The organism is Puniceicoccus vermicola (genome assembly GCF_014230055.1).
Classification (GTDB): Bacteria; Verrucomicrobiota; Verrucomicrobiia; order Opitutales; family Puniceicoccaceae; genus Puniceicoccus; species Puniceicoccus vermicola.
In genome coordinates this window covers 1-47,906 of sequence record NZ_JACHVA010000069.1, presented here as the reverse complement: position 1 = coordinate 47,906, position 47,906 = coordinate 1, and the positions used below count along the sequence as shown (strand labels likewise).

32 protein-coding genes and 1 tRNA gene are annotated in these 47,906 nt (G+C 54.7%); 18 read left to right on the top strand and 15 right to left on the bottom strand.

Going from position 1 to position 47,906, the window contains the following annotated elements:
- The 8 genes from H5P30_RS07885 to H5P30_RS07850 form a co-directional block, all read left to right on the top strand.
- A partial coding sequence (locus tag H5P30_RS07885; protein WP_185691362.1) for an ISL3 family transposase occupies positions 1–828 on the top strand: 828 nt, incomplete at its 5' end.
- Between the two features lie 657 nt (positions 829–1,485).
- Complete coding sequence (locus tag H5P30_RS07880; protein ID WP_185692412.1) at positions 1,486–1,857, top strand: hypothetical protein; 372 nt, start codon at positions 1,486–1,488, stop codon at positions 1,855–1,857.
- 65 nt (positions 1,858–1,922) lie between these two features.
- Complete coding sequence (gene nadD, locus H5P30_RS07875; protein ID WP_185692411.1) at positions 1,923–2,534, top strand: nicotinate (nicotinamide) nucleotide adenylyltransferase; 612 nt, start codon at positions 1,923–1,925, stop codon at positions 2,532–2,534.
- On the top strand, positions 2,527–4,851 hold the full coding sequence (locus H5P30_RS07870) for a heavy metal translocating P-type ATPase metal-binding domain-containing protein (RefSeq protein WP_185692410.1): 2,325 nt from the start codon (positions 2,527–2,529) through the stop codon (positions 4,849–4,851). The genes nadD and H5P30_RS07870 overlap by 8 nt, the downstream gene beginning before the upstream one ends.
- A 110-nt stretch (positions 4,852–4,961) precedes the next feature.
- The gene (locus tag H5P30_RS07865; RefSeq protein ID WP_185692409.1) at positions 4,962–6,500 is read left to right on the top strand and encodes an MFS transporter; all 1,539 of its coding nucleotides are present in this window, start codon (positions 4,962–4,964) and stop codon (positions 6,498–6,500) included.
- 536 nt (positions 6,501–7,036) lie between these two features.
- Positions 7,037–7,867 (top strand): NAD(P)-dependent oxidoreductase, encoded by an 831-nt coding sequence (locus tag H5P30_RS07860; RefSeq protein ID WP_185692408.1) that lies wholly within the window; start codon positions 7,037–7,039, stop codon positions 7,865–7,867.
- The gene (locus H5P30_RS22455) at positions 7,864–10,680 is read left to right on the top strand and encodes a PD-(D/E)XK nuclease family protein (protein ID WP_185692407.1); all 2,817 of its coding nucleotides are present in this window, start codon (positions 7,864–7,866) and stop codon (positions 10,678–10,680) included. Before H5P30_RS07860 ends, H5P30_RS22455 begins: the two co-directional genes overlap by 4 nt.
- Positions 10,677–13,733, top strand: a complete 3,057-nt coding sequence (locus H5P30_RS07850) for a UvrD-helicase domain-containing protein (RefSeq protein ID WP_185692406.1) — start codon at positions 10,677–10,679, stop codon at positions 13,731–13,733. Before H5P30_RS22455 ends, H5P30_RS07850 begins: the two co-directional genes overlap by 4 nt.
- A gap of 295 nt (positions 13,734–14,028) precedes the next feature.
- Here the strand turns inward: H5P30_RS07850 and H5P30_RS07845 are convergent, their stop codons facing one another.
- Positions 14,029–15,387, bottom strand: coding sequence for a glycosyltransferase (locus H5P30_RS07845; protein ID WP_185692405.1), 1,359 nt, complete (start codon positions 15,385–15,387; stop codon positions 14,029–14,031).
- Positions 15,388–15,432: 45 nt separating this feature from the next.
- Here H5P30_RS07845 and H5P30_RS07840 point away from each other — a divergent pair, with 45 nt between their 5' ends.
- Both H5P30_RS07840 and H5P30_RS07835 read left to right on the top strand, forming a co-directional pair.
- Entirely contained in the window at positions 15,433–16,836 is a 1,404-nt protein-coding gene (locus H5P30_RS07840; protein ID WP_185692404.1) for a tetratricopeptide repeat protein, read from the top strand.
- A gap of 309 nt (positions 16,837–17,145) precedes the next feature.
- Positions 17,146–20,646, top strand: coding sequence for an ATP-binding protein (locus tag H5P30_RS07835; protein WP_185692403.1), 3,501 nt, complete (start codon positions 17,146–17,148; stop codon positions 20,644–20,646).
- Positions 20,647–20,651: 5 nt separating this feature from the next.
- Here the strand turns inward: H5P30_RS07835 and H5P30_RS07830 are convergent, their stop codons facing one another.
- Together H5P30_RS07830 and panB are read right to left on the bottom strand one after the other, a co-directional pair.
- Entirely contained in the window at positions 20,652–21,650 is a 999-nt protein-coding gene (locus H5P30_RS07830; protein WP_185692402.1) for an NAD(P)H-dependent glycerol-3-phosphate dehydrogenase, read from the bottom strand.
- Positions 21,647–22,420: a 3-methyl-2-oxobutanoate hydroxymethyltransferase gene (gene panB / locus H5P30_RS07825; protein ID WP_185692401.1), complete on the bottom strand. Its 774-nt coding sequence runs from the start codon at positions 22,418–22,420 to the stop codon at positions 21,647–21,649. The genes H5P30_RS07830 and panB overlap by 4 nt, the downstream gene beginning before the upstream one ends.
- A 55-nt stretch (positions 22,421–22,475) precedes the next feature.
- Here panB and H5P30_RS07820 point away from each other — a divergent pair, with 55 nt between their 5' ends.
- The 3 genes from H5P30_RS07820 to H5P30_RS07810 all read left to right on the top strand — a co-directional run bounded on the left by H5P30_RS07820 (position 22,476) and on the right by H5P30_RS07810 (position 24,594).
- A complete protein-coding gene (locus tag H5P30_RS07820) occupies positions 22,476–22,748 on the top strand; it encodes a hypothetical protein (protein ID WP_185692400.1) in 273 nt (90 codons plus the stop codon).
- Between the two features lie 458 nt (positions 22,749–23,206).
- A complete protein-coding gene (locus H5P30_RS07815) occupies positions 23,207–24,400 on the top strand; it encodes an SHD1 domain-containing protein (protein WP_185692399.1) in 1,194 nt (397 codons plus the stop codon).
- A 119-nt stretch (positions 24,401–24,519) separates the two neighbouring features.
- A tRNA-Arg gene (locus H5P30_RS07810) sits at positions 24,520–24,594 on the top strand.
- Positions 24,595–24,613: 19 nt separating this feature from the next.
- Here the strand turns inward: H5P30_RS07810 and H5P30_RS07805 are convergent.
- Complete coding sequence (locus tag H5P30_RS07805; RefSeq protein WP_185692398.1) at positions 24,614–27,187, bottom strand: DUF4838 domain-containing protein; 2,574 nt, start codon at positions 27,185–27,187, stop codon at positions 24,614–24,616.
- Between the two features lie 113 nt (positions 27,188–27,300).
- Between H5P30_RS07805 and H5P30_RS07800 the strand changes: the two genes are divergently transcribed.
- The 4 genes from H5P30_RS07800 to H5P30_RS07785 all read left to right on the top strand — a co-directional run bounded on the left by H5P30_RS07800 (position 27,301) and on the right by H5P30_RS07785 (position 34,965).
- A complete protein-coding gene (locus tag H5P30_RS07800) occupies positions 27,301–28,788 on the top strand; it encodes a TolC family protein (RefSeq protein WP_185692397.1) in 1,488 nt (495 codons plus the stop codon).
- Positions 28,785–30,062, top strand: coding sequence for an efflux RND transporter periplasmic adaptor subunit (locus tag H5P30_RS07795; protein ID WP_185692396.1), 1,278 nt, complete (start codon positions 28,785–28,787; stop codon positions 30,060–30,062). Before H5P30_RS07800 ends, H5P30_RS07795 begins: the two co-directional genes overlap by 4 nt.
- Before the next feature lie 33 nt (positions 30,063–30,095).
- A complete protein-coding gene (locus H5P30_RS07790; RefSeq protein WP_185692395.1) occupies positions 30,096–33,278 on the top strand; it encodes an efflux RND transporter permease subunit in 3,183 nt (1,060 codons plus the stop codon).
- Positions 33,279–33,906: 628 nt separating this feature from the next.
- Positions 33,907–34,965, top strand: coding sequence for a transporter substrate-binding domain-containing protein (locus H5P30_RS07785; RefSeq protein WP_185692394.1), 1,059 nt, complete (start codon positions 33,907–33,909; stop codon positions 34,963–34,965).
- 613 nt (positions 34,966–35,578) lie between these two features.
- Here H5P30_RS07785 and H5P30_RS07780 read toward each other — a convergent pair.
- Genes H5P30_RS07780 through H5P30_RS07765 form a run of 4 tightly spaced genes read right to left on the bottom strand, consistent with a single transcriptional unit; the run spans position 35,579 to position 40,038 of the window.
- Complete coding sequence (locus H5P30_RS07780; RefSeq protein ID WP_185692393.1) at positions 35,579–36,982, bottom strand: phytoene desaturase family protein; 1,404 nt, start codon at positions 36,980–36,982, stop codon at positions 35,579–35,581.
- Between the two features lie 49 nt (positions 36,983–37,031).
- Complete coding sequence (locus H5P30_RS07775) at positions 37,032–37,286, bottom strand: acyl carrier protein (RefSeq protein ID WP_185692392.1); 255 nt, start codon at positions 37,284–37,286, stop codon at positions 37,032–37,034.
- Positions 37,287–37,297: 11 nt separating this feature from the next.
- A complete protein-coding gene (locus H5P30_RS07770; protein WP_185692391.1) occupies positions 37,298–38,536 on the bottom strand; it encodes a beta-ketoacyl-[acyl-carrier-protein] synthase family protein in 1,239 nt (412 codons plus the stop codon).
- A 2-nt stretch (positions 38,537–38,538) separates the two neighbouring features.
- Positions 38,539–40,038, bottom strand: a complete 1,500-nt coding sequence (locus H5P30_RS07765) for a sigma-54-dependent transcriptional regulator (RefSeq protein ID WP_185692390.1) — start codon at positions 40,036–40,038, stop codon at positions 38,539–38,541.
- 216 nt (positions 40,039–40,254) lie between these two features.
- Here H5P30_RS07765 and H5P30_RS07760 point away from each other — a divergent pair, with 216 nt between their 5' ends.
- Positions 40,255–40,629, top strand: a complete 375-nt coding sequence (locus H5P30_RS07760; RefSeq protein WP_185692413.1) for a dUTPase — start codon at positions 40,255–40,257, stop codon at positions 40,627–40,629.
- Positions 40,630–41,110: 481 nt separating this feature from the next.
- On the opposite strand, the gene H5P30_RS07755 is transcribed toward H5P30_RS07760, so the two are convergent.
- The 7 genes from H5P30_RS07755 to ltrA form a co-directional block, all read right to left on the bottom strand.
- A complete protein-coding gene (locus tag H5P30_RS07755; RefSeq protein ID WP_185692389.1) occupies positions 41,111–42,061 on the bottom strand; it encodes a PfkB family carbohydrate kinase in 951 nt (316 codons plus the stop codon).
- Positions 42,062–42,331: 270 nt separating this feature from the next.
- Positions 42,332–43,192, bottom strand: a complete 861-nt coding sequence (locus tag H5P30_RS07750; RefSeq protein WP_185692388.1) for a hypothetical protein — start codon at positions 43,190–43,192, stop codon at positions 42,332–42,334.
- 40 nt (positions 43,193–43,232) lie between these two features.
- Positions 43,233–43,652 carry a hypothetical protein gene (locus tag H5P30_RS07745; RefSeq protein ID WP_185692387.1) on the bottom strand — a complete coding sequence of 140 codons (420 nt, stop codon included), beginning with the start codon at positions 43,650–43,652 and terminating at the stop codon, positions 43,233–43,235.
- 390 nt (positions 43,653–44,042) lie between these two features.
- Positions 44,043–44,513 carry a hypothetical protein gene (locus tag H5P30_RS07740; protein WP_185692386.1) on the bottom strand — a complete coding sequence of 157 codons (471 nt, stop codon included), beginning with the start codon at positions 44,511–44,513 and terminating at the stop codon, positions 44,043–44,045.
- Positions 44,514–44,589: 76 nt separating this feature from the next.
- On the bottom strand, positions 44,590–45,234 hold the full coding sequence (locus tag H5P30_RS07735; RefSeq protein WP_185692385.1) for an RDD family protein: 645 nt from the start codon (positions 45,232–45,234) through the stop codon (positions 44,590–44,592).
- 41 nt (positions 45,235–45,275) lie between these two features.
- On the bottom strand, positions 45,276–45,887 hold the full coding sequence (locus H5P30_RS07730; RefSeq protein ID WP_185692384.1) for a hypothetical protein: 612 nt from the start codon (positions 45,885–45,887) through the stop codon (positions 45,276–45,278).
- Between the two features lie 119 nt (positions 45,888–46,006).
- Entirely contained in the window at positions 46,007–47,314 is a 1,308-nt protein-coding gene (gene ltrA / locus H5P30_RS07725; RefSeq protein ID WP_185692383.1) for a group II intron reverse transcriptase/maturase, read from the bottom strand.
- Positions 47,315–47,906 lie beyond the last annotated feature (592 nt).

Here is a 47,906-nt window from a genome sequence, read left to right as displayed (position 1 = left end):
TTGCCTTGGCACACCGTCAAACGCATTGACAAAGCTAGGTTGGTTCGGGAGTTGCCTGAAGTCGATTACGGTTCGCTCAGAACTCTGGTCATGGATGAGTTCGCATTGCACAAGGGGCACCGCTACGCCTCCGTCGTAGCCGATGCGGACACTCGGCAAGTGCTTTGGATCGGTGAAGGGCGCAGTCGCGAATCCATACGCCCCTTCTTTGAATCACTGGGCGAACACTGCGATCAAATCGAAGCGGTCGCGATGGATCAGAACAGCGCCTTTGACCTGGAGGTGAAGATGCACTGCCCGAATGCGGAAGTCGTCTACGACCTTTTTCATGTCGTTGCCAAATACGGCCGTGAAGTCATCGACCGAGTCCGCGTGGATCAGGCCAATGAACTAAGGCAGAACAAGTCGGCTCGCAGAGCGGTCAAACGTAGCCGATGGTTACTTCTAAAGAACAAGGACAACCTCAATGAAGAAGAACTTGTCAGGCTCGAAGAGCTGATGAATGCCAACCAATCCTTGGCTCAAGTCTACGTCCTGAAAGAACAGCTCAAAGAACTATGGCGAAGCTCAAGCATCTGGGGCGCCTTCAAACGCTGGCGCACATGGTGGAGGATGTGCCGTGAGTCCAAAATCAAACCCCTGCTCGCCTTCGCTGATAAACTCAGACCCTACCTCCGTGGAATCATAGCCTCAGCCAAATACCCACTCAACACCAGCGTGCTCGAGGGCATGAACAACAAGATCAAGGTCATCAAAAGAACCGCTTATGGCTTCAGGGATACGGAATACTTCTTCCTCAAGATTAAGCATGCTTTCCCCGGGAAATGACGATGAACCAAAAATAAGGTCGTCTCCTTCCGACGGTACCTCAAAGACTCCGTCCGGCCCCGCTGATTGCAAACGATAGTTGTCCGATCTCGTCTCCACCCGAATCGGGTTCCCCCAGGCATCGAGAATCATTCCGTTCTCGTCGAGAGATTCTTCTGTGAAGGACATATATCGAATCTGCTTTGGATTTCCGTCGTGGAAATTATCCCCTTGAAGTATAACCGCCAGGTCCGATGAATCGGAGAATTCCAATGGCTTTGCATAGTCCTGCTCAGTGAGTTGTATCGCGAAAGCAATCTGGGAAAACTGAGACATCGTGCGCGCTTTCAATGCTCCGATTCGGGTGAAACTCGAAAGAAAATTTATTCCAGCAAAAACCGCCGCTCCACCGAGAAATAGGGGCCAAAAAATCCATCTGAGGGTTCTCTTTTTCACATCGATGATGGTCTTGCGCTTATATTGAAGCAGGGTCCGGCGCATTGCATCTTTTCTCTTATGCCTTCAGCCTAAAATCGAGAGCTGGTCTTGTCCTGCAAAGCATGGAAGTTCTCGCAACTTTGGGTTTGACCCGCTTCTTATTCTTGAGCCCCGGGCGAATTCGAATTCCCTCGTCTCCCGGGAGGCTTTTCCCCTACACTCCTCCGCTGAGCGAAAATCATGTCTATCAACTTCTATCTTTTCATTCACCTCTTCGGAGCGTTTCTTCTCATTTTAGGGTATGGAGCCCTTTTGGCTCGGGCGGTTCTGGCCCCTGACAACAAGCCAGTGCGGATATTCGGTGCAATCCTCAGCGGCATTGGGCTCCTGATGATTCTCGTGGGTGGATTCGGAATGCAGGCCAAATTAAGTCTCGGTTGGCCGATCTGGCTCATCCTCAAGATCGTGATCTGGGTTCTGCTCGGCGGCGCATTGTCCATGATCAATAAGAAACCGGCATGGAACAAAGCACTTTGGGTCGCTGTCATCGTTCTGGCGGGCTTAGCCGCATGGCTGGGGGTCTTCGGAAACGTGACACCCGCTCTGCAGTAGTGATCCGCAGGGGCGGAATCCGGACTGGTTGAAGCTGCTCCCGGATCGGCAACCGCTCTATTCTTATGGCGAAAACGAACCGTCCTGCCCGCATTGCGATCTATGGCGGCACTTTTGATCCGATCCATCTGGGCCATCTGATCATCGCCGAAGATGCTCTACAGGCTGCACAGTTGGATCAGCTTCATTTCCTTCCCGCTTTCTCCGCGCCCTTACGCAGTCGGGACGCGGAAACTCCCGCCACCGACCGTCTTGCGATGGTTCGGGCCGCAGTGGAAAAGTATCCTCATTTTTCCGTGGACGACTTCGATATTCGGCAGGGACGCCGCGTCTACAGCGTCGAAACGGTCCGTCACTATCGGGCGCAATTCCCCGAGGCAGAATTATTTTTCCTCATCGGCCGCGATCAGTACGATCAACTAAACGACTGGCACGCCATTGATGAACTTCGGAAGGAAGTGACGTTTCTCTGTGCCTCCCGCGAAGGGAATCAGGACTCCACCCCAGAAGTCGAAGAGCCGGAGGATAAAGATGTGATTTTCCTTCCCTCGCGACGGATTGATATTAGCGCCACCGAGATTCGGGAACGAGCCCAACAGGGAGCATCGGTTCGCTCTCTTCTCCCGGCTGCCGTGGCCGATTATCTCGACCAAAACCCGCTCTATTCCCGTGGCTGAGACCAAATCCTGCAAACACTGCGGGACTCCTTTTCTGAGTGAATCGGACGAGGAGTTTTGTTGTGCAGGCTGCGCCCATGTTCACCAGTTGATCGAGGAGCGAGGATTGGAGAAATTCTACTCACTCCGAGGCCGTGCCATTGAACCCGTCTCACCCGCGGTCTCGCGACCGGCCGACTTCGAATGGCTCCGAGCGGCTGTTGGGGAAGCGGAAAAAACTGCCGAGGTCGAAGGCCGTGCGGCGCAGCTCTCCCTCGATGTAAAAGGAATTTCCTGCGTTGGTTGTGTGTGGCTTCTCGAGGAGCTTTTCCGCAAACAATCGGGCGGACGCCGATTCTCGGTCAACCCACAGAGTGGACGGGCCGAGCTCGAATGGCGCCCCGGCGTTTTCTCACCGGTGAAATTTGCTGAAGAAGTCCGGCGATTTGGCTATCGATTCGCCCCTCGCTCGGGCCCGACCGAGTCAGATTCCGGCCCCCTGTTGAGTCGATTGGGCATTTGTGCCTTTTTGGCCCTGAATACGATGCTTTTTACCCTGCCGGGTTACCTGGGCATGGAGAAGGATTTCCCCTTTGCAGATCTATTCGGGATCCTCACCGTCTTGTTCGCCTCGATCAGCTTTGGAGTCGGAGGGCTCTGGTTCGTGGGTCGGGCGTGGGACGCCGCACGAATGGGGGTTCTTCATATCGACCTGCCGATCGCTCTCGGAGTCAGTGCGGCTTGGGGTGGATCCATCATCGGATGGTTGCTGGGGCGCGAGGATCTCGTCTATTTCGATTTCGTCGCCATTTTTATCTTTTTAATGCTGACCGGCCGCTGGTTGCAGGAGCGATCCATTGAGCGAAACCGCGCCCGGGCACAGGCCTTGGATCCAGCGGCGACGACCTACCAGTCCCTCGTAGGAAATGAGCGCCTCGCCGCCGGAGCCATCCGCCCCGAGCACCGTTTCTCTCTAGAGCCCGGGCAGACCTTGCCGGTTCGTTCGGTTCTCGAGAATGGCCCGGCCACTTTTAGCCTCGAAAATATGAATGGCGAGTCGGATGGGGTCTCCTTCGAAACCAGTTCACGGGTCCCCTCGGGCGCCATCCTGACGAGCAGTGATCCGGCTCATTTGCGCGCCGAAGAGACATGGAAAGATTCTCTGCTTTTCCGTCTGACGAACGAGACAGGCGATCCGCCCCGCAACCTTCTCCTTGAGCGGATTTTGGTTTTCTACACCGGCCTGGTGATTGCACTAGCGGTGCTCGGAGGGACGGCTTGGGGAGTGTTCGGGGACGTTTTTTCCGGTCTCCAAGTGGCCATCTCTGTACTCGTCGTTTCCTGCCCCTGCTCCCTTGGGATTGCTTGGCCGCTCATCAATGACATCGCTGCGGGTCGATTACGGCGTCATGGGGTCTATTTGCGGGAAGGCGATCTCTGGGGACGTCTCGACGACGTTAAGGAAGCTGTTTTCGACAAGACGGGAACCTTAACCCTCGAGAATCCGACGCTCACCGATCCCTCCTCATTGGATCGTCTTGGCGAACCGGAAAAATCGCTCCTCCTGAGCTTGGTTGAATCCAGTTTTCATCCCGTCGGTCGGACTCTGCGGGAGGAACTCCTACGCCGCGGAGTACGCAGTCTGCCGCCCGATTCGTTTACCGAAATTGCCGGCCAAGGCGTCGTTGCCGCGAAAGGTTCCGAGGAATGGACGCTCGGGAAAGCGGGTTGGAAGGATGCCGAAGACGAGGCCGATGGGGCTACGGTTTTCGCTAGAAATGGGGAGGTGCTGACTCGGTTTGTCTTCACCGATTCCGTCCGCCAACAAGCCTCCGAGGAGTTGCAGAAGCTGGCTGACCGGGGTCTGGGTCTGGCCATCCTCAGTGGAGATCGTCAGGAAAAAGTCGATACCCTTGCCTCCGGTCTACCGATCCCGCGCGAACGGGCCTTGGGAGGACTGAGCCCGGAAGCGAAAGCCCAGTGGATCGAGAAGAATGCAAAAGGCTCAGCTCTGATGATTGGCGATGGGGCCAACGACGCCCTCGCCTTTTCCCGCGCTCTATGTCGTGGCACCCCACTCCTCGACAAAGGTCTTCTCGAATCCCGTTGCGATTTCTTTTTCACGGGACGCGATTTATCCGGCATCCGCCATCTTTTCGAAACCGGGGTTCTGCGGGCGCGCATTCTCCGCCAGGTCTTCACTTTCGCAGCCGTCTACAACGTAGCTGCCATCGCCCTCTGTCTCTTCGGCTGGATGAATCCGCTACTCGCGGCCATTTTGATGCCCTCCAGCGCTCTCCTGACCGTCGCCCGGGCCTCCCGGATGCGTCGCCGCTGATCTTGGTGTTGGGGACATAATCCAATCGGAAACCAATGGGTTCGCAACAATCCCGTTGCATGGAGAAGAAGCGCTTGCTGCACCGATAAAAGAGGTGAATACCGAGAGTCATGAGTGCTTCCAAAACAAAGAAACCGAGATCCGTTCAGTCGTATATCGATGAAACTCCTTTCTGGGAAGACGGTACCACCGTTAGCGACTCGCTGATTACGGGGATCCAGAAACGCATTTGGGTTCTGGCAACTGCCGGTAAATTTTTTGAGGGAATGGTCGTCTTTATGACGGGCGTGGCCATTCCCCTTCTCCATCAGGATTTTGGTCTTACCGCCGCCCAGAAAGGAATCGTTGGCGCCGCACCTCTTTTCGGCATCCTAATCGGGGCGACCGCTCTCGGGGGCCTCGCGGATACCTTTGGACGAAAGCGGATGTTCATCGCAGAGATGATTCTCTTCGTTCTCTTTCTTTTGGGCGTGGCTTTCAGTCCGGGTTATTGGACCTTTGTCATCTTTCTCTTCGGAGTCGGAACCGCCTTGGGATGTGACTATCCAACCGCCCACGTGGTGATTTCCGAGAGCATTCCGAGCCGGGTGCGGGGTCGACTGGTTCTCGGTGCCTTTGCCTTCCAGGCGGTGGGGGCTCTGTTCGGAACTGTCCTTGGATTCTTCATCCTCAAAGTCTATCCAGAGCCCGATGCATGGCGCTGGATGTACGGGAGCGTCCTTCCCCTCGGTGTCGTTATTGTTTTTCTCCGATTCTTCATTCCTGAGAGCGCCCACTGGCTGGTTTCGCAACATCGCCATGACGACGCCTGCCGGGCCCTTGGCAAATTGCTTCAGAGAAATCCGTCTTATCCGACTGAGATTATTCTGAAGATGCCGAAAAAGCCCCACAAGCATAAGAAAAAGAAGGCGACCTACGCCGATCTCTTTTCCCGAAAAAATCGCAGAGCGACGATTCTCGCTGCGATCCCCTGGTTCCTTCAGGATCTTGGCACTTACGGCATCGGTATCTTCACTCCGACCATTCTCGCGACGATGATCGGAGCCAAGAGCGCCGAACACAATCTCGCGGCAATCATTCACGACGACGTGCTGGCAGCCAAGGGATCGGCAATTCTCGACATCCTCCTCATCGTCGGGATTGTCTGCGCCGTCTTCCTCGTCGACAAGATTGGCCGGATTCGTCTGCAGATCTTTGGTTTTCTGGGTTGTGCGGTCGGCCTTCTCCTCGCGGCTCTTTCTCTCCATCCGGACGGATCGACGAATCTCTTTCTCATCTTTGTCGGATTCATGCTTTTTAATTTCATGACCAATATCGGGCCCAATGCCATGACGTATCTCATCGCGGGTGAAGTGTTCCCGACAAAACTACGCGGCAAAGGGGCTGGTTTTGCCGCTTCCTTTGCCAAGATTGGCGCCGTAACGACGGCCTTTCTCTTCCCCGTTTTACTCAATCAGATTGGCACGACCAACCTGCTCTACATCCTCATCGGCACCTCCATTATCGGTGCCGGAGTGACGGCTTGGTTTGGCATCGAAACCAAGGGCATCAATCTCGAATCCCTCGAGGACCCAGAGCCCGAAGACCCGACTCCCCCCTCCAAGGACAATCCAGTCGTCGAAGCCATGGCCCTGAAATCCGAGACCTGATTTTTTCATCCTCAGTAGGGACTCATCATCAGCCAAGGGGCTCGGTCGGTTTCGTTCGGGCCCCTTTTGCGTAAGGGCATAGTAGGGGCGCAGCTTTAGCTGCCCCCAATGCGATTTCTTCGGACGGATCCTGCTGGAGAGACCTTCCGCGATCGCAGGACCGCGCAGCTAAAGCTGAGCGGCTACTCGTAGGGGAGCAGCTTCAGCTGCCCCCATTGCGTATTCCTCGGACGGATCCTGCTGGGAAGACCTTCCGCAACCGCAGGACCGCGCAGCTAAAGCTGAGCGGCTACCCGTAGGGGAGCAGCTTCAGCTGCCCCCATTGCGTATTCCTCGGACGGATCCTGCTGGAGAGACCTTCCGCGGCCACAGGACCGCGCAGCTAAAGCTGAGCGGCTACTTGTAGGCGCTCTCCCGTTCTCGGATGACTTTAGTCGTCCGACTCTACGATGGAGTGAACGTTTTTGAACCAGCCCCCTTCTCTCCGAAACTTCCCCTTCGACAAAAGGGCGCTGGTTCCGGTAAACCTTTCCTTCATGGAACAACCTACGATTTCGGTTTTGGGACTGGGGATTATTGGCTCGATTTGGGCCGGTCATTATTCGGAAGCAGGTGTGCTGGCCGCGACTTGGAACCGGACGCCGAAACCTGATTTTTCCCAGTGGGTGGATTCAGCGTCTGCGGCCGCTGAGGCCGGAGAGATTGTCCAGCTTTGTCTCTACGATCCGGACTCGGTGGAGGAAGTGCTCGAGTCTATTCTACCGGTGCTGGATGCTTCGAAGATCGTGTTTCAATCGTCCACTATTGACCCGATCAGTGCCGAGAAATTTGCGGAGAAGGTTCGCTCGACCGGAGCGCGTTATGTCGAAGCTCCCTTCACGGGGAGTAAACCAGCGGCGGAGGAGAAACAAACGGTTTACTTCCAAGGAGGATCGGATGCCGACCTCGATTTTATCGAACCGATCCTGTCTCTCGTCTCCCGGAAGCGTTTCCGTTTCGATACGCCCACGCAGGCGGCCACCATCAAGTTGGCCATGAATCACCAAATTTCGGCAATCACCGAGTCCCTCTGCGAAGGAATTGCCTGGTCGAGGAAAGCTGGACTCAGCGACGGCCAGTTTTTCGATGTTCTTCGGGAAAACGTTGCTTGGTCCGGTCTGGCTGGACTGAAAGAAGAGAAGATTCGGGAAATGGATTTCTCTCCACAGTTTTCTGTCCGCAACATGGAGAAGGACATGCGTCTGGCGACGAATTCGGCTCCACTCGACCTGCCCTCGCTCGCACTCGTTCGCGAACGACTAAAGGCCGCCCTCGAAGCGGGTTATGGCGACGATGATTTTATTTCCCTGCTTCGAATCCTCCCGTGATCGAACTTCACTACACCGGCTGCCAACGGCCCATTCTTCGCAGCCTGCTCGACCACCTCTGGACGCCTGGCACTTCAGAGATTCCGGATCTCTCGAATACGGCTTTGCTGCTTCCCACCCGCAATGTCGGGCGACGAGTTCGGGAATCCCTGGCTCTCCGTGCCTTGGAGGAAGGCCGGGCTCTACTCAGCCCCACGGTCCTTACCCCCGGGTCGCTATTTTCGGCCATGGGCGGAGGTGCTGCAGGGCTCTCTCGCGCTGACCAAACTCTCGTCGTTGCCCGGGCACTTCGATCGGCCTCCTCTGAAATGTTGAACGCCGCCTTCGGAAGAGATCCTGAAGGAGGGCTGGAAGAACAACTTTCCTTCGCCCGATTCTTTCTCGAAACCCGACGGGAATTGAGCGAGGCCCTACTTGATTTTAGAGAAGCTTGTGAGTTGGAAACGATTGGCGACCGCGACCGGTGGAGGGCTCTTGCCGGAATCGAACACCTGTATAGCCGTTTACTCGATGAAAACGGCCAGCAGGATCCTGATGACCGTGCGGCTCAGATTGCCAAGAATCCAACCGAGTTTTTTCCGTGGAAAAGGATGGTCATCGCCGGAACCCCCGATTTCCCAGAGAGGGTTGCCGTCTGCCTCCGGAATCTGGGGACGCAATTTCCGATCGAAATTCTCGTTCTTGCCGATCCGGATCAGGCGGATGGGTTCGACGAGGTGGGTCGCCCTCGTGTCGAGTGGTTTTCCGCAGCTCCCATCGAGATACCCGACGAGTCCTTAATCGTCTGCAAAGATGTGGGGGAAGCCAACGGGAAGATCGCGGATCGGTTGAGCCAGCACCCGGAATCACGGTCTGCCTGTGTCTGCGGGGTCGGGTTTCCCGCCGATGGAGCCGCCCTGACCTTCGAACTGCAAACCAAGGGCATTTCCGCCTACGATCCCGCTGGCCAACCTTTTGGTTCGACGGAAGCAGGTCGATTCTTTCGCCACCTCACTGGAGTTTGTTTTGGCGAAGAAATTCCCGACTTGGTCGCCTGGCTGAGAGATCCCTTTGTCGCCCGATGGATGAAGTCTGCGGGAGAACGCGCCAGCCGTGAGGACTGGATCCAGGAAGCCGACGAGCTTTTGGAAAAGATCCTTCCCAATGCGATTGGCGATTTTTTCAACGTGGTGGCGAACCGGAAACGGAGGTCCCGGGTCCTCAGTATGACTCGAGCCCTCCGACGCACCGCCCGGGAGACGGGGAATATTTTTGCACTGGTGGAGCATCCCGATTTACGGCCCCTTCTCGCCGAGGTCGAAACCTCTGAAGGGGTTCCCGAGTTCGCTTCTGCCCTCGCTGCGATTCACGAGTCTGCGGGACGCCTCGCCGGGATTCGCGATCTTTACTCGCTCGGGCGTTGGGCAGTCGAGGAAGCGATGAAATTTCCGGTGTATGCGGATCGTCCGGCCGAGGTCATCGAAGTACTCGGTTGGCTCGAATTGCTCTGGGAAGAAAACGAGTGGCTGCAGATCCCCGACTTCTACGATGGATCCGTTCCGGGGATGATTGGCTCTCATCCACTGCTTCCGGAAACTCTCCGCCAGAACCTCCACATCCCAGGCCGTAAAACCCGGGATGCCCGAGACGCGTACATTCTTCGCACTCTTATCGACCTCCGAAGCCAAAACGGACGTGTCGATCTCCACGTGCCCGGCAGGGACTTGGAGGGCAGCGTCGTTTCCCCCTCGCGGCTTCTCTACTATACGAAGCCGGATGCATTGCCGCATCGGGTCCAATGGTTGTCACAGGAGCCCACTCCGACCGCTCCGGCCTCCTCCGCCTCCCCAATCACCATCAACCCTTCCTCCCCCGAGGTTATCGCCGACTGGCTCGACTCCCTCGACCGAATCCATGTGACCAGTTTTTCCTCCTGGGTCCGCTGTCCATTTACATTCTTCCTGGAACGGGTCGCCAACTGGAAATGCGTGGATCCCGACCGCTTGGAAATGGATCCCGGAGCCTTCGGGACCGGATTGCACGAGGTCATGCGGCAACTGGACGAGCCGGAAAGCGAGCCATTGAATTGGGAAGGTTTGGAAGCCGTGGAAGCCAGGGCCTATACCCTTCTCGACAACTGGTTTATCGATGAGTTTGGACGTCGCCCAGGTCTCCTGCTTGAGCTGCAGCGTGAGGGCTTGAAGCGAAGAGTTCAGGCGGCGGTGAAAATTCGGCAGGAATCTCGGCTCGAGGGCTGGACTCCACTGCATGTGGAGTGGAATTTTCGGGACGAGCAACTTTTGACCATTGAGGGGATTCCAATCTCCGGACAGATCGACCTCGTCGAGGAACGGGGGGATGAACTTCGTGTAGTCGATTATAAGACCAGTGAAAAAGCCACCGATCCGCTGGATGCTCACATCACCGACCTTTCCCGGCGGCGTTCTTTCAGCGTCTCGTCTCTTCTCCCGGTTTCCGGACTTTCTCAGTGGGGCTGGACCAATCTCCAACTCCCACTTTATGCCGCGGCCCTACGAAAGAAATATCCCGGGCGCCCGATTCGGGTTGCCTATATCCAGTTGCCCCGCGCCGTAACCGAATCAAAATTGGTAGAGTGGCCCGAGTTTACCGATGACCTGGCCCAAGACGGGTTCTCGACCGCGCAAAAAGTCGTAGCATTCTGGAGACAGAAAGGATTTTGGCCGCCGAGCTCGACTTTCAAGCAGTCCGACCAATTCGAATGGTCCGGACCGAATGGAGAGGCCAGCTGGACCCCGGAAGGCCTGGTTGATTTGGCCTCTCTCGAGTCCGGAAATCAGGAGGATTCCGAATGAGTATTCAGCGTCAGCCCCGACCGCATTTACTGGTCCGCGCGTCAGCCGGATCCGGAAAAACCTATCTCCTCGTCCGGCGTCTAATCGGCCTCCTCGCAGACCGAGAGGCTCCAGAGTCAATCCTTGCCGCGACATTCTCCCGCAAGGCAGCTGGGGAGTTTCGTAGCAAACTGCTGAAAGCCATTGCCGATGCGGTCACGAATCCGGGCAAAGCCGATCTTCTCGCGGAAGAAGTCGGCCATGAAGATTGGGGCGGTGAGGAATTCCTTGGCCTCCTGAGCCAACTGGTCCGGGACCCAGATCAGCTGCGCCTCAGCACCATCGATGCGTTTTTCCTCGAGTTAGTCGGCCTTTTTCGACTGGAGCTCGGCCTTGGCACCGACGTGAGAATGGGAGCCGAAACCGCCGATGATTTTCTGACCCGCGATCTTCTCCGTAGCATTTTTGCCGCGTCTTCCGATGAAGTCCGACAAGCAATCTTTCACCTCATCGAAGAAGACCGTGGCGCCGAATCGGTGCGTTCTTTTCAGAACGTATTGGAAGACTGGATTCAAAATGCACAGTCCCTTTTTCGGTCGGCCCCTCAGGCGGAATATTGGGGCGCCCTCCCCTCCGAGATGTCGCTCCCTCCGGTGTCGTTGGAGGAATGGAACCAACGTCTGACCCGGTTCGAAACGGCATTGAAAAGCCAAAAGATCCCTCCAGAGTGCCGAAGTGGCGTTGAGGAGGTTCTTGAATTATTGGGAACCTGGGATCTTTCTCCGGCCCTTCCGAAGGAGGCAGAGAAATGGATTAAGGCGGGTGCGGCGGATCGCGAAAAGCTGCTCGCCGGGAAGAAATACTTTATGCTCAACCGCAAGAGGCTGGTTCTCGAAGAAGAAGCTGGAGAAGCGTTGGTCGAGCTTTCTGGAATTTTCCATGCCAACGTCGTACATGTTGCCGTTCGCAACACGAAGGGTGCCCATGCCTTCCTGCAAATGTACGAGCAGGAATACGTGCGGCGGCGACTTCGCGCAGGATCGATTCGTTTCGCCGACCTGCCCCATCTTCTCTCGACTCTGGAAACCTTCGAGGGAACAGTTCTGGCCTACCGACTAGACGCCCGACTGAAACATTGGCTGCTGGATGAGTTCCAAGATACGAGCCGTAGCCAGTGGCAGGTAATTCATCCGCTCGTGGATGAGCTTTTCTATGATGCGGAGAACCCCCGCAGTTTTTTTTGCGTCGGGGATCAAAAGCAGGCCATCTACGGTTGGCGCCAGGGGGACAGTCGCCTCTTTGACGAGATTTACGAACGCTATCGACATTTCGAGCCCCGAGCTCTCGAGACTCAGTCACTGGCCAAGACCTATCGCTGTGCTCCCGCGATTGTCGAGTTCACCAACCGCCTATTCGGTTCACCGGAGTCATTCCCCGATGCAGCCGATCCCGCGGTCGTAGAGCGCTGGATGAAAGCCTGGACTCACCATGAGTCGGCCCGAGCCGATCTGACTGGCGAAGTTATGGTTCATCGAGCCGCTGACAGTAATGCCCGGGATAGTGAGGTCGTCGAGTTTCTCAAAACCGAGACGCCATGGAAAAGTGGCCGATCGGTTGCCATCCTCTGTCGAAAGAACACCGAGGCCAATCGCTACGAGTCGATGTTGCGAGCCGAGGGAATCCCTGTCGTTCGCGATGGGGCCCTCTCCATCTGTCGTGATTTTACTTCCGGCCGTCTTTTGCACGCGATTTTCCAGGTGCTACTCCACCCCGGCGACACCGCAGCCCTCGGCTTCCTTCGATCCAATTCAGCCCACGCCGCCATCGAGTCCTTCTGTCATGGTCCGATCACGGCAGGATCTCTGCGTGAACGATGGGAGGATGGGTCGAGCTCCACATTTCTTGCTGAGTTTGAACAAGCCCTCGAGGAGGAAGGTTGGATGGACGACTCTGAACGCCGGTGCCTCCGTTCCGTTCACTCCTTATTGCAAGGGATCGAAACCTCACCCGATCCGGCTCTTCGGGAAATGGCGCGTACCATTCAACACGCCCGGATCGAAGATACCGGTGCCGAAGGGAGCGTTCAGATTCTGACCATCCATCGGTCCAAGGGGCTGGAGTTCGACATGGTTCTCCTCCCCGATCTCGATGCGAAGCAGAATTCCGGTAATTTTAAAGAGTTCTGGACCCATGAGGAGAACGGCCGGGTCATTCGCGTTCTCGAAAGCGTGAAAACGGACGTCCGAACCGCCTTTCCGCCGCTGGAGGAATGGGCTTTGTCAGCCGAACAGGATCGCGAATTCGAAAACCTGTGCGTGCACTACGTAGCCTTCACAAGAGCAGCTGCGAGTCTTCATCTTTTTCTTTCGGAGAAAAAAGGGAAATCGAAGAACGGCATTCACTATTGGATCGAGAAGGCATTCGCTCCCGATGTCGATGAAGGCGTTTTGGTTTCTCTCGGTAAGGGCTTACCCGCCGCTGAGAAAACAGAGCCGACTCCCGCACCCGCTGAACCGCACCCGCCTCAACGCAAGGATCCTCCTCCCGTGCTGGCGAGAAGGTTGCTCACCCCTTCTGGTGGAGATTCCGAAGAACGTGTGTCTCCGTTCCTTCCCGGGCGCAATCAGAGTCTCGATCTCGGACGCCGAGTTCACGCTGCCCTCGCTGCTTGGGAATGGCCCGCGTTATCCTTCCTCCCAATTGCCGACGATCCCGAGGTGAGCCAGATCATCGAAGACGCTCTCCAAGTCCCGGAGATCCAAACTATTCTCAGCGAACCGAACAAATCGACGACGGTCTGGCGGGAACGCGCGTTCGACGCCTGTATCGAAGGTGCCTGGAGTTCCGGTGTTTTCGACCGGGTGCATCTCCCCGAGGGCTGGAAGGAAGGCGTCGCCAACCCGATGATTATCGATTTTAAAACCGATCGCACTCGGAGCGAAGAAGTTCCAGCCGGATATCGGGAGCAGATGCGGATTTACCGGAAGGCCCTCGCCATGATCCTCGGAATCGAAGAAGACCGGATTGAAGCCCAACTGATCTTTCTGAGAACAGGCCAGGTCGAGACGGTTTGATCTGGCAGCGAAAAGAAAATGAGAGCGCCCGGATAGGGACGACGGAGAGGTTCATCTCGTCGGGACTCAACTTCAGCGGCGCCAGCGTCGGTTTTTTCCGGCGGCTCGTTGAAAGAACCTTCCGTTACCACAGGACCGCGCAGCTGAAGCTGAGCGACTACGGAAATGCGCGTTCCCCACGTAGGGCAGTAGCTTCAGCTGCGCCTCACGTTGCCTCTCCAGTGAAGCCGTTTGCTGAAGCTGCACGGTACGGGGTTCCGACAGTTTCGCGGAAAAACTCGCAAGCAGCACTTCCTCATACGGGTACACGGCGGGAAGTTATCGCATCTTGGTAAAGATCTTCCAATCGCCCGGCGACGCGGTCGAGATCGTGTTCTTGGGCCATTGAGATGGCTCCTTGAGCCCATCGCTCCCGGGCTTCGTGATCCTCGGCGGCCTGGGTCATGGCCTGAGCGAGGCTCTTCACATCTTTGGGTTCGACGAGGCGGCCGTTTTGATCGTCGAGAATCATCTCCGGCAGTCCCTTGGCCCTCGGCCCGATCAAAGGCAACCCGAACGACATCGCTTCGAGGATGCTGACTGGCTGATTTTCGGTCGTACTCGCGGTAACGAAGACATCGCCGAGACGATAGAGGTTTTCGGAGAGCAGTTGGTGATTGGGAATGGCTCCCGTGAATTGAATTGCCGCGGCGCAGGGCATTTTCACTGCCATTTGCCGCAGTTCCTTCTCGTGGGGCCCTCCGCCAATCACGAGGAGGCGGACGCTTGGATTGATTGACCAGACTTGCCCAAACGCCTCGAGGACCAGCTCGATCGACTTTTCATGGGACACCCGGCCAACATAGAGAAAGGTGACTCCCTCCAAATCCATTTCGCGGCGCCGTTCTCGGATGGATTCCTCCGTTTGCAGTTTGGGACGTCGGATACCGTTCGAAACCTTTTCAAGTCGGCATTTGGCCCCGCGCCCGGCTAGAGAGTCATGGACCGCCCGGGAGGGGGTAATCACCGTGTGGCAGCGGTTGAAAAAACCAACCGAATACCGCCAGAGTACTCCCCGGGTCAGTCGGCAATTGGGCACCGGGAAATGCTTCAGGTATTCCGGTTCGGCGAAAAACGTATGGAAGGTGCCCAGTAGCGGAACTTTCCGAACGCGGGCCATGGCAAGACCCTCCCATCCGGTTCCAAATTCGGTATGGACGTGGATCACATCGGGATTGACCGTGCGAAGTTTGCGCCAGGTGGAGAAAAAGGTCGGACAGGCAAGACGCAGGCGTGCGAAAGCGCGGTGAGGGATGGTGACCGGAGTGTCAAAAATTTGGATGGTCGGATCAAGGTCTGGGATCGATTCTGCCGCCTCCTTGCGGGCGGGCCGTGGGCGGACGATAGACACCTCATGACCCCGGGCGGCGAGCGCGTTGGCTTGTTGAAGGATCGCTATCGAGACGCCGGAAATATAGGGATAAAAACTATCCGAGAATATACAGATTCGCATGAAATTGAAGGCTGATCGTGCTAAGTCGGAACTGTGAACCATGCTGAAAAGGACTTCTGGAGTCCAACGCAATTGGGCGCTGCTACATGAAGAAATCGTCACAAACCGATTCTCGGATGAGATGATTTCCTGAGCGAATTCCCCATTTCGGGCTAGACGCATAGGGCGTTCTTCCCGATAGTATCCCCTTCTGTCTATAACCCAATCATGTCCGACCAACCGCTTACAGAGCTAGATCCCCGAATCCGTAAACAAGTCGAAAAGGCCAGAAACAGTGTCAAAACTGGCAGTGCCGCTTTCGCAATAGAGATCTGCATGGGTCTCGTAGAGAAGTATCCAGGGTGCGTCGAAGCGCGAGAGGTGCTCCATTCCGCTCACCGAGCCGCCAAGTCGGGCAAGAAGAAATCTTTCCTTTCTGGTCTGACCTCCAAACCTCTCTCGAAAATCGGAGGGGTTACCTTGAAGAAAGATCCGGCCAAGGCGATGATTCAGGCCGAAAAAATTCTCAAGGACGACCCGGATAGCGTCGATGCTCTTCGCCTACTCGGCGACGGAGCGGCTCTCAAAGATCTACCCCATACCGCTGTTTTTGCTTATGAGGGTGCCTATGAAAAGGACACCAGCAACCTCGATGTTGCGAAGAAATTGGCCGATCTTTACCTCAAGGTAGATCGTCCCAACGACTGTATCCGTGTCTGTGAGCGCATCATTCGCGAACATCCCGGTGACGGCGAAGCGCAAGACATCGTCAAGCGGGCATCCGTCGCCCAGTCCATGGAAAAGGGCAAATGGGAGGAGGAAGGAGATTTCCGTTCGAAACTGAAGAATAAAGCCGAGGCTGAAAATCTCGAACAGGCAAGCCGCTCGACGACCACTGAAGAGAATCTCGAGAAACTCATCCAAGACACCTACGAGAAGATCCAAGCAGAGCCTGAAAATCTTACCAACTACAAGCAGATCAGCACCTATTACCACCGTGCTGGTGATTACGAGTCAGCCATTTCTTGGGTTCAAGAAGCCCGCAAGCTGGAAGGTGGTAAGGCTGATGTTAGTTTGGAGCGGCTTGAGACAAAGCTTTACCGCGAATATGTCGACAGTCTGATCCAGGCGAAGAAGGCAGAACTCGAGGCCGATCCCGAAAACCAAGAGCTGCAACAAGAGCTCGAGGGAATGGTCGAAGAGCGGAAGAAGTATTTGATCGAGCATTCAGCCGATATGGTCAAGCGCTACCCCAATGACTATGCAGCTCGTCATCAATACGGTGAATTGCTTCTTGAGGACGGCCAGATCGATTTGGCGATTCAGCAACTTCAAATTGCCCTGCGCAACCCGAAGGTGCGCATCCCGAGCCTCAACCTCTTGGGACAAGCCTATAAGGCGAAGGAATTCTACGATTTGGCAGCCGAGCAGTTTGAAACGGCTAAAGGCGAAATCAATGGGATGTCTGAAATCAAAAAGGACGTCATCTACAACCTCGCCGAGTGCTACGAGAAAATGGGTGAAACCGAGAAGGCGATCGACCGTTACAAGGAGATCTATTCCGCCGATATCGGATTCCGGGACGTCTCCAAAAAGATCGACGAGTTCTACGCCAATCGGAACAAGGGCTAATTCCCTTTCGGTTGGTGCTCGTAAGATTGCCTACCGAACCATTCCCAGCGTCATTTTAAAACGCTGGGCACATAATAGGATCTGCTACCTTCGGCAGGCCCGATTTAGAGGGGGGGATCACGTTAAAAGCACGTTTGCAGTTCGGCTGGGCATTCCCGTCATCCAAGCAAGCCTTCGCTGTAAACGAGGTGCGAATATGAGTGCATTGCGGCGCAAGTTTCTTCTAAATTACCAACAAAAAGGGTTTTCCGTCCCTACTCTTTTGGTGATTCAAGCATCGATCCGGCACTCACGCACCCCCCATTCTAAATGTCCGAACAGGAAAAGAGAAACTCAGCAGAGGTTTCAACGAAGCGATGCCCCTATTCTCTCGCCGTTTCTGTAGCTGGAATTATTGCGTCTTTCATCGTTCTGGTTGGTTGGCAGATTAAAAGCTCTCTGATCGTCCAGATCGGCCCGGGTCTGGCACCGATGCCGTCAACGACGGCGATCGGGTTCCTCTTCCTCTCTATCGCCGTTTTAGCCTCCTCGATTCGAGGGCCTGCGAAATCAATCCGAGTAGCTAGGCTCGCTTCGATCCTTTTGATTTTTTGGGCAGGACTCAATTTGCTGCAACATGCTTTTCCGATTCAGTTCGGGATCGATTCACTTTTCGGTAGACCGTTCATCGAATATGGATCCGACGCCCCCGGAAGAATGTCGATCCTGAGTGGGTGGTTCTTTCTATCAATCGGCGTCGCCGTCCTTTTCTATTCCCTCCAATCCTTGAAGACCAACTCGGGGATTCTGGTCATTCTGATTTCCGGGATGGTCGCCGGAATATCGAGCTCCGTGCTGATTTCCTACGCCGTCGATATCCAACCAACGATCTGGTTCGGTGAACAGCTAACCGCGATGTCTCTTCACACCGCTCTTGGCTTTTTCCTACTCTCCACTGGCCTGATCACACTTCAACTTCGCTGCGGTATCGCTAGTTTTGTGGATTCCTCGCGTTGGCTCTGGTTTCCCGTTCTCTGCTCCACGACTTTTGCAATTTTCACCATCTATTTCGCTATATCAACGAATTCGGAGCAGGGTCGCATTAAAGTCGCTAGCGGAGCGACTGACTCCATGACAAAATTATTGTCTGCCCGTCTTGATGAGCTTGAGAACGCTCTCTCCCGAATGGGAGAACGGGTTTCGCTCTCTCAAGCCGACGAGTATGAGCGTTGGGCGAAGGATGCCGCACACTACCTTGAAGATTTTCCTTCGTTGAACTTCATCGCCGTTCAAGACAGGGCTCTGAACATCAACTGGGCTTATCCCGAATCAAATACCGTTTTTGACGAATGGATGAAGAAAAACGCGATGACGTGGGATCCTTCTGAGACCCTAACCATTCAAAGCATTCCCGGAAACGTCTCCCCTCATAAAATCGCCTTGAGTATCTACGAAGGAACGCCGGGGGATGCCGATTCGCGGGAGATCCACCTATTTGCCATTATTGATTGGGAGAATTTGGCATTTGGTACTCTTGATGAGTTTCGCGGGCAGTTAGGGAAAAACTCCGCCAACATGTCGATCACTCTGGCGCCCACTAGCGAAATCGGCTCAATGGACTTCGGTCATAATGCGGTTTCTGTTCGAAGATTGACCAACCGTTTCTCCTGGATTGTCACTGCGGATCCACGGTCATTGGAAACTCGGAACCGTCTTCAAAATATCTTTTTAGCCGGGGGAATTATTACTTCGATCCTCTTCTCCTTTCTCATCCACAGTCTTCAGGTCGGCCGTCGTCGTTTGAAGGAAGTGGAAGAGGCTCGCTGGGAACTGGCCCGGAATCAGGCCCGCCTAAAATCATTTGTGGCCCACGCTCCAGCTGCGGTGGCCATGTTTGACCCCCAATTGCGCTACATCGCTGCGAGTCGATATTGGTTGAAAGATTACCGACTGGAAGACCGTCCGATTCTCGGAATCTCTCACTACGAGATCTTTCCCAACATCAGTGATGAGTGGAAGGAGATTCACAATCGATGCCTTGAGGGAAAGGTCGAATACTGTAACCGAGACCGCTGGCGTCCTCCGGGCTGGGATCATGACCAATACCTGCGGTGGGAGGTGCGTCCCTGGCACGAGCCCGACGGATCGATTGGTGGGATCATGATGTTCACGAGCGACGTCACTCTCGATGTCCAACGGGAACTTGAGATTATTTCGATGCAGGAAAAAGCGGAAGAGGCCAATCGATTGAAGAGTGAGTTCCTCGCCAATATGAGCCATGAGATCCGGACCCCCATGAACGGGGTAATCGGCATGACTTCAATCCTTCAAGAAACTTCTCTGAGCCCTGATCAGAGTGACTGCGTGGAAGTTATTCGTGAAAGCGCCGATGCTCTCCTTAGTATCATTGATGACATCCTTGATTTCTCAAAAATTGAAGCGGGCAAGGTTCAACTGGAGAACGAACGCTTTTCGCTGGGCGAACTGGTCAATACGACCGTGGAGCTGCTTTTACCCGTAGCCGCCCGGCGGGGAAATGAGATCCTTCCTTGGATCGAACTGGAAAAGCCAGTTGAGTTGATGGGGGATTCCGGGCGGATCCGGCAAATCATCACAAATCTTCTCGGGAATTCGATTAAATTCACTGAGAACGGGGAAATCATCCTGAAAATTAAGGCAATCGAACGAGCACGGGGTAAGCTGTACCTACTCTTCGAGATCTCGGACACGGGTGTCGGGATGACCGAGGAGCAGTGCACTCGCATCTTTAGGCCATTCGTTCAGGCCGACGGCTCCACGGCGCGGAAGTACGGAGGAACGGGGCTCGGGCTCTCCATCTCTCAGCGTCTGGTCGAAACCATGGGCGGAAAGCTCAAGGTCGAAAGCAAATTGGGGGAAGGAACAAAATTCTCATTCCGCATTGGTCTAATCGAGGTCCCCCATGATGCGGATTCCCGGCAAGGCCTTCCGGCCAGTGAGATCTTTGACGGACGGACTTGCCTCCTAGTTTTCCAGAGTTCCAATGCCGCCGAAATTGTTCAAAGCCAACTCCAGCGTTGGAACATCGAGACGACGACCGTATTTACCGTGGAAGAGGCCAGGCTCAACCTGCGTCGCCAGTCATTCGACCTTCTACTCGTAGATTCGAGCCTTCGCACAGAAGATCCTCTCTCCACCGCCAAGGAGGTTGCCAACGCCCTGGAAGAGGTTTCGAGCCGACCCGCGACCATTTTCCTGAAACCGATCGGTCTGACCCTTCTTCCACACCAGCTGCGAGAGGCCAAGATTGATGAAGTTCTGAGAAAACCTCTCTCTCCTTCGCGTATTTATGACGCGCTCGCCGGTGCCCTTGGGGAAAAGACAATCATTGCTGCGGATGTGGCTCCCGAGGAAGAAATTGTGCCGAATGAAAGGGAACTCGAGACGCCTGCCCGTGTACTCGTAGCTGAGGACAATGCGATCAACCGCAAAGTCATAACCATGCAGCTGGAGAAGATTGGTATTTCCGCCGATACGGTCTCCAACGGGCAAGAGGCAGTCGCAGCTTGGCAGAATCTTCACTATCCAATCATTTTCATGGATTGTCAGATGCCCGAAGTCGACGGATACGAAGCAACCCGCCGAATCCGGGCTGCCTATGCAGAAACGAGTAAGAACATGGACGGCGAGCCAGTCAGCCCACCCTACATCATCGCTCTCACGGCCAACGCTCTCAAGGGAGATCGGGATCTTTGCCTAGCAGCGGGGATGGATGACTACATCGCCAAGCCAGCTCGCAACATCGTCCTCCGGTCCGTTCTAGAACGGTGGCGGGAGTCGAAGAAGCAATAATCCCACTATTCGGACTTCAACTGCCGCGACATCAAATCGCGGAGAGCGTGACTCGGATCTTTTTCTTCGTAGACCAGTGAATAGACCTCATCGAGAATCGGAGTGCTGATCTCCATCTTCCGGCAGCGTTCTCGGTACCATCGCACTGAAAGAGCCCCTTCGACCACCGTCTTCCGATCTTTAAGCTGATCCTCGACCAATTTCCCTTTGGCCAGATTCTCGCCAAATGTGCGATTTCGGCTCCACGGACCATAACTTGTGGCCACGAGATCGCCGACTCCGCTTAAACCAGAGAAGGTTTCGCGTTTTCCGCCCAGGGTGGTTCCGATTTCAACCATTTCAGCGAGACTCCGGGTGAGCAGCGCAGCTTTGGCATTGTCGCCCAGACCGAGACCATCACAGCAACCACAGGCGATCGCGAAAATATTCTTCAGGCTCCCCGCAAGGGAAACCCCAATGGGATCGTCCGAAAAATAGAGGCGAAACGCATCGTTACTGAATGCCCCTTGAAGGTCACGAATCCACTGCGAATCTTCGGCAAAGGCCAATACCGCGGCAGAGGGCAACCCCTCCGCTAAACCGCCCGCGTGTGTCGGACCGCTCAAAACTCCAGCGGGATAATGAGGGAGAACTTCTTTGAGGACTTCAACCGGTAGATCCAGCGACTGAGGGTCCAGCCCTTTGCAGACGGCGATCACCGCCGAGATCCCCCATGAGGATTCGCGCATCGAGGCAATTTCCTCACAGAGATTCCTTAGGGCCTTTGCCGGGCAAGCGAGAATCACCGCATCCGCTTCCATTAGGGCTGGCATGATCTCATGGCCCAGTTGAAGCGACGGTGGAATCTTAGCCCCTGGAAGATAGTCCTTATTCTCCCGGGAAGAGGCCATTTCGGCGGCATGCTCCAACCGGCGGGAAACCAAGGTCACCGTGTGACCGCAGCGATCGAGGTGTAGCGCGAGTGCGGTGCCCCAAGCACCAGCTCCAAGAACGGCAAAATTCATGATGGGAAACGGTTTTCAAGAACGTCCTCGCGGTAAGCTTCGAAGGAACGACGAATCTGCGGGCCAAGCTCCGCATAAACTTTGACAAAGCTGGGCACTTTTTCGGTGCCGAGACCCAGCATGTCGTGGCTGACCAGAATCTGCCCGTCACACTCCGGCCCGCAACCAATGCCGATTAAGGGGATCGAGAGGCGATCTCGAATCTCACCGGAAAGAATGGGGTCGATCATCTCGCCAATGCAGGCGAAACAACCCGAGGCTTCAACGGATTCTGCGTCCGCGAGAATCTGTTCCGCTTCCGCCTCACTCCGGCCGTATTTTCGATAGGCCCCCTCGACCTGAATCCGCTGTGGGAGAAGTCCAATATGTCCGAGAACCGGGATACCGGCATCGACAAGGTAAGATCGAAGATCCTGCTGGGCGACCCCGCCCTCAAGTTTTACGGCTCCGGCACCCATCTGTAGAAACCGGCGGGAAGCCCGGAGCACGTGCTCCCGCTCGAGCGAGGCTTCGGCAAAAGGTAGATCGACTACGACCAAGGCATCGGGGACCGCACGCAAGACGGCTGCTGCATGGTGTTCCATCATCTCGAGGGTAACGGGTACGGTCGTTGAATAGCCCAGGACCGTCGTGCCGACAGAATCTCCAACCAGGATCAGATCGATGCCAGCTTCGTCCGCGTAAACAGTCGTCGGAAAATCATAGGCAGTGACCGCGGATATCGGTCGATCCCCCTTGAGTTCACGAATTGTTTTGGTCGTTATTTTCACTCGAACCCTTTTCTATAAAAAGAATAGGCTCACCGTTTCCGAGAAGACCTTCAACATGTTTTTTTTCCGCAAGTTTTATCGTTGGCGCTATTTCCGTCGTCAGCGGGCCCAGTCCTACCGTCCTTTTATCGGGGCAGGAAAAGGATTTGGGATCTCTTTTGGGCGACATCTCGCCCGGTCCACGCGGGAAGGAAAAGAATTCTCCGGCTTCCGGGACCGTTTGAGCCGCAGGAAACGACGTTTTTTCAAGATCGGCGTTGCCCTGATCTTTCTGGTTTTCCTGGGTTGGGTGGTCTACGAAAGCGCTTTCGGCCTTTCACTTTTCTGAACTGCTGAAGGAAACGGGGCCCCACCCTTGGGCCAGAAGGCCATTAGTTTAAGCCGTTTTACGAAGCTTGTTTGTAGATAATATGACAGGGCCTTAACCTCCTCCGTCCGAATGACACTAGTTTAAGGGGTTGTATGGAATGGGAACCTCCCCACCCCCGACATAGTCGGGGTCCCCCCTCCTACTCGTAGGGAGGGGAGTCAGAAAATTACAGAAAGACTCCTCCCCTGCTACAGGGGAGGGGGACCGTCGCCAGACGGTGGAGGGGTTCCTCTTCAAAAGTCGCCAATATCAAAATTTCCCCGCTAAAACCCTGAATCTAGTGCCATTCACCCTTCGCCCATTCGATCCGCCTCCCATTGATAAGGTCTTGCCTCTTGAAATTTTCATGAGGGATTCCCCCAATTGAGGAGAAAGAGACTCGTCGCGAGGCCGAAACCAAAGAAGATCTTCGCATAATGAGTTTGGATCGACTGTTGATGCCTGCCCTGGCTCTTCTTTTGAGCGTTCTCAGCCCTTCCTGGGCAGATGCTTCTGATGAGATCAGGACATGGACCAGCGCCGACGGGCGAGAGATTCAAGCGAGTCTGCTCAGCATTGATGGAGATTCGATTGAAATACGCCGCAGTGATGGATTCCGCTTTTCTATTGGGCTGGATCAACTCTCCGAAGCTGACCGTGAATTCATTGAAGATCTGAAGAAGAAGAGCCTGCAGGAAGCCATTGATTGGAGGAAACCGCAGAATTCCGAATCCTATGACATTCGTGGTGTTCGTGAATCGCGAATGTCCGGTTACATTAAAACCGAAGAAGGTTGGGAACAGGAAATTGAAGCCATTGAGGTCATCGTCGAATATGAAGGCGACCGGAACCAAATCCAAGGCAATGTTTGTGCCTATTTCTATGATCGAGACGACATCTTGATTCAGAAATATCCACGCTCTGCCCGATATGAGGTAAAAACGAATGAGTATGCCGATCCCGTAAAAAAGCTCACTCAAGGCGAGCGATATGAATACTATTTTCCTCTTTCGAAGTTTTTGGTCGAACGGGACTGGAAGACGGTTCTTATCGTTTTTTCAGGCCCGGACGGAATGTCGGCCGAGACTGACCCGAAATCAAGCTTCGAACCGTTCGCTTTCGACGAAAAGAAAAAACTTTTTCCAGCTTGGGACGGTCGTCCCACGGAAGATTCTCCGGGTCCTCGCGGCCCCGTTGGAGATTATACCCTCGTCATCGACAAGGTCAAAAAGTCCAAATGGGACGACTCGATGTGGTTCAATGAGGATTGGCGTCATGGACGCGATTGCATTGAGACCCGCGTGAAAGTTGAGGACGCCGTGCCTTTTTCCGAAGTAAAGATCCACCTCTACTTGTATGACAAAGACAACCGAAAGGTTGGGCAGCGAAAGATCCCGTCGATGGTCCACATTGGAAATCGCGAGTATGTGAAGGTTGCAAAAATTGCCGAAGAAGACGAATGGTATCCAGCGGTCTTCGCTCTCGATAAGGAACTGGAGGATCTCGATTGGCGGACGGCAGTCGTCACTTTCTCCATTGGCGATCAATGTGTTGCCGAAGTCTATTCGCGTTCGGGAGCGACAATCGAAGATCTTTCTTTTCCGGAGAAAAGCCATCTGTCGCATCCGTAATCGTTTCGGAATCGGGCCTCGAAAGTCCTTCTCCTCCGTATCGATTTTTCGCTGAATCGCGAGGCAGCCCCTTTTCCACTTGTCAGCGATTCAGAAACCGTCCTAAGTTCTCCGTTTCTGCTCCCGTAGTTCAATGGATAGAGCAACGGCCTCCGGAGCCGTAGATCTGGGTTCGAATCCCAGCGGGAGTACCACACCGCCCTTCGCAGTTTTCTACCGCAAAGGGAATCGGACGATTTCGATCGAGGACAAGGAAAGCCAATCTCCCTCCTCCTGGCGAACTGTCGAAATGACTAGCACCCCTCGCACCGCTCCCTTTGCGGGAACCCCGAGAACACTGAGACGTAACGGATAGGGATTGCCATGGGTCGGGAGGCGAATCGCACGCGTCGATCCCAGGGATTTTCCCTCGTCATCCAACCACTGGAACTTTACTTCAGTCCGGTTTCCCAACGATATCTGCGCGGATAAATTGATTTCCGCTTCGTAGAATTCAGTAAGGTTATCGACCCTTGGCGCGATTAAAGGGAACTCAAATTTGAGCCCGGCCGCGTAGGCATCCTCAATCCGAAGGGACACCGCATCACCGGTAGAGACATAGTCAATCGATACCCGCCCGGAAGGGCTGAGCTTCAACTGCCACGGAGGATCCAGCGCCCGCTCCCAAGGCTCCGGCCCAGTGATTCGGATCTCCCCGGCCGATTCGCGAATCGGTCCTTGCAGGATGATCTCTTTCTTTTCGCTGTCCGTGGCCAACTCCGCGAAATGAAACATGGAAAAGGCAAGGCCGTCATTCAATCGATGGGCCTCCATCTCGATTTGATCGGCGAGGATCTTTCGGTTTTCGGGCTCAGCTCCCACGAGCAAATTGCGAGCGGCATGATAGCTGGGATCCGAAAAAGTCAGTCGGCTACGGGATGCCTGACGGGACCAGGGATGCCGCGAAACCTTGGTCGAAATCACATCCCACCATTTCCGTGCCATCAGCATTTCATAAAAAGGTATCGCACCAGAGAGTTCCTGAGTGAGGACGAGCTGACGGCGAGCGTTCTGAAACTGGGCAGCGGCCAGCGTGAGTTGCCACGTATCCCAAACCGATTGAACCCTGTCCCGGTACAATCCATCGCCCACCTCAGCCAAGGCCGTTTCCAGAAGACCGGTCATCTCCTCGAGGTCCTCATCCGTGAACACGTCAACGCCACCCTCATCATAGAAATATTTGATCCAGACCGCCGAGCCTTCCTGGGTCATCCAAGCATCGCGGGCACGATCGTAAAAGGCCCCCATGGTTTCTGCGGCCGGTCCGAAGAAATCGGTCCAAAATTCCCGCTCGAGTTCCCCGGGCTTCAAATCCGGGTTCCAAAGCATGCGCGCCACCATCCACGGGACCTCGCCATGAAAAGGCCAAATGGGAGAGATTTCACCCCGATAGGCCTTCACTCCAGCTTCGTGCATATCGCGAATCCGTTGCCCGATGAGGAGATTGGCCCTTCTGGGGAAGGGATGAGGGGCTCCATGAATATAGTCGTAGACTCCAATGATTCGCGGGCCGGCCTCGGTCCACTTTTGAACGAGTTCCCGATCCTCTTCGGTAAAATCCACATCGTATCCATGGCTGCGGTCGGCCGTAAGATAGGGCAATACGGTCGATCTCACCGGGAAACTGGGGACATTCTCACTCCACATGTAGGCGAGGCATCCAAGATAACGGTCGGGAAATTCCGGCGAGACCTGATCCGCAACCCGGTTCATAAACTGGAAAACCAAATCGGAATAATCAGGCAGATCGCGGAAATAGCTCATCGGACGCGTCCATTCCCGGATGCCTGGGCTATCGCCAAAATCGGTATTATCGTTAGTACCGAGGGCAAAGGAAACCAGCGAAGGATCCTCACGAAATGCTTCCCGGGCAGCTTCCGCCGCAGCCTCGATAACGACGGGGGAGCTTAGATCGGGTTGAGTTCGCCAGAAACGGTCTCCCGGCGGAGGTGGATCAGCCGGATCCCAATCGACGGCGAGGGCTTCGGGATGCTCCAGAAAGAACTCCCGGTCAAAGATTCGCCAAAGATTGTGCATAAACGAAAAGGTGGCGTGAAGTCGGTTGTGTCGGCCCCAAAGCTTCTCCTCACGGCTATGAAGCCCCGTCAACTGCCGGGAAACGTATGCCGGCGCATAATCATAGCTTCCGTAAGGAACCTTCCATCGATCCCGTTTCGGCGTATAGGTCCCCTCCTCTCCCGGCCAATACCAGCGCACTCCCCCGAATTCATCCAAGAGAGTGTAGAGACCGAATTCCCATCCAATGTCGTCCAAGGCTTCGATCGTGAGATTCTTTCTCCCGACCTTGATACGAAAGCTACCCTCTTCGCCGTTGGGTGAAGTCATTGGGGCTCGGTCCACACTCCGCCTGAATTGAATCACAGAAAAGCCGGTCAAATCGCGATCATCCCGAGTCGATCGGATCCAAGGACCTCCCATTTCATAGACCCGATCCTGAAATTCTTCGACGGCTTCCTCCAGTCGTTCAGAAGCGACAAGGGGCAGAAGAATTACCGTTTCAGGGCTTTTCGGAGAGAAGATGGAGAAAAAACCGGGAAATTCCTGTTTCGCCGGGAACCGATGCGGCCCCGCCCCGAGTCCCGAGACCCCTGCTGAAATCACCAAGAGGCAGACTCCTCCGAGGATTCTTAGGCTTTTTCCTTTCCGTGACGATAACACTGGACTCCAGAAAAGGAGAAGATCGGGGAAAAGCAATGAAACGTAGCTCAGACAACGGTTTCGGATCATAAAGAACCGGAACTAGTTAAAGAATTCTGAAATAAACCTAAAAAAGCTTGCCAGTGGAATAGACCACTTTGAAGCTCCAGTTTCGCTAACTCGATTCTCGGCGAAGTCTTTAAATGCGTTCCGATACTGCTTTTCGTACACCTCTGACCTTACTCGGAGGAATAATTTTCCTGCTCATTGCAGTAGGTTGCTCGATCCCTCAGCCCGACCCTCAGAAGGAGATGGGCGAGCTAGCTCCGACCGAAAGCTGGGATTCGAGCAAAGATACCGGCGAAGTCCCCGACGATTGGCTTTCCGCTTTCAACGATCCGGTCCTGATCGACTTGGTCAATGAAGCTCAGGAAGCCAACCCCAACCTTGCCGCAACCGCAGCCTCCCTTTCCGCCGCTATCGCAGAAGCCCGCCAGGCCAACGCGGCCCTCTTCCCTGAGCTCGACCTTCAGGCTGGCGCGCAGCAGACCCACCGTTTCGAACTCACTCAGCAGGATGAACTCCTCCAGTATGAGAAAAATCAGACGACTCTAGGCGTCGGACTTGCCCTGAGCTGGGAACTCGATGTTTGGCGGCGCGTTTCCGATGCGTCCAAAAGCGCTGCCTTCGCCGCATCGGCGACTGCGGCAGACTATGCTTTCGCCCGCCAGAGCCTCGCTGCGCAGGTCACCAAGGGTTGGTTCCAAGCCGTGACCAACAAGCTTCAGTATGAGCTGGCGAATCAGTTTGTCTCGAATTTTGAAGAAGCTCTCCGGATTGCCACAGCCCGCTTCAATGCGGGGGAGGTTTCGGCGCAGGACGTCTACTCCGCCCAAGCCGATGTCGCCAATGCCCGTCAATCCGCCCTACAGGCCCTCTACTCAACCCGGTCTTCGATTCGCAGCCTGGAAATCCTCCTCGGCCGCTATCCCTCCGCCGATCTTTCGCTTGCGGATTCTCTCTCCATCGATCTCCCCCCGGTTCCGGCCGGGCTTCCCTCGAGCCTACTCCAACGCCGCCCGGACCTGATCGCTGCTGACCGCAACGTATCCTCCGCCTTCTACTTCACCAAATCCGCCGCCGCGGCGCGACTCCCCCAGTTCTCGCTCACCGCCAGCTATCAATCGAGCGCTGAGAATTTTGGCGATCTTTTCGATGCCTCCTCCATGCTGACCAACTTGGGGATCAACCTCTTCCAGCCGCTCTTTGACGCCGGACTCCGCAAGAACCAGTTCCTGCAAGCCGAAGCGCAACAAATGGTGGCAGTGGCCCAATATAAGCAGACAGCTCTCGACGCTTTTCAGGAAGTCGAGGACACCCTTTCGCTTGAATCGTCGCTGGAAGAGCAGGTCAAGCAGCTGGGGATCGCATCTGACAATCTCCAAAAGGCTGCCAAGGTTGCTGAAATCCGATACAAGGAAGGGGAAACTGACATGACCAGTTACTTGGTGGTCCAACGTCAATCGCTCCAATCCCAGTCGAACCTCATCACCTCCCGCGGTTCCATTCTCACGAACCGCGTCGATCTTTACCTTGCGTTGGGAGGCAATTTCGAAGCCGGCCCAATCAACGACTCACCGGCACCGCCTCCCCTTCCTTCACAGAAGAACGAATCCTCGAAGCAAAAATGAACCTTCGCATCCTTCCACTCTTTCTTTTCTCACTCGCCCTTTTGCCGGGGTGCAAAGAGAAGAAGCCGCAGCAAGCCAGCACTCCGCCAACCGTTGAGGTTATCTCCGCGAGCGAGACCGACCTTCCCGTCTATCGCGAAATCGTGGCAACTCTGCAGGGTCCCGTTAACACGAAAATCAAACCGAAGATCCAGGGCTACCTTCTCACTCAGGAGTACGAGGACGGTGCTCTCGTAAAGAAGGACGATCTCCTCTTCACCATCGATCCTTCGACTTACGAAATCGATGTCCAGCAAGCAAAGGCGAACGTCGAGGTCCAAGAGGCCAATTTGGTGAAAGCCGAGCTTACGGTCCAACGCGACCAGGAGCTGATCAAGGCCGACGCCATCAGTCAGAAGCAGCTTGATAACGCAGTCCAGGAACGGGACGCGGTCAAAGCTCAGGTCGCCGCTTCCAAGGCGGCTTTGAATCAGGCAAAGCTGAATCTCAGCTACTGCAAAATTTACGCTCCTATCGCAGGGATCGTCGGAAAAGCCTCGACCGATATCGGGGATCTGGTTGGCCCCACTCAAGTCTTGGCGACGATGTCCAACCTCGATCCCATTCAAGCGGTTTTCTACATTCCTGAACGCGCTTACATGAGCCGCGCCGAGCGTCTGCAAGAACTGGTCAAGATTCCCCTCTCCGAGCGTCCAGAGGACATTGAACTGGTGATGGCGGATGGATCCATTTACAAACACAAGGGACGTTTCCAGTTCATTAACCGTCAGATCGACTCCGGCACCGGCACGATTGGTGTCTACGTTCTCTTTGCCAACCCGAACAGCATTCTCCGCCCGGGCCAATACGCCATGGTCAGGATCAAGATCAATACCCTTAAGGATATCATCAAGATCCCCCAGCGGGCCATCGTCGAAACCCAGGGAATGTCCAGCGTTTACACCGTTAATAGCGATGACACCGTCGCCTCGGTGCCGGTTAAGCTCGGGGAAACATCCGGTAGCAACGTAGTCGTCACCTCGGGCCTCAAAACGGGCGATACCGTCATCGTTGAAGGAATTCAGAAGGTGAAGAAAGGCGCGAAGGTCAAGACCACCCTTTTTAAATCGTCGTCTTCCGACTCCAGTGACTCCTCCTCGAGCTCCAGTAACTCCTCCGCCAGCTCTTCTCAAAGCTCAACTTCTTCGAGCGGTTCCGATTCGTCCTCCGGGTCCTCCTCCTCTTCTGACTCTTCTTCTTCATCCGCGGATTCCAGCCAAGGCACTCAGTCTTGATCCTAACGGAAACCTACCGCCAGCGAGTCCGCCATGTATAAGTTTTTCATCAATCGCCCGATCGTCGCGATGGTTCTCGCCATCCTGACTGTGATCGTGGGTCTCGTCTCCATGACGATGCTCCCGATCGCCCAATATCCGGAAATCGTTCCACCGCAGATTACCGTCAATGCCACCTATGTGGGTGCCGATGCGATCACCATCGAAGAATCGACCGCTCTCCCCATTGAGCAGCAGATGAGTGGGGTCGAAGGGATGGAGTACATGACCTCCACCAGTTCGAACAACGGATTGATGAATCTCACCGTGACATTCGATGTCGAGACCGACACCGATACGGACCAGATTTTGACCCAGATGCGGGTCAGCCAAGCCCAGTCGCAGGTGCCGACTTCCGTCACCAACCAAGGGATCGTCGTCAAGAAGTCATTGGCCTCTCCCCTCGTGATGTTCGCATTGACCTCACCCGACGACTCCCTCGATAGCCTTTTCCTCGCAAATTACGCGGTCATCAACCTGAACGACGCCTTTACCCGCATCGGCGGGGTTGCCAGTGTGACCGTGTTCGGTTCCGGCAATTACGCTATGCGGATCTGGGTGGATCCCAATGTTCTCGCCAGCCGGAACATTACGGTCAGCGAGATCATTAACGCCATCCAGAGCCAGAACACCGTGAACCCCGCGGGTAAGATCGGGGGGGACCCTGTTCCCGCAGGCCAGGAATTCACTTACACCGTCAGTGCCCAAGGCCGTCTGACCGAACCGGAACAATTCGCTGACATCATCGTTAGGGCCAATCCCGACGGCTCCGTCGTTCGCGTCAAGGACATCGCCCGAATCGAACTCGGTTCGCAGACCTATACCGTCAACGGGGTCTACGATGGCAAACCTTCCGCGATTCTCGCCCTCTACCAGACTCCGGGTTCCAACGCTCTGCAGGCGGCAGAAGATGCGCGGAGCCTCATGGAGGAGGCAGCGAAGAGCTTCCCGGATGGAATGGAATACACGGTAGCTCTCGACACCACTGAAGCGGTCACCGCCGGTATTGAAGAAATTAAGGATACGCTTTTCGAGGCCCTGGTCCTGGTGGTTATCGTGGTCTTTATTTTCCTCCAAGGTTGGCGTGCCACCCTTATTCCGTTGATCGCGGTTCCGGTCTCTCTCATCGGAACTTTCATCTTTTTCCCGATCCTCGGGTTCTCCATCAACACCCTGTCCCTTTTCGGATTGGTATTGGCCATCGGGTTGGTGGTGGACGATGCCATTGTCGTCGTGGAGGCTGTCGAGAGGTATATCGAAGAAGGCTTCGGCTCCAAGGAGGCGACGATGCGAGCGATGAAGGACGTGAGCGGACCGATCTTCGGCACCAGTATGGTCTTGGTCGCCGTGTTCGTCCCGACGATTTTCATCCCGGGAATCACGGGACGACTCTATCAACAATTTGCGGTCACCATTGCGGTCTCGGTGTTGATCTCGACCTTTAACGCTCTCACGCTGAGTCCGGCTCTATCCGCATTGCTTCTCCGCCCCCGGAAGAAAGCTCACGGCCCACTCGGATGGTTCTACGGCAAGTTTAATCTCTATTTCGGAAAGGCCACCGGAAAATACGTCGCCATCTGCGGTGGCATCATGCGCAAGTCGATTCTTGCCATCGGGATTATTGTGATCGTTGGAGGAATTGGGGGCTACAGCGCATCCCGTCTTTCTTCAGGATTTATCCCTGATGAGGACCAAGGTTATCTCTTCGCCTCAATGAATCTGCCCGCCGCCGCTTCCTTGGAACGAACCACAGAGGTGAATCAGCAAGTCTATGAGGTGACGAAAGACATTCCCGGCATCGAACACACCGTCACCGTAGCCGGATTCAACCTGCTCTCCGGAGTCCAAAATACCTACAGCTCCTTCATCGCATTCACGCTGAAGCCATGGTCCTATCGCTACTCCAGCGAGAACGTGGAAACCATGAATCTCAAAACGATCTACAAGGAGATCAACGAGCGGATTCAAACGATCCCCGGTGCGACCGGGTTCGCCTTCCCGCCTCCGGCCATTCCCGGGATTGGAGCCTCCGGTGGGGTTACTTTCATTCTCCAAGATCGGGGCGGGCGTAGCCCCGAGTTTCTGCAGCAGCAGACAGAACGCTTTATCGAAGCAGCGACAGCCAACCCTGCAATCGGTTCGGCATCTACCAATTTCTCGACCAAGATCCCCCAGATCTACGTCGACGTCGATAAGGACAAGGTACTCAAACAAGGAGTTCCCCTTTCTTCGGTCTACCAGACTCTCCAAACCTTCATGGGGGGAGCCTTCGTCAATTACTTCAATCGATTCGGACGCCAGTGGCAGGTTTACGTCCAAGCCGAAGGGGCATTCCGCACCGATATCGCCAACTTAGACCTCTTCTACGTCCGCAACAACGCCGGAGATCCTGTTCCGCTCAATGTCTTTACCACGCCTGAAAAGACGCACGGTCCCGAATACATCCGTCACTACGACATTTACCGTTCTACGCAGTTGAATGTCACTGCCGCTGACGGATACTCCAGCGGTGATGCCATGGCAGCTCTCGAGGAAACTTTTGCAGAGACGATGGATTCCTCCATGGGCTTCAGCTATAGCGGTATGTCCTATGAGGAAAAGAAGGCGGCTGACGGCGTTTCGCCCACTGCGATTTTCGCTCTGTCGCTGACCTTTGTCTTCCTGATTCTCGCGGCCCTTTACGAGAGCTGGTCCCTGCCGTTCAGCGTATTGATCAGCTTGCCCATCGCAGTCGGGGGAGCCTTCATCTTCTTGGATGTGCGGGATTTCCAGAACAACGTTTACGCTCAAATCGGTTTGGTGATGCTGATCGGACTCGCGGCCAAGAATGCCATCCTCATTGTTGAGTACGGTCGAGCCCAATACCTGGAGGAAGGAAAGTCTCTCCGAGAAGCAGCCCTGGAAGCAGCCCGCCTGCGTCTACGGCCGATTCTCATGACCTCCTTCGCCTTCATCCTCGGATGTATGCCTCTCTACTTCGCCCTCGGGGCCGGAATGAACTCTCGCCGAATCCTTGGAACCACCGTGATCGGCGGAATGCTCGCGGCCTCAGTCATCTCCATTCTCGTCATCCCCTCCACCTTCTACATGATTGAGAAGATCGGTCACCGGAAGCATAAGGACGGGGACGACGACCACGACGAACCGGCGAAAGCGATCGAGCCCCCGAAAGCGTAGTCGGGTCAAAGTAGCCGCTCAGCATTAGTTGCGCGGCCTTGCGGCACGGAGAGGCTGTTGAGATTCCTGAGCGAAACCTTCGTGGGATGAGGGCAGCTGAAGCTGCGGCCCTACTCTCACTTCAACGGGCGAAACGTAGACATATTCCTGCAAAGCCAGAGGGCGAAACTTAGGATTCCTCGCTTCCCTAACCAGAACCGTAGTCTCCTGCACCAACGGTGCAAAACCTGTGAGCCCGGGGCAGCGCCCCGGGAAATATTACTATCATTTTTTGGGGGATCCCGAAACTTACAGTAGCCGCTCAGCTTTAGCTGCGCGGCCTTGCGGGGCGGAGAGGCTGTTGAGATTCCTGAGCGAAACCTACGTGGATGGGGGCAGCTAAAGCTACTCCCCAACTTGTAGTATCCGCTCAGCTTTAGCTGCGCGGCCTTGCGGGGCGGAGAGGCTGTTGAGATTCCTGAGCGAAACCTACGTGGATGGGGGCAGCTAAAGCTACTCCCCTACTTACAGTTCACTCGAATTCAGGTCAGCGGTTCTGCGATCCGAAGGTCTGCCGTAGTTTCAAAACTGAAACTACGCGTCCTCCCTTCTTGATGATTCTCAAAATCTTTCTCACTATCCTTGGGACGTGAAATTTCTATCAATATTCCTCCTCTCTTGGATGCCCGCCTTGCTCGCCAGCGCAGCCGATGAATCGACCTTTACGATCGGGATCAAGGAAACGCCACCCTTCACGATTCAGGATGAGAATGGGAACTGGAGTGGCCCCGCGGTTTGGCTGATTGAAGAAATTCTTGCCGAGATGGATCGGACTCCGGAGTTCAAGACGATGTCTCTGACCGAGATTTTCGACAGCCTCGAAAAGAATCAGATCGATGCTGGAATTGCGGCGCTCTCCATCACCAGCGATCGAGAGGAACTCGTTGATTTTACCCATTCCTTTTTTGAAAGCGGCATTGGCATCGCCGCGAGTGACACCGACACCGAGATGTGGATCCTGGCCTTGCGCAATATTTTCTCCCTCCGCTTTCTGCAGGCAGTATTCAGTCTCTTACTCCTTCTTGCCGTGGTTGGGCTCTTCGTTTGGCTCGCGGAGAGGAAACACAATCCAGACGAATTTGGAGGACGCCCCGGTAAAGGGATCGGAGCCGGGCTCTGGTGGTCCGCGGTGACGATGACGACCGTTGGATATGGGGACAAAGCCCCCAAGACTCTTTTGGGAAGGGTCGTCGGCCTAATCTGGATGTTTATGGCCATCATCATCATTTCGGGTTTCACGGCCGGCTTTGCCTCCAGCCTCACCCGCGATACGCTCTCCAGCAAAGTCGAGGACATCCGCGACCTGAACGACGTGAAAACTGCTACCGTAAAAGGCTCCACCTCCGCGGATTGGCTCTCCATGCTCAAGATTCCCTATCGCACCTCTAATTCCATCGAGGATTTGCTCAGTGAACTCGAAGAAGGCAAATGGGATGCCGTGGTCTATGATAAGCCTGTCCTCGAATACTACGTCGCCAAAGACGATCTTCGTCATATCGATATCCTCAAATCAACGTTCACCCGCGAAAATTACGGAATCGCTCTTCCCCCGCAGGCGCCCTACCGGGAGAAAATGGATATTCTCCTTCTCCAGCTGACGCAGACCCAAGAGTGGCAGGACCAGCTCAACGCCGTCCTCAGTCCATAGAAAGCCGAAAGGCCGCTTTTTCCGAATGACTAAAGTCAATCGCCAACCCCTGCGTTCTCGCATGACTTTAGTCGTGCGATTCCTGCACAACCCCAGAGCCGACCTCTCCGCAACGCCGTAGCTTCCCCGCAAAACAAAAGCGGCAAGACCGCTTCTCCCGAATGACTAAAGTCAATCGGCAACCTCAGCGTTCTCGCATGACTTTAGTCGTGCGATTCCCGCACAACCCCAGAACCGACCTCTCCGCAACGCCGTAGCTTCCCCGCAAAATAAAAGCGGCAAGACCGCTTTTCCCGAATGACTAAAGCCAATCGGCAACCTCTCCGTTCTCGTATGACTTCAGTCGTGCGATTCCCGCACAACCCCAGAACCGACCTCTCCGCAACGCCGTAGCTTCCCCGCAAAACAAAAGCGGCAAGACCGCTTTTCCCGAATGACTAAAGTCAATCGCCAACCTCTCCGTTCTCGCATGACTTCAGTCGTGCGATTCGAGACTATAATCTCACAAACCCGCCGCAAAGGTCGCCGCGCCTCTACGCACTCGACAGGCTTTTCCAGAAGCGCCGTTCCGAAAAGTTAGGTGCGGACACAGGTTTGCCGCTCGGAGAACCCTCTACTCCCCAGCGACCACGTACCGATTCGCGATCGAGATCCCGCTCAGCATGGCACCGACGATGCCGAGGAAGCCCTGATCGGTACCGCAAAGGTATAGATTCTCAAAGTCGGTCCGTCCATCTTTAGCCTTCTGCGAGGATCCATAGACCGCCCCGCCGAGGTGACCGGTAAATTTCTCAACAGTCAAAGGAGTGAACATATCCCGGCCGACTAAGGAGTGAGTCGGATCCTTGGTGGGAACCGGCAGCACCTCACGGGCGACTTCCTGCAGCCTGCGGAACCAATCGGTCTTCGCGACTTGGTACTCTTCCGCGGGGAGGGACTTCCATCGATCGTAATTCGCGAGGGCCGTCAAACGAACCAATCCTTCCTTCAGCGATCGACCTTCTTCGTATTGATAGTGATTCGGGATGCAGATGACGCCGCTGCAGGGATCCACAAGGTCATCCTGAGGGCGTTGGTAGCGAAATGGGCGCCGAGTCGAGAAAAAGGTAATCGTGTCCTCCCAACCGAAATTACCGGGATTCTCGTGGTAGACAGAAATCGTTTCGACAAACGAGAGGCGCCCCACCCGTTCGCGATCCTCGCGGACACCACAGAGCTCATTGGTCTCGACGAGCCCGGCACTCGAGAGAATGGTTCCGGTGCGAAGAGTTGTGCCATCGTCGAGTTCGAGACCGGTCGCTTTGCCGGATTCGGTTAGGATGCGGGCCACTCCGCAGCGCATACGACGCTCTCCGCCGACTTCCTTCAATTTCTTCAGGAGAGCCCGGACAATGGTTCGAACTCCCTCTACGGGCCGGGAAAAGCCCTCTAAGAAGAGGGAGCGAAAGAGGATGACAAACTGATCGAGGTCGAGATCATCTTCGGTCGCGCTTCCATAATAAAGAATCGGGCAAAGAAGCATCTCCCGCAGAAGAGGATCCGCAATCTTCTCGCGAAGAAAAGGTCCAGCCATCTCTCCGCGATCCGTGAGAGCAGTCGCATCCCGCTCCTCTACGAAGCGGACGACTTCCCGATAGCCATCAATGCAATCAGGGAAATGCGTGGCGATCTCTTCCTCCAATCGGGCCGGATCATTTGTGAAGGCCAGACTGGCTTCTGGAAACCGGATCCGTGAACCCACTTGAGGGTTCAGGTCGAAGGCTTCACGGGGGATGCGCAGCTGCCGGAAGATCTTATTCAGCGGAGCACGTTTCTGCCCCTTCTCGGCATAGTTCGTCAGAGCGTGGAGCCCGACATCGAAAACACGACCATCCTGCCGGTAAAAGCTATTCAGCCCACCGGGTGCCTCGTGTTTCTCTAGGACGACAACGGACTTACCCGCGAGGGCAACCCGAATTGCCGCCGCCAAGCCGGACATCCCGGCTCCGATGACAACTACATCGTAATAATCACTCATACGGGCGACACCAAGATCCATGAACCCGCCCGAAATCCGCGCCTGCGGATCAGGTTTTCTCGTTAAATTTCGGAGTTAGGTATTCTCCGCAGCTTTCGAGGCTGGCCAGCTTGGGATAATCTTCCTCAGGGACTTCAATCCCGTACTTCTTGCGAAGCTCCATCACGATATCCAGGAAGTCCATGGAATCGAGATCGAGTTGATCCCTGAGACGGACCTCCGGTTTGATCGAGGAGACATCCTCATCGGGAGCGATCTCCTCAATAATTTCGAGAACGATTTTCTGAACTTCTTCTTTTGTCATTTTGAAAGGGGTTAATCGGTAAATTTGCGGATGATCAGGGCCGAGTTGATTCCCAGCATCCCGAATGAGCTGTTCAGAATGGCGTTCACGGGGACACCCTCTTTCGGCTCATTAATGACCAAGTTGGGCAATTCGCATTCCGGGTCAAGGCTATCCACATTGATCGTTGGATGGACAATCCCGTCATCGAAGGAAGGAATATTCCCCGCCAATTCCAAGGCTCCGGCGGCTCCCATGCAGTGACCGATGTAACTCTTGGTATTGTTGATGTGAGTGGTCTTCGAATTCCCAAATACCGAACGAATTGCCTTACACTCCTGAATATCGCCCTGCTTCGTTGCCGTGGCGTGGGTGCTCAAGATTCCGATGTCCTCTGGGTTCATCTGGGCCATCTTCAACGCCCGGGTCATGCATTCCGACTGACGCTCAGAATTCGGGAGCACATAGTCGGAGGCATCGGAGTTGATGCACCACCCACTGAGTTCGGCATAAATCTTGGCTCCGCGCTTCTTGGCATCACTCAAACGCTCGAGAACGTAGAGAGCCCCACCCTCACTTACGACAATGCCGTTGCGGCCCATATCAAAGGGGCGGCTGGCTTGATTGGGGTCCTCATGGGTCGCGAGAGCTCCCTGACTGCGGAATCCGGCAAAAATCCCAAAACTACGAATGCTCTCACTCACTCCTCCAGCCACAGCGACGTCCACTTCACCGAGAAGCAGCATCTGAGCCCCTTGGATCATTCCGGCATTCCCGGCGGCGCAAGCAGCCCCGATCGTATAGTGCGGACCGTGAATCCCAAGATTCAGAGTAATTTCCCCAGCCGGATTGTTCGCCACCGTCCGCGGATTGTGGTGATGGGACCAGAAGCGGGTGTCGTAATCGAATTGGGAGATATTGTAGACCTCATTCTCGGTTTCGACGTTTCCGTGTTCAGTGGTGCCGACATAGACTCCGATGCGGTTGGTGTCCATCGACTCCCACTCAAGCCCGGAGTCGGCCAACCCTTCGCGGGCGCAATAGATGGAGACACTTCCGGCCCGGGTTCCCACTCGAAGTTCGCGCTTCTTCTGGTGGCGCAGCGCATCGAAATCGCAAATCCCTGCCGGAGTTTCCCCCATGTAGCGCAGGTCCAGCTTTCCGATCCGGGGGCGGCACTCCAGAAGATTTGTCCGAAACTCCGACAAATCATTTCCATTGGGCGCAGTCAGTCCTACGCCAGTAATCACGATCCTACGGTCGTCTTCCATGGTTATTCGCTTTTGCTTTCCTCCGCCCGGAGCAGGGAAAGTCGGGTTCTCAAAGTGCTTTTCGACATCCCGAGGAGAGATGCGGCCTTGGCCTGATTGTTTTCGAAATGATCCATCGACCGGCGAATCATCGCATATTCAACGGCTTGAAGCAAACGTCCCTCTTCCTTTGTCACCAAGGTATTAAAGAGGGCATCGAAGAGGGATTCCTCCCCCTGATCCTGACTGACGGGGTCCGTTCCAGTGGACGGAACCTCATTTTCCACTCGGGAGGGAGCTGCCGGAGCAGCAATGGGGTCTGTTCCTTCTCGACCTTCCAGATCTGCTGGCAAATCGGCGACTAGGATCGTCGACCCCTGGGCGACTACCGCACTTCGGTAGACAACATTCTCCAGTTCCCGAACGTTTCCGTTCCAAGGCTGGGCCTTCATCACCTCCAAGGCCTCGGCAGATATGCTACGTGGGCGGATCTTCTTCTGCTTCGCCAAACGCTGCAGATGGTAGTCGATGATCTCCGGGATATCGTCCCGGCGATCGCGCAAGGGGGGGATCCGAATCCGGAAGACGTTGAGACGGTAGTAAAGGTCTTCGCGGAAATCCTGCGTTTTGACCATTTCCTCGATGTCCCGATTGGTCGCCGCGATAACCCGAACATTCACCTGGATCGGAGAAGTTCCACCGACCCGCTGAATTTCTCCCTCCTGAATCGCCCGGAGGATCTTGGTCTGCGTGGGCAGAGCCATATCGCCAATCTCGTCGAGAAAGAGCGTGCCCCCGTCGCAAAGTTCAAATTTCCCCTGTCGCTGGGAAGTCGCTCCCGTAAAAGAACCCTTCTCGTGTCCGAAAAGTTCGCTCTCAATCAGGTTGTCGGGAATCGCTGCGCAATTGACAGCGATAAAAGTCTTCTTCGAACGGAGGCTGTGGTCATGGATACAGCGAGCGACGAGTTCCTTCCCCGTTCCACTCTCTCCAGTGATCATCACGGTCGCATCACTGGCCGTCACTTGCCCGACCTGCTTCAGGACGAGCTGCATGCCCTCGGAGCTTCCGACGATCCCTTCGGCATAGTCCTCGACTTTGAGCTTGGATTCGTAATTACCCGAGGATCGGCGATCCTTGTGTGCCCGCAGTCCCTTTTTGACCAAATCGAGAATCTTTTCCGGCTCGAAGGGCTTCATGAGATAATCGAAAGCGCCGTACTTCATGGCCTCGATCGCCGTCTGCGTCGTTCCGTGCGCCGTCATCATAATGATGACAGAGCCGCCGCCGAGGGAACGCAGGTTCTGAAGAGTCTCCATTCCGCTGATTCCGCCCATCCGGTTATCCAGAAGAATTACCTCGGGCTTCTCCTTCTCTGCAACCTTGAGGCCTTCCTCGCCGCTACCTGCTTCAAGGAGTTCAGCGTCCAATTTCCCTAAGACTCGTTTCAAGGAATAGCGAATCTCATTATCATCATCGACGATCAGGATTCGGGGAAGACTGTCTTTCTCGGTTTCTGGCATGGAAAAACCTGACCGATTAGCGCAGCTTACGGACAATGGCAAGAGTGGGGTTTTCCCCATTTTTTAAGATTTGCCCCGAAAATCCCCAAAACCTAATCCCGAAAACAACGATTGAGGAAAACCACCCCGCTCTCAACTCCCCTCTAGACTCGACTCGCGGGATATTCGCTTCTCGGGGATTGTTTTCTGACCGAGAAACCGATTCACTCCGTGGACATGGATAAATTTGAGGAAATTTTCGACCTGCAGGAAAAGCTAAACGAGCGCATTGGCGTCACGCTGAAAGACCTGACTCCCGAGAAAAAGACCGAGTGGGTCCTGAACTACACCCGCGCCATGCAGCAGGAGATCGCGGAACTCATCGACTCCGTCCCCTGGAAATGGTGGGCCAAGTACCAGGAATTTGACGAACAAAACGCCCGCGTCGAAGTCGTCGACCTCTTTCACTTTCTGATCTCAGCCGCCCAGGCCCTTGGCATGAGCGCCGACGATGTTTATCAGGCCTACCTCGCCAAAAACAAAGTCAACCACCAGCGCCAGGAGTCCGGCTACACCGAAAAAGATCACGACGATTCGCGGCACATTCAGTAAGGGATCCGAGAACCCCGCCTCGCAGCCCGGTAGAATTGGCTACCCCATTTGCGTCGGTTTCGGAACGGCAGCCAGAAAGAACTTTCGCAATCCCAAGCTCCGCGCAGCTGAAGCTGAGCGGCTACTTCCTGTAGGGGCGCAGCTTCAGCTGCCCCCATCGCGTCAGTTTCGGAGCTGCAGTCTGAAAGAACTTTCGCAACCCTAGGCTCCGAGCAGCTGAAGCTGAGCGGCTACTTCTTGTAGGGGCGCAGCTTTAGCTGCCCCCATCGCGTCAGTTTCGGAGCTGCAGTCTGAAAGAACTTTCGCAACCCTAGGCTCCGCGCAGCTGAAGCTGAGCGGCTACTTCCTGTAGGGGCGCAGCTTTAGCTGCCCCCATCGCGTCGGTTTCGGAACGGCAGCCAGAAAGGACTTTCGCAGCCCCAGGCCCCGCGCAGCTGAAGCTGAGCGGTTACTTCTTGCATCGGCGGTTCGCCTGAACCGCTCAGAGCGAAATCATCGCCCGAAGCTCTTCGACGCGCTTCTCAATCGTCTCCGCCCCACCCGACTCGAGTCGATTGCAGCTGAAGGCTTCCACGGTCAGGCTGGCGACGGCGGTTCCGTAAAGCAGAGCCTGCTTGATCGTCGGAATGTCGCGTTTGTCGCAAGCGGCGAGATAGCCCATAACCGCACCAAGAAAGGTGTCTCCGGCGCCGGTGGGATCACGCAGCTCAGTTACCGGATACGCCGGAAGAGCGAACAGTCCCCCTTCATAGAAGAAATAGGCGCCATGAGCCCCCTTTTTGATCACGACCTTGTCCGGCCCCAAGGCACGGAGAGCGGCACCGGCCTTGATAATATTGGATTCACCGGTCAGGAGTTCCGATTCGCTATCATTGATGACCAGGAAATCGACCCGCTTCAGCAGGTCGAGAAACTCTGGCTTCGCGATGGTGATCCAAAGATCAATGGTGTCGACCGCGACAAAGGCGTCGTCCGAATCCAATTGATCGAGCACGTGCGACTGTAGACCCGGGTGGATGTTCCCCAGCAAGACATAGCGGGAATCCTTCTGGCTTGCCGGAAGAACCGGCTCAAATTTTTCAAAAACGTTCAGCTGAATATCGAGGGTTTCCCGCTCGTTGAAATTTTCCAGATACTTACCCGACCAAGTGAAAGTCGGACCACTTTCGTCCACCTGCAGTCCAGCTGTATCAATCCCGTGATCGTCTAGACGAGCGCGGTCACTCGGCTCAAAATCATTGCCCACGACCGCCACCATCCGGGTCGGCGCAAAATAGCTCGAGGCCAAGCAGGCATACGAAGCCGATCCACCCAAGATCCGGGTGTCCTTGTTAAAAGGAGTTTCGATATCGTCGTATCCGACCGATCCGACAATCAGAACCGGTTGAGGTTCAGCGGCCGCAGCAGACTCATTCAATTTCACTCGTTGCATTTAGAGAACGAAAGGAACCCCGACCGAATTGTCAGCTTTCTTTTTTGATCCGAGCACAAGTCCAGCTCTCGATCTCAAGGGCCCGCCAATCCCTCTACCGTGCTTTATCCCAGAAATGAGGACAGAGTACATCTCCCGAAAAACCTCCTCGCAGAAGCGAAAAAAGCGCAATCTCAAAGTAGCGAGAGCTTCCAGCTCTCGATTCCAAGAGCGAAAAGCTCTTGTCCCTCTCCCTCACGAGATCAGTCTAATCGAAAGAGAACGGAAGCGTCAGAGAGACGATTCGGATCCAGGCAAATCAGAATTCCCGGATAGAACGGAATGCATTTCCATAACCTCACCCTCGAGAATTATAAAATACTGTTCTTCCCCGTTTTCCGAAACAAGAACCTCTACAGCACCGGTATTCCTTAGGTTTTTGATCCGGGCTTGATCGCCGTAACTGAGCGCGTAGTCCTCGACGAGATCCTTGTCATCAGGCACCCAACGCCACTCTTTCCCGTCAAGAAGTTGATCGATTTCTCTAACGAGTAAAACCTCTTCGTATAAGGACGCGGGCCAAGCCAATTCACCCGCCCCATCGATAAAGCCACTCAGTCTCCAGCCCTGAGATTTGGATCGGTCCAAAGCAATATAAAAGAAACTACCGTTCTTCAGAATTACCCGACAAAAAGAATATGGATACTTGGAATTGGCCTCCTCGAGTTGGATCTCGTCGATCTCCTCAGCCTTAAATTTCGGAATCAACCCTTCCTGGACTGAGAACGCAACGGACTGGTCGAAAAGAGCGACATTGCTGGCAAAATTGAGATATTCCTTTCCCTGTCTTCCCTGTCCTTCGAGGAAATCCATAAAACGCTGAGCTCCCGTTTCTGTCGGAATTAAAATATCCGGCTTCAGCAGGATGACTCCCTGCATCACTATGGATTGAGTCCGCCAGTTCGTGACTAAAAAGATCTCTCCGTACTTCTTTTCTTCGAGGAGAGTCAGGCATTTCTCAGAAAAATCCTCCGCAGAAACATTGAAGCCCTGCCAAACCAGACTATTGGACGGCAAAACAGGCTGCCCGTGTCCGGCACTTCCCAAGAACACGAGCAACAATAGAATAAAAACCCGTTTTCCAATCGCCAAATTTCCTGAGATTGGGCGAGAAAGCGCGGAAGGCATGGACCTACCCCACATATTCCCCGGCCGAAGCCGTCTTGCCCGTTGTTCCAGCATCCGAATCCGCACCCGCTGGCATCTCGCGCTCCAATTCGATCCCGAATCCCTCGGCAACAATCAGCGCATTCTTCTCATCCGTGATGAAGAGCGTTCCTTTCTGAATCGGGATTTCTTCATCCATGATCTTCTCCGTGGTGACCGTAAGACTGAGGGTTTTCCCGTCTTCGCTTTCCCAAGTTCCTTCGACCGCAAACGGGGCATCAGGAGTTTGGACCAAGACGACAAAATTGTGGTCCTCCAGAATAACCAGTTTGAGATCAAAGACCTGGCCTTCAATTTGGCCCGAGCCCGTCCATTGATGAAGCGCATCCGCAAGGAGCAAACCGGGAGTCAGGAAAACCAAGAGTAGTAGGAATAATTTTTTCATGATGGGGAGATTGAAGAAAACCGCAGGGCTCCGTTTTCGGCAAGTGATTTCGGAACCGAAGTCCGATCCGCGATCTTTCCGAGATCCAATCCCTTCGCGGGAATCGCACGACTAAAGTCATGCGAGAACGGATTCCCCAAAGAACGTCGCGAGCTTCCATGCTTCGCTCGGCACCTTCACAGGTATAAGTCCAGCTCTTGATTCCGGGAGCTCACGCAGAGTCAATCTACGATTACCGGCTGTCGAAGCAGACGGATCGGTCTCGAGCTTGCCGAAAGGTAAAAGGCTGCGGGGACCAGCGTCAGCTGATGGGGAGGTCCGTTTGGAACGGACAAAATCCTGGACGGAGTACGATCCAAGCGAACGAAAGCCATGAGATCCGACAGCATCCTACTCTAGCGATTCTGGTATAGGATTTGTTGGCTCCAAATGCTTCGAAAGATCCCAGTCCAGTGCATAAAATCCAAAAAACAAGACCTTCATCCGATCCTCCGCCTGTATGCCGTGCGAATGCTGAAAAAAGGCCACGCCCAAATACAAGTGAAGTATAAGGAAAAATAGGTATGACTGGGGTATCCAGAAAAGGCCGTCCATCAAATCGAAGGTCCCCATTTCACCGTCGATCCACCAACTTTTGATTTCGGCTGGAAGCTTGTCGATTTTTGCCAAGCCTTCCATCAAACTATTGGCGACAATCAAGAATGAGAAGATCGGCAAGGCCAACATCAGTCCAAGGATCTGTTCCGAGAAGACGATTCGTTCTTTCAGCTCATTTTCATCGAGAATCCTCTTGGCTTTTCGATAGCCCGAAAAACCAAGCGTCAGGATGGTGTAGGCGACCTCTCTGCCTTGAACTTTCATGGGGTTTTCAGGATGTCAGGGCTCATTCACTGGTTTATTTGCAATGACAGATTCGAGATTTCTTTCACCACGAAGGTCACAAAGGCTTGGCTGGATCTGGCGCGGATTCATTGCCAAGTGGCGGTTTCAGGATGTCTTTGGAGTGCATTGAGAACTCTTTTTTGATCACGATCGTACCAGCAATAAAATCATGGATTGCGCGTTTTCGCTTATTCAACAATAGCACGATAAACTCTCCCCATACCCAGACGGCAGAAAGAATGCCCAGCAATCCATACCACGCAGGATAGAAACTCGAGAGCTCTTGCGACCTGTTCAACCAGTCCAGCTCGGTATAGGTTTCAGGATCTATCTGAGACAATGCCCAAATTTTTACGCAAAGAAACAAAACCGCGAAGAACAGATCGACGGACGAACGCCACCAAGCATGTCTCCAGCCGATTGGAGTTCCGTCGGGGCGTGTAATCCGAATGTCGAAGAACAATTTGCCAGGGGTTCCTCCAAACCGTGCATTGAAAAATATGTTATAAAACGCAAACAAAGTCGCGGAAGGGATTGTGACGGCAATCGCTAAGTTCCGATCAATGCTCTCAAGCCATGCAAACAAGAAACCGAAAGAGATCAAAATAAGAGCATCGGCCAACCCCGCCGCGAGACGCATCCAGAATCCAACGTAGACATGTTTGCCTTCAATCTTAAGTGGTAAGAATTTTTGATTCATTTCTTTTCAGAACGTCGAGATCAGTGCCTCAGCCCGAGAGCTCAGTCGTTTCGTTTCTTTTTTGGATTATCTGACGAGTTCACCAGGTTGTCTGGATCGTCGTGTTCGCCCTCTCGATTCAATCCCCAGAGTAGCTCATCGGAAGGTGCTTCGTCATTCAGGCTCATCGCGAATAGGCTGGCAAGATCGGGCCGAGGTTCGAAATACCACTTCTGGTCCTTGTCCTGCATAACATGATACCTGAGGATTTGTAGCCTACCGCCGACATCCACGACGATGTCGACAAACATGTTTCCGGTGATGCCATGCATCGCGTAGGCCATCGAGCCAGGCCCGTTCATCGAAAAGTTTCTTGCTTTGAACACCTTTACGATTATCGGAGCGACAAACCCCTCTTTGCTCTCATTCTCATCGGTCATCTTGACCATATACTTTTTGAATTCCTCATACGCTGCATCTCCTTCTTTTCCGTAAATAGGTCTGATCAGAGTCTTCAACCAGGCCTTGGAGTCGCAATCCGCGTAGGCCTGCACAGCATCGCAGGCAATCCCTTCAGGGGTCTCGTGACCACTCGGACAGCCTTCGGCGAGAAGCCTCGCAGTGATGAGGATACAGACGAAAGAGTGAGTTGAGATTGCCCTAATGGCTTTCATTTTAAGGCATCAAGGTAGGACCGTCCGTTGCCGGACGGCCCCCTCGCAGATCCCTGCGTGCGGGACTACCGCACAGGGCTCCTCTGAGCGGTCGCGCAGTGGAGTGGACCGGGAGGCTTTCATCTGTAGGAGAGAGTCCATGAGACGGATCGTTGGAAGGGTTTTTCTACGATATGAGGGTTAGGGATAGCGAGGGTAATCCACATCCGGGAGAACCCCGTCCAGTTGTAGCTGAGTCTTTGGCTGCGGCGGTTCAGGGCACGGAAGATAATCTTCCGCGCCAGAGTCCAGTACTGCCAAAGGCGGTCCGAGTTCCCGATCACTCCGTAGTAGTTGAAGTAACCGGCAAACCTACGCCGGAGGATGACAGCCAGTTCCTTCAGAGGCCGACTCCGGTTATTCCGCATCCATTCTTTAAGCCCGGAGAGCGAAGCCCTGAACTTCTTCTTGGACGTTCGCCGTTTGACGGTGACCCGACCCTTGCGGGTCCGAGCCCAGTAGAACTCGAATCCCAGAAAGGCAAAACAGCCACTGCCTTCGAGATCGCACCGACTGAACCTCAGGATGGCACTCTTGTCAGCGGCCATGCTCAACCCGAACTTGGCCATTCGGCGTGGCAGTTCCGAAAAGAACCGCTCGGCCTCGCTGCCATATTCGAATCCGACGACAAAGTCATCTGCATAGCGCATGCAGACGTGCGCCCCCCGAAGACCTTTCGGCAAGACCTTCTCCACCCACAGGTCCAATGCGTAGTGCAGGTAGATGTTGGCCAGAACAGGCGAGATGATCCCCCCTTGCGGGGTTCCCGTTGCCGGGTGGATCACTTCACCGGCCTCTTGCAGGATTCCGGCTTTGAGCCACTTGCGGATTAGACGAATGAACGCTTGATCGTCCACCCGCTCCTCCAGCATCCGACACAGCCAGTTGTGATCGACGTTCTCGAAGAACCCCTCGATGTCCGCCTCCACTACCCAGTGCACTCGTTCGAGAACGAGTCGTTCGCGCAGTTCCTGGCTCGCATCGCGCGCTCCCCGCTTCGGCCGATACCCTTTACTCATATCCAGAAAGTCCGCTTCGTAAATTGCTTGCAGCAACTTGCTCGCGGCCATCTGAACGATCTTATCTTCCAACGCGGGTATGCCCAAAGGCCGCAGCCTACCGCCGCCCTTGGAGATAAACCGCCTCTTTACGTGCTGGGCCCGATACCGCTTGGCGACCAGACGCTCCAACAACCCACGCAGATTCCCGTCCAAGTCCTTCTCGTAGTTCTCCACGCTCACACCGTCCACTCCCGTGGCCGCGTGGCGACGAAGCTCGTAAAAGCTCTCGTACAGCATCGGCAGGTTGATCTCTCGATACAGAGAACGAAACCGATACTTCGGCTCCTTCCCCGCTTTCTCTCTCAGTCCGAGCAGGGTGCTTGACACGCTCTTGTTCGGGACAGTCCTTCCCGAGGCGTGTGCGCTTTGCCCGTGTAACCGCTCAGCCCGCTCCTTCCCCCCGTGATCGGCCCTACCGTCTCCGAGTAATACGAACGAGTCTGACTCCTGTTTGTCCTTCGACTGCATCTCCGGTTAGTTGATGCCTCCTACCTCTTTCCAGAGGAAACAAACAGGCCTCCCAAGTTCAAGGACGCTTCTTTGCATGCATGCCACGGCTTCGAACCCCGACGGGCCGAACAATGCCTTACCATTGCGGCATTGCCCGTGCTGACTTCCGCGCACGTTAAAACCGTCGTCACCCGCATCTGCACTCTTTACGGGGCTAAATTGCCTTCGGGGACTGCGACTCCCCTGCGGCCTGCATGCTTCCCTGTGTACGCTTCGTCGATGTCGTTCCGCCATCCCGACACGCTTCCATGTGGATAACGCATCGGGCTCCGCCTCTAAAAGCGGCAATCCTTCTAATGGCTTAGCTGACATCAGCGCAACACTCGGTAGTTTCTGTTTGGTTATTACTTTGAAACGTCCGGACTTTCACCGGACAAGAAGCGCCTCGCTTCGCTTGGCGCACTAACGT

Coding starts and splice junctions, on each gene's coding strand:
- H5P30_RS07880 (WP_185692412.1), top strand. CDS start 1,486: ATGTCTATCAACTTCTATCTTTTCATTCACCTCTTCGGAGCGTTTCTT.
- nadD (WP_185692411.1), top strand. CDS start 1,923: ATGGCGAAAACGAACCGTCCTGCCCGCATTGCGATCTATGGCGGCACT.
- H5P30_RS07865 (WP_185692409.1), top strand. CDS start 4,962: ATGAGTGCTTCCAAAACAAAGAAACCGAGATCCGTTCAGTCGTATATC.
- H5P30_RS07860 (WP_185692408.1), top strand. CDS start 7,037: ATGGAACAACCTACGATTTCGGTTTTGGGACTGGGGATTATTGGCTCG.
- H5P30_RS07850 (WP_185692406.1), top strand. CDS start 10,677: ATGAGTATTCAGCGTCAGCCCCGACCGCATTTACTGGTCCGCGCGTCA.
- H5P30_RS07845 (WP_185692405.1), bottom strand. CDS start 15,387: ATGCGTCTAGCCCGAAATGGGGAATTCGCTCAGGAAATCATCTCATCC.
- H5P30_RS07840 (WP_185692404.1), top strand. CDS start 15,433: ATGTCCGACCAACCGCTTACAGAGCTAGATCCCCGAATCCGTAAACAA.
- H5P30_RS07835 (WP_185692403.1), top strand. CDS start 17,146: ATGTCCGAACAGGAAAAGAGAAACTCAGCAGAGGTTTCAACGAAGCGA.
- H5P30_RS07830 (WP_185692402.1), bottom strand. CDS start 21,650: ATGAATTTTGCCGTTCTTGGAGCTGGTGCTTGGGGCACCGCACTCGCG.
- H5P30_RS07820 (WP_185692400.1), top strand. CDS start 22,476: ATGTTTTTTTTCCGCAAGTTTTATCGTTGGCGCTATTTCCGTCGTCAG.
- H5P30_RS07815 (WP_185692399.1), top strand. CDS start 23,207: ATGAGTTTGGATCGACTGTTGATGCCTGCCCTGGCTCTTCTTTTGAGC.
- H5P30_RS07805 (WP_185692398.1), bottom strand. CDS start 27,187: ATGATCCGAAACCGTTGTCTGAGCTACGTTTCATTGCTTTTCCCCGAT.
- H5P30_RS07800 (WP_185692397.1), top strand. CDS start 27,301: ATGCGTTCCGATACTGCTTTTCGTACACCTCTGACCTTACTCGGAGGA.
- H5P30_RS07795 (WP_185692396.1), top strand. CDS start 28,785: ATGAACCTTCGCATCCTTCCACTCTTTCTTTTCTCACTCGCCCTTTTG.
- H5P30_RS07790 (WP_185692395.1), top strand. CDS start 30,096: ATGTATAAGTTTTTCATCAATCGCCCGATCGTCGCGATGGTTCTCGCC.
- H5P30_RS07780 (WP_185692393.1), bottom strand. CDS start 36,982: ATGAGTGATTATTACGATGTAGTTGTCATCGGAGCCGGGATGTCCGGC.
- H5P30_RS07775 (WP_185692392.1), bottom strand. CDS start 37,286: ATGACAAAAGAAGAAGTTCAGAAAATCGTTCTCGAAATTATTGAGGAG.
- H5P30_RS07770 (WP_185692391.1), bottom strand. CDS start 38,536: ATGGAAGACGACCGTAGGATCGTGATTACTGGCGTAGGACTGACTGCG.
- H5P30_RS07765 (WP_185692390.1), bottom strand. CDS start 40,038: ATGCCAGAAACCGAGAAAGACAGTCTTCCCCGAATCCTGATCGTCGAT.
- H5P30_RS07760 (WP_185692413.1), top strand. CDS start 40,255: ATGGATAAATTTGAGGAAATTTTCGACCTGCAGGAAAAGCTAAACGAG.
- H5P30_RS07755 (WP_185692389.1), bottom strand. CDS start 42,061: ATGCAACGAGTGAAATTGAATGAGTCTGCTGCGGCCGCTGAACCTCAA.
- H5P30_RS07745 (WP_185692387.1), bottom strand. CDS start 43,652: ATGAAAAAATTATTCCTACTACTCTTGGTTTTCCTGACTCCCGGTTTG.
- H5P30_RS07740 (WP_185692386.1), bottom strand. CDS start 44,513: ATGAAAGTTCAAGGCAGAGAGGTCGCCTACACCATCCTGACGCTTGGT.
- H5P30_RS07735 (WP_185692385.1), bottom strand. CDS start 45,234: ATGAATCAAAAATTCTTACCACTTAAGATTGAAGGCAAACATGTCTAC.
- H5P30_RS07730 (WP_185692384.1), bottom strand. CDS start 45,887: ATGAAAGCCATTAGGGCAATCTCAACTCACTCTTTCGTCTGTATCCTC.